Source organism: Streptomyces lacaronensis (assembly GCF_047337785.1).
Classification (GTDB): Bacteria; Actinomycetota; Actinomycetes; order Streptomycetales; family Streptomycetaceae; genus Streptomyces; species Streptomyces lycopersici.
Window position 1 is genome coordinate 4,954,679 of the sequence record NZ_JBLHDK010000003.1, and the last position, 56,680, is coordinate 5,011,358.

Annotated in this window: 48 protein-coding genes and 8 pseudogenes (2 of these 56 cut by a window edge); 30 read left to right on the plus strand and 26 right to left on the minus strand. The window is 68.0% G+C overall.

Annotation, left to right across the window (positions count from 1 at the left end; translation table 11 throughout):
• Both ACMTAK_RS21030 and ACMTAK_RS21035 read left to right on the plus strand, forming a co-directional pair.
• Window positions 1-68, plus strand: partial view of a hypothetical protein gene (locus tag ACMTAK_RS21030; RefSeq protein ID WP_413807652.1) — the 3' portion only. 595 nt of this gene lie to the left of the window's left edge; the window shows 68 of its 663 coding nt (coding positions 596-663); its start codon lies beyond the left edge, outside the window; its stop codon occupies window positions 66-68.
• Between the two features lie 38 nt (window positions 69-106).
• The gene (locus tag ACMTAK_RS21035; protein WP_413807653.1) at window positions 107-1,102 is read left to right on the plus strand and encodes a hypothetical protein; all 996 of its coding nucleotides are present in this window, start codon (window positions 107-109) and stop codon (window positions 1,100-1,102) included.
• A gap of 33 nt (window positions 1,103-1,135) precedes the next feature.
• Here the strand turns inward: ACMTAK_RS21035 and ACMTAK_RS21040 are convergent, their stop codons facing one another.
• The 3 genes from ACMTAK_RS21040 to ACMTAK_RS21050 form a co-directional block, all read right to left on the minus strand.
• Window positions 1,136-1,723 (minus strand): sigma-70 family RNA polymerase sigma factor, encoded by a 588-nt coding sequence (locus ACMTAK_RS21040; RefSeq protein ID WP_413807654.1) that lies wholly within the window; start codon window positions 1,721-1,723, stop codon window positions 1,136-1,138.
• 221 nt (window positions 1,724-1,944) lie between these two features.
• Entirely contained in the window at window positions 1,945-2,937 is a 993-nt protein-coding gene (locus ACMTAK_RS21045; RefSeq protein WP_413807655.1) for a hypothetical protein, read from the minus strand.
• A 23-nt stretch (window positions 2,938-2,960) separates the two neighbouring features.
• The gene (locus tag ACMTAK_RS21050; protein WP_413807656.1) at window positions 2,961-3,797 is read right to left on the minus strand and encodes a lytic transglycosylase domain-containing protein; all 837 of its coding nucleotides are present in this window, start codon (window positions 3,795-3,797) and stop codon (window positions 2,961-2,963) included.
• A gap of 207 nt (window positions 3,798-4,004) precedes the next feature.
• Here ACMTAK_RS21050 and ACMTAK_RS21055 point away from each other — a divergent pair, with 207 nt between their 5' ends.
• The 8 genes from ACMTAK_RS21055 (at window position 4,005) to ACMTAK_RS21090 (ending at window position 12,716) form a co-directional block, all read left to right on the plus strand.
• The gene (locus tag ACMTAK_RS21055) at window positions 4,005-4,718 is read left to right on the plus strand and encodes a DUF6668 family protein (protein ID WP_413807657.1); all 714 of its coding nucleotides are present in this window, start codon (window positions 4,005-4,007) and stop codon (window positions 4,716-4,718) included.
• Window positions 4,715-5,065: a hypothetical protein gene (locus ACMTAK_RS21060; RefSeq protein ID WP_413807658.1), complete on the plus strand. Its 351-nt coding sequence runs from the start codon at window positions 4,715-4,717 to the stop codon at window positions 5,063-5,065. Before ACMTAK_RS21055 ends, ACMTAK_RS21060 begins: the two co-directional genes overlap by 4 nt.
• Before the next feature lie 48 nt (window positions 5,066-5,113).
• The gene (locus ACMTAK_RS21065) at window positions 5,114-5,434 is read left to right on the plus strand and encodes a hypothetical protein (RefSeq protein ID WP_413807659.1); all 321 of its coding nucleotides are present in this window, start codon (window positions 5,114-5,116) and stop codon (window positions 5,432-5,434) included.
• Between the two features lie 27 nt (window positions 5,435-5,461).
• A complete protein-coding gene (locus tag ACMTAK_RS21070; RefSeq protein ID WP_413807660.1) occupies window positions 5,462-6,262 on the plus strand; it encodes a hypothetical protein in 801 nt (266 codons plus the stop codon).
• A 1-nt stretch (window position 6,263) separates the two neighbouring features.
• The gene (locus tag ACMTAK_RS21075; RefSeq protein WP_413807661.1) at window positions 6,264-7,586 is read left to right on the plus strand and encodes a hypothetical protein; all 1,323 of its coding nucleotides are present in this window, start codon (window positions 6,264-6,266) and stop codon (window positions 7,584-7,586) included.
• Window positions 7,587-7,816: 230 nt separating this feature from the next.
• Window positions 7,817-9,313 carry an SCO6880 family protein gene (locus ACMTAK_RS21080; RefSeq protein ID WP_413807662.1) on the plus strand — a complete coding sequence of 499 codons (1,497 nt, stop codon included), beginning with the start codon at window positions 7,817-7,819 and terminating at the stop codon, window positions 9,311-9,313.
• Between the two features lie 185 nt (window positions 9,314-9,498).
• Entirely contained in the window at window positions 9,499-10,902 is a 1,404-nt protein-coding gene (locus tag ACMTAK_RS21085; protein WP_413812956.1) for an ATP/GTP-binding protein, read from the plus strand.
• Window positions 10,899-12,716, plus strand: coding sequence for a TraM recognition domain-containing protein (locus ACMTAK_RS21090; RefSeq protein WP_413807663.1), 1,818 nt, complete (start codon window positions 10,899-10,901; stop codon window positions 12,714-12,716). The genes ACMTAK_RS21085 and ACMTAK_RS21090 overlap by 4 nt, the downstream gene beginning before the upstream one ends.
• A gap of 11 nt (window positions 12,717-12,727) precedes the next feature.
• On the opposite strand, the gene ACMTAK_RS21095 is transcribed toward ACMTAK_RS21090, so the two are convergent.
• The 3 genes from ACMTAK_RS21095 to ACMTAK_RS21105 all read right to left on the minus strand — a co-directional run bounded on the left by ACMTAK_RS21095 (window position 12,728) and on the right by ACMTAK_RS21105 (window position 16,203).
• Window positions 12,728-13,936 (minus strand): DUF418 domain-containing protein, encoded by a 1,209-nt coding sequence (locus tag ACMTAK_RS21095; RefSeq protein ID WP_413807664.1) that lies wholly within the window; start codon window positions 13,934-13,936, stop codon window positions 12,728-12,730.
• Between the two features lie 1,157 nt (window positions 13,937-15,093).
• Entirely contained in the window at window positions 15,094-15,504 is a 411-nt protein-coding gene (locus tag ACMTAK_RS21100; protein WP_413807665.1) for a hypothetical protein, read from the minus strand.
• A 363-nt stretch (window positions 15,505-15,867) separates the two neighbouring features.
• Window positions 15,868-16,203, minus strand: a complete 336-nt coding sequence (locus tag ACMTAK_RS21105) for a hypothetical protein (RefSeq protein WP_413807666.1) — start codon at window positions 16,201-16,203, stop codon at window positions 15,868-15,870.
• A gap of 1,332 nt (window positions 16,204-17,535) precedes the next feature.
• On the opposite strand from ACMTAK_RS21105, the pseudogene ACMTAK_RS21110 reads away from it, so the two are divergent.
• Both ACMTAK_RS21110 and ACMTAK_RS21115 read left to right on the plus strand, forming a co-directional pair.
• A pseudogene (locus tag ACMTAK_RS21110) lies at window positions 17,536-17,994 on the plus strand (hypothetical protein).
• A gap of 234 nt (window positions 17,995-18,228) precedes the next feature.
• Complete coding sequence (locus ACMTAK_RS21115; RefSeq protein ID WP_413807667.1) at window positions 18,229-18,834, plus strand: DDE-type integrase/transposase/recombinase; 606 nt, start codon at window positions 18,229-18,231, stop codon at window positions 18,832-18,834.
• Window positions 18,835-20,007: 1,173 nt separating this feature from the next.
• On the opposite strand, the gene ACMTAK_RS21120 is transcribed toward ACMTAK_RS21115, so the two are convergent.
• Genes ACMTAK_RS21120 through ACMTAK_RS21130 form a run of 3 tightly spaced genes read right to left on the minus strand, consistent with a single transcriptional unit; the run spans window position 20,008 to window position 21,867 of the window.
• Window positions 20,008-20,484: a hypothetical protein gene (locus tag ACMTAK_RS21120; RefSeq protein ID WP_413807668.1), complete on the minus strand. Its 477-nt coding sequence runs from the start codon at window positions 20,482-20,484 to the stop codon at window positions 20,008-20,010.
• The gene (locus ACMTAK_RS21125; protein ID WP_413807669.1) at window positions 20,435-21,541 is read right to left on the minus strand and encodes an XRE family transcriptional regulator; all 1,107 of its coding nucleotides are present in this window, start codon (window positions 21,539-21,541) and stop codon (window positions 20,435-20,437) included. The genes ACMTAK_RS21120 and ACMTAK_RS21125 overlap by 50 nt, the downstream gene beginning before the upstream one ends.
• A 20-nt stretch (window positions 21,542-21,561) precedes the next feature.
• Window positions 21,562-21,867, minus strand: coding sequence for a helix-turn-helix domain-containing protein (locus tag ACMTAK_RS21130; protein ID WP_413807670.1), 306 nt, complete (start codon window positions 21,865-21,867; stop codon window positions 21,562-21,564).
• 1,025 nt (window positions 21,868-22,892) lie between these two features.
• On the opposite strand from ACMTAK_RS21130, the gene ACMTAK_RS21135 reads away from it, so the two are divergent.
• Complete coding sequence (locus ACMTAK_RS21135; protein ID WP_413807671.1) at window positions 22,893-23,936, plus strand: hypothetical protein; 1,044 nt, start codon at window positions 22,893-22,895, stop codon at window positions 23,934-23,936.
• A gap of 23 nt (window positions 23,937-23,959) precedes the next feature.
• Here ACMTAK_RS21135 and ACMTAK_RS21140 read toward each other — a convergent pair.
• Window positions 23,960-24,121, minus strand: a pseudogene (locus ACMTAK_RS21140) (IS701 family transposase); the annotation flags it as partial.
• A gap of 100 nt (window positions 24,122-24,221) precedes the next feature.
• Window positions 24,222-24,457, minus strand: a pseudogene (locus tag ACMTAK_RS21145) (IS5/IS1182 family transposase); the annotation flags it as partial.
• Window positions 24,458-24,853: 396 nt separating this feature from the next.
• Between ACMTAK_RS21145 and ACMTAK_RS21150 the strand changes: the two are divergent.
• Window positions 24,854-25,219 carry a DUF4913 domain-containing protein gene (locus ACMTAK_RS21150; protein ID WP_413812957.1) on the plus strand — a complete coding sequence of 122 codons (366 nt, stop codon included), beginning with the start codon at window positions 24,854-24,856 and terminating at the stop codon, window positions 25,217-25,219.
• A gap of 83 nt (window positions 25,220-25,302) precedes the next feature.
• Window positions 25,303-26,424, plus strand: a complete 1,122-nt coding sequence (locus ACMTAK_RS21155; protein ID WP_413806491.1) for an IS630 family transposase — start codon at window positions 25,303-25,305, stop codon at window positions 26,422-26,424.
• Between the two features lie 81 nt (window positions 26,425-26,505).
• On the opposite strand, the gene ACMTAK_RS21160 is transcribed toward ACMTAK_RS21155, so the two are convergent.
• The 5 genes and pseudogenes from ACMTAK_RS21160 to ACMTAK_RS21180 all read right to left on the minus strand — a co-directional run.
• Complete coding sequence (locus ACMTAK_RS21160) at window positions 26,506-27,132, minus strand: GrpB family protein (RefSeq protein WP_413806490.1); 627 nt, start codon at window positions 27,130-27,132, stop codon at window positions 26,506-26,508.
• Window positions 27,133-28,224: 1,092 nt separating this feature from the next.
• Window positions 28,225-29,388: a hypothetical protein gene (locus tag ACMTAK_RS21165; RefSeq protein WP_413807672.1), complete on the minus strand. Its 1,164-nt coding sequence runs from the start codon at window positions 29,386-29,388 to the stop codon at window positions 28,225-28,227.
• A gap of 276 nt (window positions 29,389-29,664) precedes the next feature.
• Window positions 29,665-31,040, minus strand: a pseudogene (locus ACMTAK_RS21170) (IS1380 family transposase).
• Between the two features lie 458 nt (window positions 31,041-31,498).
• On the minus strand, window positions 31,499-32,671 hold the full coding sequence (locus ACMTAK_RS21175) for a hypothetical protein (RefSeq protein WP_413807673.1): 1,173 nt from the start codon (window positions 32,669-32,671) through the stop codon (window positions 31,499-31,501).
• Between the two features lie 1,348 nt (window positions 32,672-34,019).
• Window positions 34,020-35,139 (minus strand): annotated as a pseudogene (locus tag ACMTAK_RS21180) (IS1380 family transposase); the annotation flags it as partial.
• 507 nt (window positions 35,140-35,646) lie between these two features.
• Here ACMTAK_RS21180 and ACMTAK_RS21185 point away from each other — a divergent pair.
• Complete coding sequence (locus ACMTAK_RS21185) at window positions 35,647-36,018, plus strand: DUF4913 domain-containing protein (RefSeq protein WP_413812958.1); 372 nt, start codon at window positions 35,647-35,649, stop codon at window positions 36,016-36,018.
• A gap of 76 nt (window positions 36,019-36,094) precedes the next feature.
• On the opposite strand, the gene ACMTAK_RS21190 is transcribed toward ACMTAK_RS21185, so the two are convergent.
• From ACMTAK_RS21190 to ACMTAK_RS21200, 3 genes and pseudogenes are all read right to left on the minus strand, one after another.
• Window positions 36,095-37,468 carry an RICIN domain-containing protein gene (locus tag ACMTAK_RS21190; protein WP_413807674.1) on the minus strand — a complete coding sequence of 458 codons (1,374 nt, stop codon included), beginning with the start codon at window positions 37,466-37,468 and terminating at the stop codon, window positions 36,095-36,097.
• Window positions 37,469-37,767: 299 nt separating this feature from the next.
• Window positions 37,768-39,342: a glycosyl hydrolase gene (locus tag ACMTAK_RS21195; RefSeq protein WP_413807675.1), complete on the minus strand. Its 1,575-nt coding sequence runs from the start codon at window positions 39,340-39,342 to the stop codon at window positions 37,768-37,770.
• A gap of 472 nt (window positions 39,343-39,814) precedes the next feature.
• Window positions 39,815-40,222 (minus strand): annotated as a pseudogene (locus ACMTAK_RS21200) (transposase); the annotation flags it as partial.
• Between the two features lie 391 nt (window positions 40,223-40,613).
• Here ACMTAK_RS21200 and ACMTAK_RS21205 point away from each other — a divergent pair.
• Window positions 40,614-41,171 (plus strand): annotated as a pseudogene (locus ACMTAK_RS21205) (transposase); the annotation flags it as partial.
• 176 nt (window positions 41,172-41,347) lie between these two features.
• Window positions 41,348-41,803: a transposase gene (locus tag ACMTAK_RS21210; RefSeq protein WP_413807676.1), complete on the plus strand. Its 456-nt coding sequence runs from the start codon at window positions 41,348-41,350 to the stop codon at window positions 41,801-41,803.
• A 232-nt stretch (window positions 41,804-42,035) separates the two neighbouring features.
• Here the strand turns inward: ACMTAK_RS21210 and ltrA are convergent, their stop codons facing one another.
• On the minus strand, window positions 42,036-43,298 hold the full coding sequence (gene ltrA / locus ACMTAK_RS21215; RefSeq protein ID WP_413807677.1) for a group II intron reverse transcriptase/maturase: 1,263 nt from the start codon (window positions 43,296-43,298) through the stop codon (window positions 42,036-42,038).
• Between the two features lie 871 nt (window positions 43,299-44,169).
• Here ltrA and ACMTAK_RS21220 point away from each other — a divergent pair.
• The 3 genes from ACMTAK_RS21220 to ACMTAK_RS21230 all read left to right on the plus strand — a co-directional run bounded on the left by ACMTAK_RS21220 (window position 44,170) and on the right by ACMTAK_RS21230 (window position 46,085).
• Window positions 44,170-44,310, plus strand: a complete 141-nt coding sequence (locus ACMTAK_RS21220; RefSeq protein ID WP_413813279.1) for a hypothetical protein — start codon at window positions 44,170-44,172, stop codon at window positions 44,308-44,310.
• Window positions 44,311-44,516: 206 nt separating this feature from the next.
• Window positions 44,517-44,774 carry a hypothetical protein gene (locus ACMTAK_RS21225; protein WP_413807678.1) on the plus strand — a complete coding sequence of 86 codons (258 nt, stop codon included), beginning with the start codon at window positions 44,517-44,519 and terminating at the stop codon, window positions 44,772-44,774.
• Between the two features lie 351 nt (window positions 44,775-45,125).
• Entirely contained in the window at window positions 45,126-46,085 is a 960-nt protein-coding gene (locus ACMTAK_RS21230; protein WP_413807679.1) for a tetratricopeptide repeat protein, read from the plus strand.
• A gap of 590 nt (window positions 46,086-46,675) precedes the next feature.
• Here ACMTAK_RS21230 and ACMTAK_RS21235 read toward each other — a convergent pair.
• Window positions 46,676-46,801 (minus strand): hypothetical protein, encoded by a 126-nt coding sequence (locus ACMTAK_RS21235; protein ID WP_413807680.1) that lies wholly within the window; start codon window positions 46,799-46,801, stop codon window positions 46,676-46,678.
• On the opposite strand from ACMTAK_RS21235, the gene ACMTAK_RS21240 reads away from it, so the two are divergent.
• Window positions 46,794-46,997 carry a hypothetical protein gene (locus ACMTAK_RS21240; protein ID WP_413807681.1) on the plus strand — a complete coding sequence of 68 codons (204 nt, stop codon included), beginning with the start codon at window positions 46,794-46,796 and terminating at the stop codon, window positions 46,995-46,997. The genes ACMTAK_RS21235 and ACMTAK_RS21240 overlap by 8 nt on opposite strands.
• A 22-nt stretch (window positions 46,998-47,019) precedes the next feature.
• Here the strand turns inward: ACMTAK_RS21240 and ACMTAK_RS21245 are convergent, their stop codons facing one another.
• Window positions 47,020-47,712: a DUF4232 domain-containing protein gene (locus ACMTAK_RS21245; RefSeq protein WP_413807682.1), complete on the minus strand. Its 693-nt coding sequence runs from the start codon at window positions 47,710-47,712 to the stop codon at window positions 47,020-47,022.
• 345 nt (window positions 47,713-48,057) lie between these two features.
• On the opposite strand from ACMTAK_RS21245, the gene ACMTAK_RS21250 reads away from it, so the two are divergent.
• The 5 genes from ACMTAK_RS21250 (at window position 48,058) to ACMTAK_RS21270 (ending at window position 50,522) form a co-directional block, all read left to right on the plus strand.
• Window positions 48,058-48,369, plus strand: coding sequence for an IS3 family transposase (locus ACMTAK_RS21250; protein ID WP_413807683.1), 312 nt, complete (start codon window positions 48,058-48,060; stop codon window positions 48,367-48,369).
• Between the two features lie 70 nt (window positions 48,370-48,439).
• Window positions 48,440-48,583: a DDE-type integrase/transposase/recombinase gene (locus ACMTAK_RS21255; protein WP_413807684.1), complete on the plus strand. Its 144-nt coding sequence runs from the start codon at window positions 48,440-48,442 to the stop codon at window positions 48,581-48,583.
• Between the two features lie 574 nt (window positions 48,584-49,157).
• Entirely contained in the window at window positions 49,158-49,289 is a 132-nt protein-coding gene (locus tag ACMTAK_RS21260; RefSeq protein WP_413807685.1) for a hypothetical protein, read from the plus strand.
• A 527-nt stretch (window positions 49,290-49,816) separates the two neighbouring features.
• Window positions 49,817-50,083, plus strand: a complete 267-nt coding sequence (locus ACMTAK_RS21265; RefSeq protein WP_413807686.1) for a hypothetical protein — start codon at window positions 49,817-49,819, stop codon at window positions 50,081-50,083.
• 103 nt (window positions 50,084-50,186) lie between these two features.
• Window positions 50,187-50,522, plus strand: a complete 336-nt coding sequence (locus ACMTAK_RS21270) for a deoxyxylulose-5-phosphate synthase (RefSeq protein WP_413807687.1) — start codon at window positions 50,187-50,189, stop codon at window positions 50,520-50,522.
• Here the strand turns inward: ACMTAK_RS21270 and ACMTAK_RS21275 are convergent.
• Both ACMTAK_RS21275 and ACMTAK_RS21280 read right to left on the minus strand, forming a co-directional pair.
• Window positions 50,437-51,132, minus strand: a complete 696-nt coding sequence (locus ACMTAK_RS21275) for a tyrosine-type recombinase/integrase (protein ID WP_413807688.1) — start codon at window positions 51,130-51,132, stop codon at window positions 50,437-50,439. The genes ACMTAK_RS21270 and ACMTAK_RS21275 overlap by 86 nt on opposite strands.
• A 216-nt stretch (window positions 51,133-51,348) precedes the next feature.
• Window positions 51,349-52,218, minus strand: a complete 870-nt coding sequence (locus ACMTAK_RS21280) for a helix-turn-helix transcriptional regulator (protein WP_413807689.1) — start codon at window positions 52,216-52,218, stop codon at window positions 51,349-51,351.
• A gap of 186 nt (window positions 52,219-52,404) precedes the next feature.
• On the opposite strand from ACMTAK_RS21280, the gene ACMTAK_RS21285 reads away from it, so the two are divergent.
• Together ACMTAK_RS21285 and ACMTAK_RS21290 are read left to right on the plus strand one after the other, a co-directional pair.
• A complete protein-coding gene (locus ACMTAK_RS21285) occupies window positions 52,405-53,460 on the plus strand; it encodes an aldo/keto reductase (protein WP_413807690.1) in 1,056 nt (351 codons plus the stop codon).
• A 49-nt stretch (window positions 53,461-53,509) separates the two neighbouring features.
• Entirely contained in the window at window positions 53,510-53,806 is a 297-nt protein-coding gene (locus ACMTAK_RS21290) for a putative quinol monooxygenase (RefSeq protein WP_413807691.1), read from the plus strand.
• Between the two features lie 540 nt (window positions 53,807-54,346).
• On the opposite strand, the gene ACMTAK_RS21295 is transcribed toward ACMTAK_RS21290, so the two are convergent.
• Window positions 54,347-54,556, minus strand: coding sequence for a type A2 lantipeptide (locus ACMTAK_RS21295; protein ID WP_413807692.1), 210 nt, complete (start codon window positions 54,554-54,556; stop codon window positions 54,347-54,349).
• 684 nt (window positions 54,557-55,240) lie between these two features.
• Here ACMTAK_RS21295 and ACMTAK_RS21300 point away from each other — a divergent pair.
• Complete coding sequence (locus ACMTAK_RS21300; RefSeq protein WP_413807693.1) at window positions 55,241-56,221, plus strand: methyltransferase; 981 nt, start codon at window positions 55,241-55,243, stop codon at window positions 56,219-56,221.
• 90 nt (window positions 56,222-56,311) lie between these two features.
• Here the strand turns inward: ACMTAK_RS21300 and ACMTAK_RS21305 are convergent.
• Window positions 56,312-56,680 (minus strand): annotated as a pseudogene (locus tag ACMTAK_RS21305) (sigma-70 family RNA polymerase sigma factor); its annotated part runs 123 nt beyond the window's last position; the annotation flags it as partial.

Consider the following 56,680-nt stretch of genomic DNA (forward strand, 5'->3'; position numbering starts at 1 on the left):
CATACGTACACCTCACCCGCGCGGCGGCCGGCACGGCATGGCGGGTCGCCGACGTCATCGTCCGTTAGCCCCGGACGTCTCCGTCCACCAGCACGAAGGAAACCGCATGCCCACGACGCGCGAGCCCGCGGACATACCCGCCTGGCCGGTCTACGACCTCACCGTGCACGACGACGGCCGGGTCCTCTCCTCCGGCCCGCTGATATCCACGTCGGGGCACTCCACCCGGGCCGCCGCCGTGGACAGGGTGGCCGGCGTGGCCGCCAGGCTCGGCCGTCCCGTGCGGGCCAGGGCCACCGAACCGGACGGCACCGTATGGCACCTGACCATCTCGCCCGACGGAGAAGTGAGCGAGGTCCCGGGCGATGGACCGCGCGCCGCGGCGCCGAGGAAGCGCCACGCGAAACGCGCGGCGAAGGCGGCTGCCACCGAGCCGGCGGCAGCGGCCTCCGACACCTCCGGGTTCGGATCCCGCGCACGGCCGCGGCCCAAAGCACACGCGGATTCCCTGTCCCAGGTGGTGGATTCCCTGTCCCAGGTGACGGACCACCTCGAGGCGGGCCGTGTCGACCAGGCCACCAGCCTCGTCGCGCGACTCGACGAGCAGGCCGCGAGCGCCCTCGGGGTCTCCCACCCCGACGCACTGCGCATCCGCGAGGTCCGGGCCCGGGTCACCGCCCTGGCCGGGGACCCGGTCGGCGGCGTCCGGTTGTACCGCGACGTGGCCGAGCGCTGGTACTACCAAGGGGACAGCGAGCAGGCCGAGGCGGTGGCGGGCCGGGCCGAAGCGCTGTGGCGGCAGATCACCGACCCGGAGCAGGCGCTGTCCGCCGGGGACGCCGTGATCCGGATGCGCAACCAGATCCCGGGCAGCGCCGGCGACGCGCTCACCGCCGCCGTGGCACACCAGGCGTGGCTGATGGAGGCCCACACGACCCGCAACGCACCCAATACGCCTCACGCGCCTCACGCGCCCAGTGCCCACGACGCGAACGGGCTCGGGACGCGGGAACCCTCCGTGGCGGAATCACCCGCGCTGCCAAGGCCCCGTCCCGTCCTGACCTGGGAGCGGCCCGCGGTGCAGGCCCGGCCGATGGGGTGAGCGAAGACCTCGAAACCCCCGCCCGGTCCCGCGTCACGCCGCGGACGGGTACGCCCACTCGGGCTTCTCACCGACCTCGTCGTCGGCGCTCTCGACGACGCCCATGGCCAGCCGCAGGGCACGTACCGCGTGATATGTCCGCGACTTGACGGTGCCCGGCGGAATACCGAGCAACTGGCCCGCCTCCCGCGTCGACCTGCCCGAGTAGTACGTCTCGTACAGCACTTCCCGGTGCTTGGGCGACAGTTGCCGGAAAGCCTCCCTGAGAAGCAAGGAGGAGAGCAGCCAGTCCACGTCGTCGGGACTGATCACCAGGTCGTCCAGCCAGGCCATGCCACTGACCTCCTGGGGGCGCGTCATACGCAACCGGTAGTCGTCGATGACGAGGTTGCGGGCCACCCTGAACAGCCACGGCCGCAGCGGCTGGCCGCCGTTCAGGTCCTGCGTGCGCCAGCAGCGCAGGAGCGTCTCCTGCACCACGTCCTCTGCCCGGTACCCGTCACCCCCCAACAGCCGTACCACGTAGGAGTACAGAGGCCCCGCCTGCTCGGCGTAGAGCGTGCGCAGCGCGTTTTCCCGGGCGCTCTCCGTCCCCGAGGAACCGATCATGGTCCAACTCACGTTCGTGCTACTCCCTCGATTCGTGACCTCATGGAGGCCATGCCTCCAAGCGGGGCTCGGAGGCCGCGATTCGGGGCGAGTGTTTCGAGCGGAGTTCCACATCAATTTGACGTTCGATTGACAGATGGAACAGCTGATTCCAGCGATTCGGAAGGCGGGATACCGCAGTGGCGGAGGCGGCTCTTCCACCACCTAAACGCCGCTGACCTGCGTCTTCCCTCTCAGCTTGCTCCGGTTTCCGGTGTGTCGGCCGCGGTGGAGAGGGCGTGTATACGGCGATTGACGTCGCGCATCAATTTGGCGTCCTCCGCGGCGTCACCGCCCTGTTCCGCAACCCTGGACCACACGGCGAGCAGCTCCCGCCCGTGGTCGGCGGCGGAGGCCGGGTCGTCGATCAGCCGCCAGGCGGCGAGCGCACGCATCAGCTCCTCATGGGCGCGGGGGTCACCCTGCCGGTGGCGGATCCGGGCGAGTTCGAGACACATGGCGGTCGCGGCTGAGTAATTCCCGCACCGGTGTGCCGTAAACGCGTCCAGCGCGTGGGCTTCGAGGGTGAAGGGGTGCTCATCGCCGAAGGTACGGGCCGCGTGTCCCCGCAACCGGAAGGCGAGCGCCGCAGCACGCTCGAGAGCACCGGCGTCCATGGCACGGGTGATGTGCGTCACGAGGTCGGCGAGTTGGTCCGGCACCGCCTGGACACGGGTGTCCCCTCCGGGACCCTGTTTACCGTCAGCGGACGGGATCGCGTCCGGGGACGGCCCGGTGGCCCAAGGCGGTTCAGCCAACGAGGGTTCGGCAGGCGGCGGGTCGACCAGCGCGGGGCCGGCCGGGAGCGGCTCGGCGTCCGGCGGGGGGTCGGCTCGGCGCGGCCCGGGGGGAGGTCCTGGAGCCGGCTCGTGCTCCTCTCGCTGTCCCTCGTACCACACGATCCGGCTCGAACCGTCGGGAGCGACCTCGATGCGGGTGAGGTCCCCCGCCTGCCGGTTGTCGATCACCGCCTCGACCGGTTCGCCCCGGGCCCGCGCGTGGCGGTGCAGCGTGTCGAGCACGGCGGTGTGGACCGGTTCGCCCTCAGGTACCCGGAGGGGATCGCCGTCGAGGACCACGGTGCCGTCGCGGCGCATCAGCACCTCGAAGGGGGAGGGCGACCGCCGCGATGTGTCGTCGTGTGGGGCGTGGTCCTGCCGACCCTGGCGGGCCCGTTCGCCGGACACGGTGCTGCTCCTCGCTCTGCTGGTCACTGGTCGTCCGTGGGACTCGACGACTCGCTGGGCTGGGGCGCTGGGCTCATGGTGGGGTAGTCCTCCCCCTCCGGCGGTTTCACGACACCGGCGTACAGGGCGAACGAGCTCCTCACGCCGACGACGTAGGTGTTCGCGTCGGAAGCTTCCGGAACGCCCTTCGCCTTCTTGATCTTGTCGAGGCCGACGTCGTACGCGGCCAGGGTCAGGTCGAGAGGGTCACCCTTGACCTTCTTGGTGTCGAGGAGCGTGTCGATCTGCTTGGCCAGCGAGCACAGGTACCGGCCCTGCGTCATGATCGAGTCCTCGGGGTCCAGGCCCGAGGTCTTGCCGTTGTTGTCGTCGTCCTCGCCGAATTCCTCGAACTTGTCCGGCGGCACCTGGGAGATGCCCTCTGCCCCGTCGGTGCCGACCAGCTTCTCGTTCCACCCGGACTCCTGCTGGATCTGCGCGGCGACCACGACGGGGCCGATCTGGAAGCACAGCGCCCCGGCGTCCCGGACGGTCCTCAGCAAGTCCGTGGGCACGGCCGGGGAGTACAACTCTTCCCTCCCATCGCCGTTGTTGACCTCCATGACCCGGTCGCCCTTCTCGCCGCCGTCGCCTCCGCCGTCGCCTCCGCTTCCACAGACGTTGAAAATGCTACAGAAGATCACAATGGGCCACATGTAGCGGTAAAGGAGGTACACGATGAGCACTCCTGCGAGAAAAAGCACCCCAATCATGGGCAATATGAGGCATCCGGTCAACGTCCCGAGGCTGGTAGCTATCAGCGCCGTGTTCGTCGATTTCGCATGGGCCTCCTCGTGCGACTCCCCAGAACTTCCGCTCACGACCGGCCACATCCCATTCGCTCAACTGTCCGAAACCCGACCCGCACGACACGCGTCCGCGGAGACCTTGAACCAGGTCACCCGATTTCCCGTAGTGGCTGCCTGACGGACCGCCGCGAGCCCTGCACGCCGCAACGGACACAGCGGCCCATCAGTTCAATGCGGGATCCGTCGGCATACGCGAAACGAGGGAAGGAGAGGGCGCACATGGGCGTCCCTTCGGCGCCATCCGGCGGCTCGCCGCTGTGGGTCCGCGGACCGAGCACACAGCAGGCTGCCCCGGTCCCGAGCGCGCCGGCCACACCAACGGCGCGTTCGGCGCCGGCCGCGCCGACCGCGCCGACCAAGCGCTCGGCACCGACCGCGCCGACCAAGCGCTCGGCACCGACCGCGCCGTCCACGCGGGAGGCATCGTCCGGACGCACGGCGCAGGCCGCGCCGTCCTGGCCCATCGCACTGGCCGAACAGGCGCCGACGCGGCACCGGGGCCATCAGGTCGCCTGGGTCAGCGCGCACGGCGGCGCGGGCGCGAGCACGCTCGCGCGCGTGCTGGGGGGCGCGGACGTGGGCCGCCGGTGGCCCGATCCGGCCCAGGGCGAGCCCGGCCGGATACTGCTCGTCGCGCGCACCCACGCCGCGGGTACGCGGGCGGTGTCCCAGGTGCTGAACGCATTGCGCATGGCGGAGCATCCCGCGGGGGTGCGGCTCATCGCCGTCGTGCTCGTCGCCGACGCGCCGGGGCGGCTGCCGCGCGCGCTCGGCAGGCGGGTACGCGTGCTGCGTTCGGCGGCCAAGGTCCACCGCGTGCCCTGGATCCCGGCCTGGCGCGCCGGTGAGGACGTCGACCGTCCGCCGAGGGAAGTGCGCACCCTGGCCTCGCTCGTCTCGGCGCCGTCCAGGCGTGTGGGGAGGCCGCTGTGAACCTGGCGGCGGACGATTGCGGCGGCCCCGAGGATGACGCGTCCAGGCCCCCGATCGACTACAAGCACTACGACCCCAAGGACTACGGCCCCAAGGACTTCCAGCCCAAGTGCGACTTCGACCCGTCACAGCACGGGGCCGACGATCTGATCGGCTACTTCGCGTGGGCCGTGACGGCCACCGCCGTGGCGGGTCTGATCATCATCGGCATCCGGATGGCCATGCAGCTACAGCGCGGCGAAGGCGCGGCGGCTTACAAGGGCGGGGTCATCATCGCCACCGCCTGCGTCATCGGAGCCACAGCGGGGCCGCTCGTCAAATTCCTCGTGGTGCCGTACCTCATCTGAGAGCCACGCGCACCTTCCGACACGACTCATTGCGACAACGGAGACCTCATGAAAGACGCCCTGCTCTCCCTCTACGTCTCAGGGCAGACGTACCTCGCCGACGCGAAGGTCCCCACCCCGGAGAAGGACGCGCCTCCAGAGCTTACTAAGGCGGTCGACACGGTGTTGGGCGTCCTCGCTTGGGCCGGCACCGCCGCCGGGGTGGCGGGCATCCTGGTCACCGGAGTGATGATGGCGATGTCCGTGAAGCGCGGAGAGGGCTCCGAACACCTCAGCCGCCTGGGCATGGTTCTGGGCGGCTGCATCCTGGTGGCCGCCGCGGGGCCCACCGTCCAGTTCTTCTTCAAGGCGAATCCCATAGGCGGGTAGTAGGCGAGCGCGGAAGAGGTAATCGACGTGTTCGCCGTGTTCGGCTCGCGACGAAAACGAGTCCCGCCCGACGGGCCCTTCTACAAACAGCGCGGCTGGATCAACTCCGCCGCGTTCCTGGGGTTTCTCGTGGGCATGTCGCTGCTGGCTCTCCTGACGATCGGGACGGACGGCCAAGGTGCCGACACCACGGCCGGCGGCCGGGACACCTCGGTCCCGGATCCCCTGGCCGGGGTCAGCGGCCCGCTGTCCCCCGGCGATCCGCAGCACCTCCGCCAGGGTCCGGACGGGCGGCCCAAGAACTGCCGCACCGACGACCGGGACACCTCGCGGCCGACCGCTGAGCCTGCGGACATGCGGTGGAAGAAGCTGGGCGCCATCATGGTGCCCAGCTCACCGTCGGCCGGGCCGCTGCGCACCGACACGGGGATGTGGTGGTGTTTCGCCCGCACGCCCATGGGGGCGGTTCTGGCGGCGCACATCATTCCCGTTCAGCTGAGCGGTGCCGCCTGGCGCACCGTCGCGGAACAGCAACTCGTGCCCGGCGAGCCGCGCGACAAGTTCGTCGCCGACAAGGCGACGGCTGACGAGACGAGCCAGGAGAGCAGCGCCATCGAGAGGTTCGCCGGCTTCTCCGTGTCCTCGTACTCACGCGAGACCGCGACCGTGCGACTGCTCACCGCAACTCCGATTGGCGGCTACCTGTCGATGTCGGTATCCGTGCGCTTGCGTGACGGCGACTGGAAGGTGGTACCCCAGGACGACGGTTCCCCCTACTCGCCCGCGAAAAAGGCGTCGCCCAGCGATTTCGTCATGTGGGGAGGTTGATATGTTCTTGGCAGCAGACGACAACAGATGCACTCATAAGACCAATTTGGGCGACCTGATCACGAACCCCGTCGGCGAGATGGTCAAGGTCGTGGCCCAGCTCGCGATGAGGAGTGCCCTCAACATCTTCAAGGGCATCGGGGGCCCCAGGTCGCACGACGTGACCTCATCGAACCTGATCAGCGCCGAGATACGGTGGCTCATCGTCTATCTCTCGGTCGGTTCGCTCCTCTTCGCCGCGGCCAAGATGGCTCTGGACCGCAAGGCCGACGCCGGCCGGACCGCGCTGAAGGGCATGGTGCGCGTCATCGTGATCAGCGCGGCCGGGTCAACGGTGATCTCCACGTTCGCCGTCGTCATGGACGCGTACGCCTCCCACCTGTTCGAGGCGGCCCTCGAGAAGTTGACGAACGGCATCGACTGCGGCGACAAGATCGGGAACATGCTGTTGCTGATCATCGGGTGCCTCCTAATCCTCGCCGGCATCGGCCACACGATCCTGCTGTACATCCGGCTCGGCGTGATGATCGTCCTGATGGGCACGCTTCCCCTGGCCGCCGCCGCGTCCATGACGGACTGGGGCGGCACGTGGTGGCGCAAGCACGTCGGCTGGATGGTCGCCTGGCTGCTGTACAAGCCGACGGTCGGTCTCGTGCTGTATTCGGGGGCAGTCATGATCGATTCCGCTGGGGGCGAGCAAAGAGACATCCAGATCGCGGGAATGGGCCTGCTGCTGCTTTCGGCCATCGCCCTGCCGGCGCTGATGAGAGTGATCGTCCCGGCGACGGCCGCTCTCGGCAACGACTCGTCCGGAAGCTCCGGGGGCACCTTGGGCAACCTCGCCACCGGAGCGATGATGGCCATGCCGATGGGCGGCCAACTCGCCGCCGGTGCTCGCGGTGGCGCCGCGGCCGGCGGCAAGAAGGCCGAGGGAGCCAGCGGCTCCAAGGGGTCTTCCGGCTCCGGTGAGTCTTCCGGCTCCGGTGGGTCTTCCGGCTCCGGCGGATCCTCGCGCTCCGGTGGGTCTTCCGGCTCCGGCGGTGGAGGCAGCCAACCCGCCGGCGGCGGCAACGAAGAACAGCACGAGGAAGGCCGCGGCGGAGGCGGCGGCGGAGGCGGAGGCCGCGGAGGCGCACTCAAGGGCATGGCGGCCAGCGCAGGGCCTCAGATTGCCGCCATGGCAGCGATCACGGCGGTGACCGTGGCGGCGCAGAAGGGCCAGGACGCCATGAATACCGCCAAGGGCGCGGTCGAGGACGCCGACGGGGAGAAGGGCCTGGGGGACCCGTCGGGGAGCCGCGGGGACCCGTCGGGGAACGGCTGACCGGGCCGGGTACGACGGCCTTCCCCCGAGTCCCGTCGTACCCGGCCCTCGTCTCCCGTCCACCGGCCGCACCGTCGGTCCGGTATCGCCGCACGAGGAGTGCGCGACGGGAAGGGGCGGCCGGGGCATGGCCCCGCTCGGCGTCGGCGGCCGGGGCGTGACCCCGGCTGCCGACGCCGGAATCGCCCTCACGAGATCCATCCACACGGAAAGGGAAAGCAGGTACTCCCATGTCCACCCAAGCCGCCACAGTCGACCCCACCTACGGGAACTGGCGCAGACCGCGGCGGCCCGGCCTGGGCCCGTTCGGACTCGTCGGCACCATCGGGGTATTCGGCGGGCTGGTCTTCGACCTGATCGTGTCGCTGATCTCGCTGCCGTTCGCGCTCATCGTCGTCGTGTTCCAGGTGTTCCTCCTGCTGCCGCTGGCCGTGCGCACACAGGACGGGCGCAACGTCTACCAGCTCATGGCGATGCGCATCGGCTGGTCCCGGCGCAAGGCCAAGGGGGCGACCACCTACGTCGCCGGTCCGCTGTCCCAGCGGCCGGGCGGTTCGTTCCGTCCGCCGGGACTGCTCAGCCGTGTGAAGGTCATGGAAGGCAGGGACGCCTACGACCAGCCGTTCGGCGTACTGCACCACCGCGGCCGCAACCTGTACACCATCGTGCTCGGCTGCGAACCCGACGGCGGGTCCCTGGTCGACCCCGAGCAGATAGACAACTGGGTCGCGGCATGGGGCCACTGGCTGGCCCGGCTGTCCAGCGAGCCGAACCTGCGCGGGGCCTCCGTGGTGGTGGAGACCGCCCCGGACACCGGAACCCGGTTGGCCGCCGAGGTGCTGCCGCGCATCAGCCCCGACGCGCCGGCGGCGGCGCGGGCCGTGATGGAGGAGGTGGTGGAGGCGTATCCGAGCGCGTCGTCGGAGATGCACACCTACCTCACGCTGACCTACGGCATGCCCCCCGGGCAGAAGCGCAAGAGCGAGGACATCATCGCCGACCTCGCCGTCCGTATCCCCGGCCTGCTGAACGGAGTGGTGGGCGCGGGCGGCGGACCCGCCTCCCCCTTGTCCGCCGAGCGCATCGCCGAAGTCGTACGGGTGGCCTACGACCCGGCCGTGGCGGGAGATGTCCTCCAAGCCCGCGCCGCTCACGGCGGCACCGGCCTGACCTGGAACGACGCCGGCCCCGCGGCGGCCGTCGAGAAGGTCGACGCGTACCAGCACGACTCGGGGGTGTCACGGTCCTGGATGCTCACCCTCGCGCCACGCGGCACGGTACGCGCCCAGGTGCTGCGCGGTCTGCTGGACGACTCGCCCGGCACCCGTCGCAAGCGGGTGGCGCTGCTGTACCGGCCCATCGACCCGGCGACCTCGGCGCGCATCGTCGAGGCCGACCGGCGCGCCGCGCAGTTCATGGCCACCTCTCGGCGCGGCATGGTGCAGGCGCGGGCCGCCAATGAGGTACGCGCCGCCGAGCAGACGGCGGTGGAGGAGGCGACCGGCGCCGGCCTGGTGGAGTTCTCGCTGATGGTCACGGTGACGGTCGACTCCGACGCCGACCTCGACGACGCGAACACCACGGTGCGCAATCTGCTGGCCGGAGCGCGGCTGTTGATGCGCCCGGCCGACCGGATGCAGGCGGCGGCGTTCAGCTGCACGCTGCCGGCCGGGATCCTGCCGTGGGAGTACACGCTGGTGCCGCGCGAGCTGAAGGAGGCACTGTGAAATCCAAGGACACGAGCGACACGCGCGACACGGGCGAGATCACGTACAAGGACGAGGACCCGGACAGGAAACCCGAGAAGAAGAACAAGGGGAGCAAGGGGAGCAAGAAGAAGCCCGTCAAGGTCAGGGACGACCCGTTCAACACGCGTGGCTGGCCCGGCCCCGGCGGCGGCCAGGTCGCCAACATGGACCCCCCGACGATGTGGCGGGCCACCACCGTGCAGGCGTGCGGACTGTGGCCGTTCGCGGCCGGGTCGGGCGCGCCCATGAGCGGTGTCCCACTGGGCCGGCACCTGTACACCGGAGCCACCGTGTGCGGCGACCCGCTCTCGTGGTTCACCCGCGCCCAGTACATCTCCAACCCCTCGCTGTTCATGCTCGGCATGCCGGGCCTCGGCAAGTCCACCCTGGTCAACCGCATGCTCATCGGGCTGGCCGCCACCGGTGTGGTCCCGTTGGTGCTGGGCGACCTCAAGCCCGACTACGCCGACACCGTGCGGGCGCTCGGCGGTCAGGTCATCTCCCTCGGGCGCGGGGTGGGCGGCATCAACGTCCTCAACCCCGGGGCCATGGGCGCCGCCGCGAAACGCATCGGCGGCGATGCCGGGCGCGAGCTGGCCGCCGAGACCCACGGCCGTGTCCTCAACATGGTCGCCGCGCTCATCACCATCGTGCGTGGCCGTGCCATGGACGACCACGAGCAGTCCGTGCTCTCCGCGGCGCTGCACCATCTGCGCGAGCGCACACCGGAGGACCGCCAGCCGCTCCTGCCCGACCTGCTGCGCATCCTCGCCGAAGGGCCGGACCGGGTGCGGGCGGTGACCCTGGACCGCGGGGACGAGACCCGCTACCGCGACGCCGTGGACCCGCTGCACCGGTCGCTGCTGGGCATCCTGGACGGGCCACTGGGTGACACGTTCGCCTCCGACACCTCCACCCGCATCGACCTCGACGCCACCGCGGTGTGCGTGGACATCTCCCGGATCGGGGAGGCGGACACCCAGCTCACCGCGGCGGCGATGCTGGCGGCCTGGTCCGACGGACTGGGCGCGGTGGCCGCCTCACACGCCCTGGCGGACGCCGGACTCCGGCCCCGGCGCTGGTTCTTCACCGTGCTCGACGAGCTGTGGCGCCCGCTGCGCTCGGCCTCCGGCATCGTCGACCGTATCGACGCCCTGACCCGGCTCAACCGCACCCTCGGCCTGGGCGACGCCAAGATCACCCACACCCTGAAGGATGCCGAGGCGCTGGGTACCGACTCCGACCGGGCCAAGGCACGCGGCTTCGTCGAACGTGCCGGCATGGTGGTGTGCGCGGGGCTGCCGCGCCAGGAGATGGAGGACCTTGGCCACATCGTCGGTCTCTCCCGCCGGGAGATCGAACTGGTCTCCTCCTGGTCCTCGCCCCCGGGCTGGGCCGGGCACGGGAAGCGCGAGGAGCCGCCCGGCCGCGGCCGTTTCCTGATCAAGGTCGGTGGCCGTCCCGGTATCCCGATCCAGGTCGCCATCACCGATACGGAGCGGCGTCTGCACGACACCAACAAGCGCTGGGCGGCGAACGAGACCGTCCTCAAGAAAGCGTCCACATGAACCAGGCCGCGGCCAAGGGCCGGATGTACGGCAGCGAGCTGGCGCCGTGGGCCGTCGTCCTGGTGGCGGGCGTGGGCCTGGTACTTTTCGGCGGCGTGTGGCTCGGCGGAACCCTGGGGGCCCTGCTGACCGGCTCGGGCTGGCATCCCCCGCCCTTCGCCCTGGCGACGTTCGCCACCCTGCTCACCGACGGCCCGTCGAGTCTCTGGCCGGACGCGTCGCCGGTCGCCGTGATCGCCGGTATCGTCCTGGTCTTCGGCGCGGCGGGCGCCCTCGGCGTACTGGCCGTGCGACGGGTGATGCGGTGGGCGTCCCGGTCCAAGGGGCTGGCCGGGAAACGGGAGCTGGCCGCCATGTGCCCGGAGGGCATCGCGGCGCGCGCCCGTGAGCTGCGTCCCTCGCTCAAGGGCCGGGAGCAGCTCCATCCCGACGAGACGGGCAACCTGCTCGGCGACCTCGATCCGAGCGGCCCGGAACTGCGCTCCTCGTTCGAGGACGTGGAACTGGACCTGATGGCCCCGCGGGCCGGCAAGTCCACCGGCATCGCCGTTCCGCGTGTGCTGCGCGCCCAGGGTCCGGTGCTGCTGACCTCCAACAAGTCCGACGTCTACGCCGTCACCCGGGCCGAGCGCGAGAAGGCCGGCAAGGTGTGGACGTTCGACCCGCAGGGCATCGCCCACGCTCCGCGCGAGATGTGGTGGGACCTCCTCTCCGACTGCCACACCATCGAGGGCGCCCGCCGCCTGGCCGGACACTTCGTCGCCTCCGTCAACGACGACCAGTCGAAGAAGGACTTCTTCATCTCCGCGGGCCAGAACACCCTCACCGCCCTGTTCCTCGCCGCCGCCCGCGGCAAGGCCACCGTGCCCGACGTGCTGGCCTGGCTCGCCAGCCCCGCCGATCGCACACCGATCGACCTACTGCGGGACGTCAACATGTTCGCCATGGCCGAACAGTTGCAGGGCACGGTCCGGGGCGCGGTGGAGACCCGCGACGGCATCTACGAGACCGCCCGGCAGTGCGTGGCCTGCCTGCTCGACCCGGACGTCCTGGCCTGGGTGACGCCCGATCCCACGCGTCCGCAGTTCAAGCCGCACATGCACGTGCTGGGCAAGGACACCTTGTACCTGCTGTCGAAGGATGGCGGCGGCTCGGCCGCGGGCGTGATCGCGGGCCTCGCCGACGCGACGATGCGCGCGGGCGTGGTCGCCGCCGAGCGGATGGGCGGTCGGCTCGACCCGCCGATGACCGCGGTCCTCGACGAGGCCGCCAACGTCTGCCGCATCTCCGACCTGCCCGACCTGTACAGCCACTTCGGTTCGCGCGGCATCAACGTGGTCACTCTGCTGCAGAGTTACCGCCAGGGCAGCCGGGTCTGGGGCGACGCGGGAATGGACGCCCTGTGGAGCGCGGCCACGGTCAAGCTGCTCGGCGCGGGACTGGACGACGCCGACTTCGTGGAGAAGGTCTCCAAACTCGTCGGCAACCACGACGTGCGCACCCCGTCGATCTCCAAAAGCAAGGACGGCACCTCCCGCTCCTACTCCTACCGGCTGGACCCGGTGCTGCCCGCCGACCGCATACGGGCGCTGCCCAAGGGCACCGCCCTGCTGCTGGCCACCGGTGTGCGGCCCGCCCTGATCCGCCTGCGTCCCTGGTACAAGGAGCCGGGCGCGGGCGCCATCTCGGCGGCGGCCAAGGCCGAGACGGCCGCCATCACCGAGCGGGCCGCCCGCGCCTGGGCTGGCACCCCGACGGCCGCCGACGCCTCGACCAGGTGGCAGCGGGGCGCGGTACGGCTGGAGAAGCCGTAGCCCGGGAGGCGTCAGGGCCTGCGTGCCAGCGTGGCCGCGCGCAGCAGCCACTCCGCCGGTCCGTACCGGACGCGGCGCAACAGCCACTTTCCGGTGGCTAGTTGCGCCGCGTACAGCACGAAGCACCCCGCCAGCACGGCCCCGGTGCCGTAGCGCCCGTACCAGCCCAGACCGTAACCGGTGAAGACCAACGCCATCACCAGGGACTGGGTGAGGTAGTGGGTCAGGGACAAGCGGCCAGCCCCGGCCAGGAGGCCTACGACGTGGCGGCCGGACCGGGTCCGCGAAAGGCGGCGCGACAGGAGCAGCAGGCCGCACGCGTAGGCCGCGGTCAGAGCCGGGGCGGTGAGCACTCCCACCGCCGAGCCGACTTCGTACCAGCGCGCGTCCAGCGGCCCGTTGCGGCAGATCGCCATGAACACGCCTCCGGCCAGGCCGACCGGCAGCCCCGTGACGGCGATCTGCACCATCCACGCGCGGTGCCTGCCGGTGTCGGCGAGCAGCCGACGGCGGCCCGCGGCAAGGCCCACCAGGAACGCCGCCAGCATGTCGGCGCCGTACAGGACGTTCCAGCCCAGCTCGTCGCGCAGCCACCGCACGTTGGCCCGCACGACCGACCCGGGGCCTCCCCGACGGTCCGCCGCCATCTCGTGCGCCGCGGCCGTGACGTCCTGCGGACGCAAAGGCTCCGCGACGGCGGCCGTGAACAGCCCCCAGGCCAGCAGGCACATCGCGACACCGACGACGAGCCAGGCCGCCGCCCGTAGAGCGGTGCGCGGCACGATGTCCCGGACCGCGAACAGGACGAGGCTCAGCGCCGCGTATTCCATCAGGATGTCCCCGGGGAACAGCAGGACGCCATGCGCGAGGCCCAGCAGGAACAGACAGCCGAGCCGCCGCAGATGCCGGGGCCCGAAGGGCACCCCCGCCCGCTCGGCCGACAGCCTCTGCAGGGTGAAGCTGTACCCGAACAGGAACGAGAAGAGCAGATAGAACTTGGCGCTGACCAGCGCCGTGACCAGCCACCCGGCCACCTCGTCCACCCACGACACCACCGCCTCGCCCCCCGGACCCACGTGCGGCCCGGCCATGCTCTGGACGTTGACCAGGAGGATGCCCAGTAGAGCGAACCCGCGCAGGACGTCGATGTCCCGTACCCGGTCGTGCCCGGACACCGCCTCAGCGCTGGACAAGGTCTGGATACGGGGCGAGAAGTGCACGGTGGGCCTCCGTGGCCAATGCGCCGGCAGGACGGGAACGGGAGGAGCCGCGACCGGCCTGGGGCACCCACCCACAGGCTCTTCGCCGACCGCGGTCAGGAGTTCACCACGGAAGCCCCTCGTCAACGGTTCAATCGGCGCCGTCCGGCGGGACCACTCGTCCCCCGGCCACCAAATCCGTTTCGCCAACCAGTTGAACCGATATGCACTAGCTCGCGTTTGTTCCTCAGAGCACAGATCCGACATAAGAAGGAGGTCGCGATGGATGGCTCCGGCTCAAGGTCATCTGGCGATTCAGAGGCCGAGAGGATTCTGAACGCGCGCATGTTCATTGACGGGCAACGCCCCATCGGGTACCCCCAGCCGTACACCGGCCAGCAGCCGGCCTACCCGCCACGCAACTACGGAAACCCCGGGCCAGCCCCACAGCCCCCCATCACGGGGCAGAACATCGGGAACCCCCAGCCGTACACCGGCCAGCAGCCGGCCTACCCGCCACGCGACTACCGAAACCCCGGGCCAGCCCCACAGCCCCCCATCACGGGGCAGAACATCGGGAACCCCCAGCCGTACACCGGCCAGCAGCCGGCCTACCCGCCACGCAACTACCGAAACCCCGGGCCACCCCCACCACCCCCCATCACGGGGCAGAACATCGGGAACCCCCAGCCGTACACCGGCCAGCAGCCGGCCTACCCGCCACGCAACTACCGAAACCCCGGGCCACCCCCACCACCCCCCATCACGGGGCAGAACATCGGGTACCCCGTGCTGACCCAGCCGCCAACCATCCCGCCACGCGACTACAGAAACCCCGGGCCACCCCCACAGCCCCCCATCACCCAGGAAGCGCGACGGCTACAGCCGAGCTACATGGAGCCGCAGCGGCAGCCGACATCGGGATTCAGCTCAGGCTCGGATGACGCCCCGCGTATGCAACGGAATCCCAGCAACCTAGTCAAGGGTCGGGGCCCCGGCCCCAAGAGGCCCTAAAGCTTCCTCCTGAGACAGCCGGTCGGCCGTTCCTTCGCGCTTCGAGCCCTCGAGCAACGTCGCGTGAGGGAATGGCCGCTGGTGCAGAGTCACGGCGCCGTCATTCAAGGCGTTTCCCCCTCGAAGAAGTCATGTCCCGCGCCAGAAGCGGATGCGACGTGTCGTCAGGGATGCAGGGTCGGCCACGGTAAGGTCGATCTGCTCTTCACAGCCCGCGCGCACTCGCAGGTAAAGGGCAGCACGACGTCCGAGCCATCCCCGAGCGCCCGTGCCCACAGTCGGGTGAAGCAGGTCTGGTACGGGACGACGAAGGCGCGGTTGGCGTAGCGGAGGAGCTGGCGTCGTCCCGCCGGGCTCGTCGCCAGCGGCCCACGGGCGAGCACATCGACGAAGTGGCCTTCGACCTCCTTGACGACGTGCTCCGGACCGCACGAGCCGTCGACCACCACCACCCGCCCCCCGAAGCGCTTCGCCTCTGCCGCGATCACTTCGCCCAGGTGCTGGTAGAAGTCCCGTACACCGGGGTGCAGGTCGCGCTCGTCGAGCCGGTCCCGCTGCGGCTCCGGGATCGGCAAGAGCCATAGGGCCGGGACCGGGCCTGCCGATCACCTCCGGCGTGATCGGCGTGCCCTCGGCGATCGTCAGCGGCGCGGCGGGCAACGCGCGCAAGTCGTCCCAGACCATGGGGCCGCGCACCTGGTGCAAGGAGATCGCGAGCCGGTCCTCCATCGGCGCCGACCAGCGGTCCGGGACGGGCATCTCCTCGTACCGGATCGCGGCCGGATGGCCCGCGGCGATCGCCCGGTCCCGGTGCTCCCAGGTGTGCGCGTCGGGGTTGTACCACCGCAGCCCGTGGCGGCGGGCGAGCAACCGGGCGACCGTGGTCTTGCCCACGCCCGGCGTTCCGCCCAGCCACAGCACGGATTCGAGGCCATTCGTCAACCAGCGCCCTCGAAGGCCGGGATCGACGGCCAGCCGCCGACCAGACGCACCAAGTCGGTACGGGCGGTAGGCGTCGTGCCCATCACCGGCAGTTCGCCGCGCCTGGCACCGTCCAGGAGCGCCCGGTCCGGCAGCAGCCCGGGGCAGGGGCCGGACGGGCCCGGCTCCAGGCGGCCGTCAGCGTGGAAGTCCAGGCACGGGGCAACCGTCCAGCCGCAGGACGGATCGGCCTCCAGGACCTCGGTATCGCGGGCGAGGGACATCTCGTCAGGCAGCAGATCGTCACAGTCGACGCAGCGCAGCAGCGTTCCGGTGGCGCGTGCCAACCCCATCGTGCGGTCCTGAGCGGCTCCATCCCAGCGGCCAGCGCCCGGCCCGTTCCCGGCACCCACCACGGTTCAACCGGCTCCGTCCGGCGGCCAGGCGAAACGCAGTCCGAACGCGCTGCCGCACCGACAAGGGGGATACGGCAGCGCGCCTCTGGCCATGATCCGGCAGAGGCCCCGGAGGCCAACGCCGAGGCCCGGGAGGCGCCTCGGCGTTGACGTGCCTCAGCTCGTGCCACGCACGTCACGGATCAGGGGTGATGCCTTGGTCCCTGGCTCTGACCAGGCCCGAACCCGTGGCTATGGTTCCCAGCGGGAGTGGAGGCCGAATGGCTGGGTGCACCCACCTGGCCATTCGGTCCGAGGGATTGGACAGTCCCAGCAGCAGGCTGCCTATCCGCCGGATAGTAACTCGCATATCCGGTCAATCGCTGGCCTGAAGTGAAGCTGTAGGCCGACGGATTCGCAGGCGCCTCTGGCCGTGGGCCTCAGCGAACGAGGGAATATTCGCCCTCCCGATCCTTGCGTTGGCTTGCTGATTCCTCGCCGCCGTACGGGCGCGCTGCGTCGACTCCGCAGCTCGTTGGTCGGCATACCTCGTCAGTTCAATACGCCCCGCCGACTCAAAATACGCAGCGTGCTGCTGCCACTGCCGGGCATCTTCGGCGGCAGGTCGCGAAGCAGCCTGCGACGGGGTCAAAAGGGCGGGTGGAATATTCCGCCGCCCGCTGGAAGGTGCCGCATTGCCGCCCGCTGGCGGGTAACCGCACCTTGATGACATTTCCGCACTTCCTCTCTCTCGACCGTTTTGCTTTCAAAAGCGACCAACCTCAGCCGGTCAGGGTCCGGGACGGAATTGCCCTGTCCGAGCCCTGTTTGCCCTCTGGCGCGCCACAACGGATATACAGCATCAACGGTTCAATCGGGGGTTGCCGGTCAGTGGTGCCGCCCCGATCACCGTTTCGTACTGCCTTCCGGCAACTTGCCCCGCTGCCGCTCGCTGAGTTGGGCGGGAGGCGGCTGGTAGTTCTGGTCAGAGCCCTGGGTCTGTTGGGCGTAAGCGGTGTTGCTGTTGTGAGAGCCGCTACTCGCTTGCGCGTCGACACCTTTGGCGTACTCCTCGGCGACCCGCTTGAGCCGCTCGTTGTCTACGGCGTAGTACGCATGCTCGCGACTCTGCGGGTGCTGACCGGAGTGCGTGTAACGCCCCACGTCGACGAGTGCCGTCCCCGTCGTCAGCACGTTGCCGGCGGCTTGCGTCCACTCCGCCGCGGTCTTCGCGTCATTCCCGTATTTCCTGTAGGAGCCTGATGGCGGAGCGCGTAGTTGCCTGGGCACATGGACCTGACGGAGGCGCGTGTCCCTTGTACGCGCGGCATTGACCGAGTTGGTGAAGCACTACGCGCACGACCAGCTGGTTGGAGTCTCGTGCATCGCGAAGGGTTCCGACACCCTGTTCGCCGAGGCCGTACTGGAGGCTGGCGGACGTCTGGTGGTGGTGCTTCCGTCGCAGGACTACCGGCAGGCGAAGTGAAGCCGGACCACGCCGAGGTCTTCGACCGGCTCGCGGGTGCCGCGAGCGAGGTGCTCGTCATGCCGCACGCTACGGCAAATCGGCAGGCGTATGAGACAGCGAACGCCGCCCTCCTCGATCGCGCAGACCGCCTCGTCGCCGTCTGGAATGGGCAGCCGCCCACCGGGAAGGGCGGCGGCACTGCGGATGTGGTCGAGCAGGCGCGGCAGGCGGAAGTGCCCATTGATGTCGTGTGGCCGGAAGGCGCAGCGCGGCGAAGCTGAGCAGCACGCCCCCTCGCCCGGTCCGAGGACCAGACGAGGGGCAGCGAGCCAGTCCGTCAGCGAGCGAGTGCGACGGTGATCTCCTCATCGGGACAGTCGGAAGCGAGCTGCCCCAGGGCCGCCGCCTCGTCGGCGCCGACGGACAGCTCTCAGCCGAGGCTGACAGAGCTGCCGCCCGCCCAAGTCTGGGCCCGGGAACTGGATGCCGGCACCTACTGGTGCTCGCTCTCGACGATGTACCGCATCCTGCGGACCGCCGGGCAGAGCGGCGGCAGCCGACGCCAGGCCACTCACCCGGCCGAAGCCAAGCCGGATCTGGCCGCCGACGGGCCCTCGCAGGTCTGGTCGTGGGACATCACCAAGCTCCGCGGGCCAGGCAAGGGCGACTGGTACCACCTATATCTGCTCATCGACATCTACAGCCGCTACGTCACCGGCTGGACCGTCGCCGCACGAGCACCGGCCCTCGGCCTGCACACCCCGGCCAGCGTCCACTTCGGCACCGCCGACCCCGTCCACCAGCAGCGGGCCGCCACCCTCACCCAGGCGTACGCCGCCCACCCCGAACGCTTCGGCCGACGACGCTGGACAATCATGCGCCAATCGCGTGGAACGCAGCTTCCGCGGAGACACATGGAACGGCAGGACAGGAGCGATCTGGGGCCGCGGGTGGCGAAGTCCCGCCGGTGGCGGGACTCTGACACGAACGACTGCTCACCATGTTCGATCTGTGGACCAACTACCGAACTGACCAGGGCGAGAGCCTCCGAAGCGGACCACAGTAGCGCCGTCGAACGATTGAACCATTGGAGCCGTCATGCCGTTGTTGCTCGCCAGTGAGTCACGCAAACCTGGTGACGGCGCAAGTCAGTCCATTCTGCATACAGTGGCGGGCCGCAGGTGCCCCGCAAGCAAATGGAAGTACGTCCGACACCGTTCCCATCGTCGTCGACACCAGAGGAAAGGAAGTTGAGATAAATGCCGACTTTGCTGCAACAATTGGACGAGCTCGAAACCCTGAGGACGTTCAACCGACGCTCCGGCTCGGATAGATTGCCGCATGACGAGACAACGGAGAATTTGCGCCAAAATTCAGAGCTTGCACGGAGAGCTTACCGTGACGCCGAAAACCGTCTCGGCGCAACCATGGGTGACTCGCGAAGCGGAAGAAACGAACTCGCTCGGGCTGTGACGAATCGTGATACCGCGGGGCGGGGCTGGCTGAACGTCGGGATAGAATACGAGAACCTCATGTTCAACAGGTTGATCAACCGACAGGAAGAGCAGGGGAATCCTGCGGCGCGCTGGGCGGAGGGCAGGTCGTCTGGGCAGGACAGGAGGCAAGATTATTCGCCGCCCCCGCCGGATCACTACCGGGGGAACAGTCGACGGAACGGCCACGGGCCACATCGCCCTAGGTGACCCGTTGGAGGTCTCGGCACTTGCCAAATCCGAGCAGAACCCAACTTTCGGTGACGGTCGAGAGCCCCTGCGGCCTGCTCGTTGATGCACACAGGCGTTGCGCGAAGCTCACGGGCGGTCCTTTCCTCGCGAGCCAGGTGGGGTTGGCTTAACCGATGACCTTTGTGTGGTGTCGGGCCTGGGGCTGACGTCGCCTCAACTCGCGGAGGGCGCGACCGGCTACATCACGCGACGAAGTCCAGTAGCCAACCCGCAGCCCGGGACACCATTGATGGTCCAGCGCCACTACCTGCCCGCCCAACCGGAAGGCAACGTCGAGACGTCTCAATCACTTCCCCGTGAAAGCCGAGGGCCGAAGGGACCGTTAGCGTTCTCGCCGCCGCGTAGCTCGCGCGGAACAGCTCCAGGGCGCGCTCCGCGTCGTTGGGTGTGTTTACGCAACCGCACCCGATGCGGCGGCACTTCCACGGCCTGGACGTCCGACCCGGGGTACGCCTCCAGCGGCCCGTACCCGGCGGCCGGATCAGCCGTTCGGCCCGTTCCGCTCGCTCGGCGGGCCCCTTGCGCCAGAGCTTCACTGGCGCCTCCTGGTCAGCCGGGGATCGCGGCGCGCAACGCTTCGCGGAGGACGGCCGCCTCCGTCAGGTACTCGTCGCCGGGAAGTACGCGCCAGTGCACGCCCGGCCCCTCCGTGAAGCGCTTGGGCGGCACGGCGATGTAGCCGACACTCCTGTCGGTGGTACGCACCACCGTGGCGTGACTGGTCTCCCAACTGTCGGCAGCACCCGGCTCCACGAACCAGTACAGCGCACCGTAGTGGCAGATCACCGCGCCCGTCCGCTCACCGAGGAGTTGCAGAATGCGGTCGCCGAGAGGCGCTTCGACGCGTACCGAATCCCACCACACGCCGGTGCGCTGCGCCTCGGGCTGCTCGGTCGGCGGTGTCCACCAACCGATGGCGGTCGTGTCACTGTTACGGATCACCGGACGGAGGCCACCGATACCGGCCAGTCCACGGTCAAGAGACAGCGGCACGCGGATTTCTCCGGTGCCGCTGTCGGTGGTCATCGATGCCCCGCAGCGAGGCGAGGCGTGCCACTGCATGATGCTGGCCATATGAGCCCCCGATCGGTAGACGCGCTGTCAGAGAGCCGTCACCGTAGGAGCGTTGCTGGTGAGGAAGGGGGACAAACTGTCCCTGGTATCTGCCTCGTCCCCCTCTACCCGACCGCCGTAACGCCGACTGCCTCAGCGAGCTGAGCGGCCTCACCACGAAGCGCACGGGGAGCCTTGCGCCACAAGTCTGCGGCCACGCTACGGCGGTCGGCGTGTAGGTGACAGTCTCAGCGCCGATGTCGTGGGCGAGCTTCATCACGTGCAGGGCGGCCGTGCGGTCGCCGCGCTGGAGATGTCCACGGGCCACCTCAACCCACAGGCGGGCCCGCCGCTCTCGTGAGGGCATGACGTCGGGGTCGATTTCGTCCGCCAGGCCCAGCGCGTGCTGAGCCTTCCGGAGGTCCGTTGCCACGGAGATCTCGTGGAAATCCACGTTCGCCCGTCCGAACACGGTGGAGGGGTGAACGTACGAAGCGGGCAGCGACTTCGCCACCTGGTTGCCCTTGTCCCAGAATCGCCACGCGTCGCCTTCGTTCCCCTCCCGAGCGTGAGTGACCGCCGCGTGCAGCTGGAGCGCGCCGTAGACACCGCGCCAGTCTTCGGGGGCGCTCTGGAGGTGCGGCCTGATCAGATCCGCAGCCTCCACAACCACTCCCAGCGCCTCCTCCGGGTACGAGGTCTCGCGAAGGATGTTGCCCATGTTCCACGCGGCGGCGGCGATCGCTGCGGGCTGGTCGGCCTGCTGGGCTGCGGCCGACGCCCGGTCGGCGACCACCCATGCCAGCTCGGCCGGGGCGACGTAGGCCGTCGCTTGCCCGGTCAGCCGGTACACGTCGGAAAGCGCCACGAGTGCCGCGCGGCGGTCCGCCCCGTGGAGGGTGCGGGCGGCGGCCTCGGCGTCCCGGATCAGGTCGGGCAGCAGCGCCCCGACCTCGGTGCGATTGCGGTTGGAGCTGTGCCACAGTCGCCATGTCTGGTCGACGCGGCCCTGAAGCGTGGCAGGCTCCAAAGGAGCCGACGGAGCTGGAGTCAGAGGCGGTTCATCACCGCCGTCCAAATGGCCGGCATGCCGGGGTGGTTGAGGCGCCCGAGCGGTACGGGCTGCGTCACGTCGGCTGGTCTCCCGGTGATGACGGAGAGGTCGGAGAGCTGGAGGGCAGCGGCCAGGCGGAGTAGCAGCGCGTGCGAGCGCAGTTCACGTTCGCCGGATTCGATCTTCTTCAACCAGTCGGGGCCGCGGCCGCACAGGTTGGCCAGTACGGAGCGGGACATGCCGCGCGACTCCCGCAGGACTTTGATGCGCTCACCGATGCTGAGGTCTTCGGGGATATCCACGTGTGCCCCTTCGTCTGGCGTCGTGCCGTCTCGATCAGGTTACGGCGGTCGTCGTTGTCTCGGCAGAGCCCAGCGCACACGAGAACGCCCCCTCGCCCAGGCCGAAGACCAGACGAGGGGCAGCGAGCCAGTCCGTCAGCGAGCGAGCACGACGGTGATCTCCTCATCGGGACAGCCGGAAGCGAGCTGCCCGAGGGCCGACGCCGGCGGGCCGTAGACCGGGCGGGTTGCTTTCCGGGTCCCCCGTCTTTGGGCGGATGCGGTCACCGACGGCCTGGCGGCGGGCAAGGACCCGGGCGGGCGGAGCCCTCTCTGTCAGCCTCGGCTGAGAGCTGTCCGTCGACGCCGTCGAGGCGTCGGCCTGGTGGCAGCAGCACTCGCAGCGGTAGGTCATCAGGAGCGAGCCGACCTTGGCCGGCGGTACCGGCGCGAGCCGTTGCGGTATGCGCTCGTTTCGCGCCCCACCACGATCCGACACCGCAGAGCCAACGCTGGCGACGGCATAAGTGGCGGCGCCCCTCGGTGTGCTTCCGGCGATGGGGACGACCTCGCCCCAGCGCTTGGACCCGCTCTCGGCCTCCGTCACTGCCATGACGCCAGCATTGAACCAACACCCCGCCAACGACGTTGTATCTGTGCAACCGGACGTGCACGTGCTCGCCAACACTGAACCCAGCAACACGCAGGACTCCTTGAGAAGCCGTCCTCCACCAGAAGGGGCAAGTGAGATGGCAGGAGAAGAATATAGCGCAGCAGGCCTCTACTACCCAATATGGGCCGAACCCCGCAGCCGCGGGGGATACAGGGCCCACTCGGGGGATCCTGGGCGGATCCCCCTTGTTGCGCCCGACCTCCCCGAAGGCGCCTATGACGGTGTCTACGAAAGCACCACCGATAGGTTCTACGCGCGGATGCTGTGGGACGGGGGCAGTGAATTCTACCGCCATAGGTCCCAGGGGGGGTGGGAACCAATACCGGAAACCAGTCAGAACGTTCATAACCTGGCTCAGGCCGCCTTCGACAAGGTGGACGAGGCCTATAGGAAACAGGAGCAACCAGACGACGCCCTGGAGCCACAGCAGAACACGGCGCAATCCATTAATCCGGCGGACTACGCGGAACAAGTCACCCAGAGTCAACACCAAACGTTCCATAACCAGGAGTATTACACAGGATACGCCGATGGCCAGAATCCCCAACCGTCCTATGACTATGGGGAATCCTCCACCATGGGACAATACGCCAGGCAGTATTCACCAGCCTCTGACAGCAGCGCGGCTTCCTTCGAGAGCTACACTTCCATGAGGTGGAGCGAATCAAGAAACCGCTGGGTAGTCGGGCGTGAGCCCGTATCGGACAACGCGCCCGAGATTCCAGAAGACACCGCACTCGCCGCCTTCGACGCGGAGCACGGCAACGCCTACATCTGGCGTGAAGGCCAAAAGATGCCCGAAACCCATGTCGGCGGTAATTGGATCCAGGCCACGTCCAAAACCATGGCCAAGACCACGATGCAGTTCCTGGAAAATTACGGGATGGTCGGCGTCAAAATCGCCGCGAATGGCGCGCCGACTCTCACTACTGCGGCCCTAAACTGGGCGAAGGTCAACCGTGCCGACGAGATTGGGAACTACGTAGGAGGCGGCTTCAATACGTTGGTTACCGGATGGTCCATTAAAGAGAGACTACAGAACGCCTTTAGGGGCGGACATACGGATGTGGCAGCCGCAGTCGGAGACGTACTCCAGATGGCAAGTGCAACGATGAGCATGGCCAGTGGTGGCACAAGTGGGAAAAATCCCGAAGCATCCGAAATGCTCAAGAATCTAAACTTGGGTACCACCGCAGCAGTGACCGCGGCTCAGGGAATCGTACAGACCCAAGAAGCCAGAGCAGAGGTGGCGGAAAAGGAAAGGCGTCGGAAGGGGAAGAATCCCATCGAGGGCGGTGCGCACCAGTACTCCGGTACTGGCAAATCCTCGGGACGGGGAAGCGGTCGGTCACGCCGCAAGGACCTGCCAGAACGACCGCAGGAGACCCATAAGAAAAGCAGCCGCCACTACCGGTAGTTCGTTAAATCCGGAGGTAGAGGTCAATTCCGTGTCCGGTGGTGACTGCGTCGATCAGGGCCTGGAGCTCGGAGGGTGGGTCCGTGTCCGTCCATGCCCGCCACCATCGGCTGAGGGTGGTGGCGGGGGTGAGCCAGGAACGAATGGACCGTAACGCCCGGGGCCAGCAGGGCTAGCGGCTTGGGGGCGCTCCTCCCCGACGAGATCGACCGTGCAGTCGGACACGGCGCCTCAGGGCGCCGCGCCCCCCCGTGTCCCGCACAGCCGGTGCCGAAGACCGGTGTCCTAAGTTGCGAGGCGGACGAGTCGCATATAGCAGCAGCTGGCTGCGGCGAGATCGAGAAAAGCCAGGTAGTTGCGGGGATGGCACGTGTAACGGGGCTGAGTCTCCAGTAGCCGGACAGCCACGACATCGTTCTCTCGATCACTCACCTGCGACAGCCTAGTCATGCGCTGGACTCGATGCCTTTGTGGGCGATCCGGACTCCAATACGCTTGCCGGGTAACCATATCCGCGGGTCGAGATTATGCCGAAACAGCCACCGGACGAACTCGTGCGTGCCGCCGGTGGTGCCGGTGTCGGCACGATCAAGGTCTTGCGTTAACGCCGTCACCGCTTGGTCAGGATCCGAGGCCACCGGCCCGAAGAAGTCAGGCTCGACTCGCAGTCCCTCGAGGCCGCGGCCGACCGGCCGGTGAACCGTATGGGGCGGGCGTACGTGGTGGCCAGGGCACCAGCCAAGTTGAAGCCGCCGAGAGAGAGCAGGACGGGCATGTCCACTGAGGCCCCCGAGGTGTCCGAGGAGGAGCGGGACGAGGCACCCGCCGAGGAGGAGGCCGATACGACGACGGACAGCGCCGCTCCTCAGGAGAAGGAGAGCCCACCGCCCCCGCCCAAGCCGCACTTCATCCTCTACATGGACGGGCCTGAATACGCGCGGAACCTGCGGCAGTTGACCCTGTGGACCCACCACGTCCTGCTGCCCGTCTACGGCAGGGAGGTCACCTCCACGGCACCCTGGTGCTCCCGCTGGTGGGAGCATCCGGAAGCGGTCGCCCAGCTCCATGGGCTGTGGCTGGCCTGGGGGGAGCTGACCGGGCCCGGTTCCGGGATGTGCGGGCCCGCCAACTGGCACCGCGACTACATGATCCCCGTCATGGGCGTCCTGCGGGACCCGAACGGCCCCTTCGCCGCCTGCAAGCCAGGAGCCCACCGCTCGATGGAGAAGCCTCCCGTCGACGCCGTCGACCCCTTCGGCCCGCCGCCTCCACCACCCCCCTAGTGCTGTGACCGCATAGGTTCGCCGGGTCGGCGGTGGTGGCGGTTGGATGTGTGGTGACATCCGATCCGACCGCTGGAGGCGCGGTGGCTGAGCCTGTCCGTGTGCGCAGACTGACCGACCAGGAGGGGCAGAAGCTGCAGCAGATCGTACGCCGGGGCAGCACCAGCTCGGTGCGCTACCGGCGGGCAATGATGCTGCTGGCCTCGGCGGGCGGGAACCGGGTGCCGGTGATCGCCCAGCTGGTGCAGGCCGACGAGGACACCGTCCGGGATGTGATCCACCGGTTCAACGAGATCGGCCTGGCCTGTCTGGACCCTCAATGGGCGGGAGGCCGTCCCCGCCAACTCAGCCCTGATGACGAGGACTTCGTCATCGCGACGGCCACCACCCGCCCCACCAAGCTCGGCCAGCCTTTCACCCGCTGGTCGCTGCGCAAACTGGTCGCCTATCTGCGGAAAGTCCACGGCCGGATCATCCGCATCGGCCGTGAGACCTTACGCAGCCTGCTCGCCCGCCGCGGTGTCACCTTCCAACGCACCAAGACCTGGAAGGAATCACCCGACCCCGAACGGGAGACGAAGCTGGACCGGATCGAAGAGGTCCTGGACCGCTTTTCCGACCGCGTGTTCGCCTTCGATGAGTTCGGCCCGCTCGGGATCCGGCCCACCGCGGGCTCGGGCTGGGCCGAACGGAGACATCCCGACCGGCTGCCGGCCACCTACCACCGCACCCACGGGGTGCGCTACTTCCACGGCTGCTACTCGGTCGGCGACGACCGCCTGTGGGGCGTCAACCACCGCAGGAAGGGTGCCGTGAACACGCTGGCCGCGCTGAAATCGATCCGTGCCGCCCGGCCCGATGGCGCACCGATCTATGTCATCTTGGACAACCTGTCCGCCCACAAAGGCGCCGACATCCGCCGCTGGGCGAAGAAGAACAAGGTCGAGTTGTGCTTCACCCCGACCTACGCCTCGTGGGCGAACCCGATCGAGGCCCACTTCGGACCGCTGCGGCAGTTCACCATCGCCAACTCGAACTATCACAACCACACCGTGCAGACCCGGGCCCTGCACGCCTACCTGCGCTGGCGCAATGCCAACGCCCGCCACCGCGACGTTCTGGCCGCCGAACGCAAGGAACGCGCCCGCATCCGCAGTGAGAGAGGCATCCGCTGGGGAGGACGCCCCCTCACCACCGCGGCCTGACCAGCCAACCCAGTGATCGTTTCCGACCGCAGCGCGAGTCTGCAGGGGAATTATGCCTGAGACCGACGCCCGCCCGCCCGCCTACGCCTCCGGCCCGGAACTACCACCCGCCATCGCCCGGTCCAGGATCGCCGCAACGACCTCGGACTTGGCGTCGGCGTAGTTCTGCATGTACTCCCAGGACTGCCGGGACAGCGACCGCTTGGCGTCCGCGTAAAGCTTGCGGTCGCCGCTGTCCGTGCGCAGCCGGTCGCGGAAGCGCAGCATACGGACGACTTCCTGGCAGCCCTCGGGCAGGACGTGCAGGTTGGCTGATTCGCCGCTCGGGCCGAGGCCGTGTTTGCGCAGTACGCGGTGCTCGTACCATTCGGGCTCACGGATGACGAGCGTGAAGCCAAGGCCCTCCAGGGCCGGTACGTAGCACGCCTCGTCGCCAGAATCGGGGACGGTCAGGAGCATGTCGATGACCGGCTTGGCGGGCAGGTCCGGCACGGACGTGGAGCCGACGTGCTCGATCCGGTGGTCGACGTGGCCAAGGCGCTCACGCATGCGGGCGGCCTCCCGTTCGAAGACCGCGGGCCACCGCGGGTCGTACTCCCGCAGCGTGACCTGGCCGTTGAGCTTGGGCGGCGCGACCACGTGGGCCGCCTCGATCTCCTCGGCGGTCATGGGGATGCGCGGCACTTCCTCTTCGGGCCGTTCGGACACGGGAGCTCCCGTCACTTTGAGGCCATGGCGCCAGGGCTCTTAGGAATGGATTGGTGGCTCGTTGGCCCCGGCACGGCTGGTGGCCATCGTTGCACCACCACACATCCAACCGCCACGACCACCAACCCGGCGAACCTATGCGGTCAGAGCACTAGCCGCCGTGGCTCCTCCTCGGGCGAGGAGGTCAGCGCCGACAGCGCGGTCACGCGTCATACGTGGTGAGCAGGGTGAAGCAGCCCTCGTCGGGCGGAAGCCAGAGCACCGCGGTGAGACCGGTGACTCGGCCCCCGCCGCCCAACAGAGCCGGGACCCGCACAGATTCACCCTCGGCGCCGCGGCCGGCGGTCGGTGAACCGTCCGCCGGCGCCGGTGCTCGACCACGCGCATCACGCGCCTCGCTCGGCCGCCCTGACCCTGCGTCCAGCCAGCTCGGACCGAGGACAGAAAAGGCGCACCACCTCCACGACAAGGGCGTCGGAGGAGTGATGACGCGCTCCACTCGCACACCGGCCCCGGGAAGCAGCACACCTTCAACGGTCTCCCTCGTCAGGGCAGGGAACCTCCGCCGAAATGATCCCGCGTTCCCTCCGCCGACCTGGGGTTCACGGAACTGTGGACCCGATACGCTTCTTCACCTGGAAAGTGCCTCCGGCGGTGTTGGGAACAAGGACCTCAGCAATCCTGATTCTCGCTGGTCAGAGGCACTTTCTGCCTTCTTGATCACCAGCCGGACAGCCCGCCTCGTGAAAGCGCGAGGTTAGCGAAGATGGAACGGCGGTTTCGGCACCCGGACCGCACGCTTGTCCCGGACCGACAGGTGCTGTGCTGGATCCTGTTCATTGTCCATACCGGCATCCAGGACCCGTTCCTTCATCGACCTCATCAGGCCCTGTCACCGGGAATTCTCCTCCAATTCCGCACGCAGCCCTGGCCTTCTGGCCTCCAGGAGTGTGCACGAGGCTCTGCCTCGGGTGCGTAGACACCTGCATTGGACACATTCCTGATTTTTGAGGCGTGATGGCCAACCGCAGTTTCCGGCTGTCGGCTCGTGGGGGCGCCGATTGAGGGAAGGAGGGCGGTTCAAGTGCGAGGTCAGTGGTGATGGGACTTCCCTTTTCCCTTTCTCTGCTGCTCGTGGTGGTTGTGGTGGTTGTGGTGGCGCGACTTATGTGACCTGCTCTTCTTGCCGACGGATTGGGCGAAATCGCTGGGTGGTCCGTAGTCAGCTACGGACACGTGGGATGGGTCAGTTATGGAATCCATCCAGTGAGCGGGCTGGTCATCATGATAGCCCGAGGGCTGGAACTGGTCGTCCGCGGTGTACGTCTGGGAGAAAGCCACATCCTGCAAGGCCGTCTCCTGAACGGGACCAGACATCGCCTGAGAGTGGTCGGCAGCCGGATACTGGAAGTTCTGGTCATACGGACTGAGCGGCGCGTGGTCCGCAACGGAACCCTGCCAGGAGGGGCCGGCCTCGGCAGAACCGTACTGGTCATACGGACTGAGCGGCGCGTGGTCCGCAACGGAACTTTGCCAGGAGGGGCCGGCCTCGGCAGAACCGTACTGGTCAGACGGGCTCTGCCGCGTGGAGCCCTGCGACGGAACTTCCTGTCCCCCGCTGAAATCTATAAGGTCCTGCCATGACTCGTCTTTCGACGGGGAAGCACTGGCCTGAGCAGTCTCCATGATGATTGGATCCACTTTCACCCGTTTCGCCTCTGGGTGAATCGTGTAATACTTGACTCTACCATCTCTGTCGTGGCGTGGCTTCAAAGGGATTTCCGCGGACCGCAGTACCCGCTCCAGTGGAACGGGTAGCTCCATCTGTTTGATCTGTGCGTTGTGCAGATATATCCCGAGAGGAGACCGGTCGTTAAATGGTAGCCGTCTTTTCGGTATCTGGGCGGTTTCCCCGTTCAGCCCATAAAGCCTCTCGAGGGCCGCAGCCCGCCCCTCCATCTTTTCCCGATTTTCGCGCTCGTAGACAGTTTCCACGTGTTTGGGAATTTTTACTACGTCTTCACCTTTTTTATTTCGTCGTTTCTCCAAGGGTACTTCTGCGTGGCGCGTCAGGGCTTGTGCCGCCAGTGGGCCTACCGCTCTGCCCTTATCCCTAAATTCCCGCAAAATCCGCGCAATATCATCCGCGCCACGGAATGGGGGCTTGTGGTAGTAGTTCGGCAGGTGTCCTTTCGGCACGAAGCCTCTCGTGTACAATTTTTCGACTCCATCGGCGATTTCCTGATCTGACGCCATGTTTGAGCGCTCCTTTGTGGACTGTACGAAGATGCTGGCTCCTCCCTCCACGTGCTCGGCGGCTGATCGGTTCAACTCGTCTCGGCTTTCAATGCGTGATGTCGTCCTGTTAGCCTCGATCTTTCGTGACGGTCCGTCGGTTTCTCTGGCGGGCTGTTTCGGCTTGTCCAGACGATGATGGGCAGGCCGGTGGCCCGGCTGTCGCGCCGGGTGGGCACCGGGTCCCACAGCTCCGGAAGTGGTCAGGTACTCGTCGGGATAGGGCGTTGTCGCTGGTCAACCGGGGTCGGGCAGGGCCCGAAGGTGGTCGAACGCGCTCGTGATCACGTCGGTCCAGGGCCAGTGGCAGGCGAGACGGAGGTAGCGGTGGCGGCCGGTGGTGACCAGCTGGGCGGCGGCGGAGAACAGCCGCAATCGCAGGCGTTTGGGTTCCCATCGGCGGACGGTCCCGGTCAGGGCGAGCAGGGGCATCCAAGCGAGCAGGTCGAGGGCGATCTGGATGATCTTCAGCCAGATCTGGTTCTGTGCGGCGTCGTGGAGGGGTAGGTTGCGCAGGCCGGTGGCGCGGGCGGCGCGGATGCGGTCCTCGGTACGGGCCCGCTGCCGGTGGCGCAGTTCGAGGGCGCCGATCGCCTCGCCCGCCGTGTTGGTGGCGAAGCAGGTCAACCGCATGCCGTCGGCGTTGGTGAAGCGCAGTTCGGCGCCGGGGTGCGGTCGTTCCTTGCGCACGATCAGCCGTAGCCCTTTCGGCCAGCCGGTCAGGCAGTCGCCGGCGAGTTCGGCGACCCACGCGCCGTCGCGGATCTCGCCGTCAGGTTCCACGGCTGGCGTCCAGGCCGAGGCCGGGACCTTCAGGACGGCCTGGTGGATGGCGTCGGTGATGGTCATGCCGACCGAGTACGACAGCCACCTGCCGCGCTGGGCGAGCCAGGCGACGAACTCGTGGGTGCCGCCGCCGGAGTCGATGCGGATCAGCGTCTGCCGTCCGCGCCGGAGCCGTTTGGGCAGCTGGGCCAGGGCCAGTTTCGTGGCCTCGATGTGGTCAGCGGCGGTGTTGGAGCCGGCGTTGCCGGGCCGCAGCGTGCCCCGACCGGTTCTCCGGACCCGCCGCAGCCATGGTCGACGAACCCCATCAGCGGGTGGTGCCCGAACGTCTTCTTCCAGGTCGCGGTGGCGTCCTGCTTCTCGGAGTGCGCCAGGACGAGGACCCCGTCGATGTCCACGATCACCTGCCCGCCCGCGTCCGGCGCTGCGGCACCGGCCAACCGCCATACGTGTTCGCGTACTTCAGCACGGGCTGTGTGCAGCGCGGCCAGGACCCGTTGTCCGCCCGCCGCCAGCTTGCTGATCAGCCGGGAGACCGTGGGGTCAGAGGCCACCGGCCCGAACACGGCCGACTCGCCCCGCAACATGCCCACATCGGCCAGGCAGTCCCCGCCCAGCGCCACCGCTAGCGCGACATCCAGCACGATCTTGCCCGGATCGTGCACCGTCCGCGGCCTGCGCCACGGCACAAGCGCCGCCGATATCGCCGCATCCAGACCGGACTTGCGGACCGTCTCGACCAGCAGCACCGCCCCGGCCTGCGAGACGACTCCACGACCGCCGCCCTCGACGCGGAGACGCGGGTAGGACCCGATACGCTTCTTCACCTGGAAAGTGCCTCCGGCGGTGGCGGGAACAAGGACCTCAGCAATCCTCATTCTCGCTGGTCAGAGGCACTTTCTGCCTTCTTGATCACCAGCCGGACAGCCCGCCTCGTGAAAGCGCGAGGTTAGCGAAGATGGAACGGCGGTTTCGGCACCCGGACCCGCACGCTTGTCCCGGACCGACAGGTGCTGTGCTGGATCCTGTTCATTGTCCATACCGGCATCCAGGACCCGTTCCTTCATCGACCTCATCAGGCCCTGTCACCGGGAATTCTCCTCCAATTCCGCACGCAGCCCTGGCCTTCTGGCCTCCAGGAGTGTGCACGAGGCTCTGCCTCGGGTGCGTAGACACCTGCATTGGACACATTCCTGATTTTTGAGGCGTGATGGCCAACCGCAGTTTCCGGCTGTCGGCTCGTGGGGGCGCCGATTGAGGGAAGGAGGGCGGTTCAAGTGCGAGGTCAGTGGTGATGGGACTTCCCTTTTCCCTTTCTCTGCTGCTCGTGGTGGTTGTGGTGGTTGTGGTGGTTGTGGTGGCGCGACTTATGTGACCTGCTCTTCTTGCCGACGGATTGGGCGAAGTCGCTGGGTGGTCCGTAGTCAGCTACGGACACGTGGGATGGGTCAGTTATGGAATCCATCCAGTGAGCGGGCTGGTCATCATGATAGCCCGAGGGCTGGAACTGGTCGTCCGCGGTGTACGTCTGGGAGAAAGCCACATCCTGCAAGGCCGTCTCCTGAACGGGACCAGACATCGCCTGAGAGTGGTCGGCAGCCGGATACTGGAAGTTCTGGTCATACGGACTGAGCGGCGCGTGGTCCGCAACGGAACCCTGCCAGGAGGGGCCGGCCTCGGCAGAACCGTACTGGTCATACGGACTGAGCGGCGCGTGGTCCGCAACGGAACTTTGCCAGGAGGGGCCGGCCTCGGCAGAACCGTACTGGTCAGACGGGCTCTGCCGCGTGGAGCCCTGCGACGGAACTTCCTGTCCCCCGCTGAAATCTATAAGGTCCTGCCATGACTCGTCTTTCGACGGGGAAGCACTGGCCTGAGCAGTCTCCATGATGATTGGATCCACTTTCACCCGTTTCGCCTCTGGGTGAATCGTGTAATACTTGACTCTACCATCTCTGTCGTGGCGTGGCTTCAAAGGGATTTCCGCGGACCGCAGTACCCGCTCCAGTGGAACGGCTAGCTCCGTCTGTTGGATCTGTGCGTCGTGCAGATATTTCCCGAGAGGAGACCGGTCGTTAAATGGTAGCCGTCTTTTCGGTATCTGGGCGGTTTCCCCGTTCAGCCCATAAAGCCTCTCGAGGGCCGCAGCCCGCCCCTCCATCTTTTCCCGCTTTTCGCGCTCGTAGACAGTTTCCACGCGTTTGGGAATTTTTACTACGTCTTCACCTTTTTTATTTCGTCGTTTCTCCAAGGGTACTTCTGCGTGGCGCGTCAGGGCTTGTGCCGCCAGTGGGCCTACCGCTCTGCCCTTATCCCTAAATTCCCGCAAAATCCGCGCAATATCATCCGCGCCACGGAATGGGGGCTTGTGGTAGTAGTTCGGCAGGTGTCCTTTCGGCACGAAGCCTCTCGTGTACAATTTTTCGACTCCATCGGCGATTTCCTGATCTGACGCCATGTTTGAGCGCTCCTTTGTGGACTGTACGAAGATGCTGGCTCCTCCCTCCACGTGCTCGGCGGCTGATCGGTTCAACTCGTCTCGGCTTTCAATGCGTGATGTCGTCCTGTTGGCTGGCGCGGGAGACGGGTGCCGGTGGTGCCTCCGTCGAGGACGTCATAGCGGTACCGGAGCTGAAGCAGGAACAACAGTCACCGTCACGACCAGCACGCTTGACATGCCGGCTGGCGTTCACGGCAGCCTCGCGCAGCAGGACGATGCCCACGGGGTTGTCGTGGATGTTCGCGGCGAGGACGACGACCGCGATGGCCTGGCCGGATGTCCACGGCCAGGCCACGCTTGCGGCCCGGTACCTGTTTGAGCCGGATGGTGTCCGGTCGTGGCGGCGGGGACCGGCGGCTGCGTGGACGCTCTGTATGTCCAGCATCGCCAGGTCCGAGTCTTCTCGGCGCCGGGCGCGTTCACGGACACGGCAGCGCAGGAGTTCATGGATGGTCTGGCCGGTTCCGTCGTCGCGCCAGGCGGCGAAGTAAGTAGGACATCGCGCTCTTGGGCGACACGCTGCGCGGGAGGGAGGTCCACCGGATTCCGGACCGGTGGAGGATCGGGTTCGCGGTTTCCCGCATGGCATAGGCACTCCTGATGTCCGCTCACAGACCGGTGCCGGTCCTTCCATGCTTCACCCATCCGGTCAGCCCACCAGACCACAGCCCTCGAACCGGAATAATCCACTCCGCACCCACACCATCAGGCGGTGGCAGATTACTCATTCACCCGCGAGCCGACGACTGGCAACAGCGGCGTTCGACCGGATCCGTCAGCACCTCGACCTGCCGGATTGTTATATGGGCACCTCTACGGGATCCAGCGCGCAGTGGCAGCGGCTCTGTCCAGAGCACGTTCGCCAAGCGGCGGTGTGTTGACGAAACGTGGTGCAACCGTGGCTGGCCGCCCAGCCGCTCCAGCGGCATCCACCCCGACTCCTTGAGGGTCGAGGTACTGGCGCGTTCATCTCAACATCTGAGGCGTGGTCGGCCTGGCATACACGCAGAGGTCCGGCACGACGACCGCATCCCGCCGACCGAGGCCTCCAACCCTGCGCGCCGACCAGTCCAACGGGCGCATGGTGCGCGATCGCCCGACCACCCATACTCTGAGTCGAAAAAAGACATGCTAGCCTCGATCTTGCATGAGGGTTCGTCAGCTTGCTGACGGACCCTTTGGGGTTGTCCGGGGTGGAGACTTTTGCAGGTGGGCAGGCTGGTGGCCCGGCTGTCGCGTCGGGTGGGCGCCGGGTTCCACGGCTCCGGGCGGGGTGGTGCTGCTCGTAGGGACGGAAAAGTGCTGGTCAGCCGGGGTTCGGCAGGGCCGCGAGCCGTTGCATGGCATCGGTGATCACGCCGGTCCAGGGCCAGTGCCTGGCGAAGCGGAGGATGCGATGGCGACGTGGTGACGAGCTGAGCGGCCGCGGAGAACAGCCGCAGCCGCAGGCGGCGGGGCTCCCACCGGCGGGCTGAGCCTGTGAGGGCGAGCATCGGCATCCAGGCCAGCAGGTTTAGGGCGATCTGGACGATCTCCAGCTAGATCTGGTTCTGTGCGGCCTCGTGGAGGGGCAGGTTGCGCAGGCCGGTCGCGCGGACGGAGCGGATACGGTCCTCCGCTCTGGCCCGCTGACGGTGCCGCAGCTCCAGCCCGGCGACCGGAGCGTTCCTGGTGTTGGTGGCAAAGCAGGTCAGGCGCATGCCGTCCGCGTCGGTGAAACGCAACTGGGCGCCGGGGTGCGGCCGTTCCTTCCGCACGATCAGCCGCATCCCCTCGGGCCAGCCCTTGAGGCAGTCGCCGTCGAGTTCGGCCACCCAGGCGCCGTCGCGGATCTCGCCGTCGGGCTCGACGGCCGGCGTCCAGGCCGACGCCGGAACCTGCAAAACTGCCTGGTGGATGGCGTCGGTGATGGTCATGCCGACCGAGTACGACAGCCACCGGCCGCGGGCGGGCAGCCAGCCCACGAACTCGTGGGTGCCCCCGCCCGAGTCCGTGCGGATCAGCGTCCGCCGTCCGCGCCGGTACTCCTTCGGCAACTGCGCCAGCGAGAGCCGGGCGGCTTCGATGTGGTCCGCAGCGGTGTTGCTGCCCGCGTTCCCGGGCCGCAGCAGCCCGGCCACCGGCTCACCGGACCCGCCCCGGCCGTGGTCGACGAACCCCATCAGCGGATAGTGCCCGAACGTCTTCTTCCAGGTCGCGGCCGCATCCTGCTTCTCGGAATGCGCGAGGACGAGCACCCCGTCCAGGTCCACGACCACCTGCCCGGACGCATCCGGCGCCACCTCCCCGGCCAACCGCCATACACGTTCACGGACCTGAGCGCGGGCCTGCCGCAGTCCGGTCAGCGCACGCTTCCCGCCCGCTGCCAGCGCGTCAATCAGCCGGGACACTCTCGGATCAGAGGCCACCGGCCCGAACACCGCCGGCCTGGGAGACCACCCCGCGACCACCGCCTTCGGTACGGACACGCGGGTAGGACCCTATAGGCTTCTTCACCTGGAGAGTGCTTCTTTCATGCGACGACCTGGACCCTCGACAAGTCTCATCGTTGCAGGTCAGGAGCACTCTTCGCGTTTCTGATCACCTACCGGACACACTGCCACGTGAAAGCGCGAGGTTAACGCCGTCACCGCTTGGTCAGGATCCGAGGCCACCGGCCCGAAGAAGTCAGGCTCGACTCGCAGTCCCTCGAGGCCGCGGCCGACCGGCCGGTGAACCGTATGGGGCGGGCGTACGTGGTGGCCAGGGCACCAGCCAAGTTGAAGCCGCCGAGAGAGAGCAGGACGGGCATGTCCACTGAGGCCCCCGAGGTGTCCGAGGAGGAGCGGGACGAGGCACCCGCCGCGGAGGAGGGCGGCGCGACGACGGACAGCGCCGCTCCTCAGGAGAAGGAGAGCCCGCCGCCCCCGCCCCGGCCGCACTTCATCCTCTACATGGACGGGCCTGAATACGCGCGGAACCTGCGGCAGTTGACCCTGTGGACCCACCACGTCCTGCTGCCCGTCTACGGCAGGGAGGTCACCTCCACGGCACCCTGGTGCTCCCGCTGGTGGGAGCACCCGGAAGCGGTCGCCCAGCTCCATGGGCTGTGGCTGGCCTGGGGGGAGCTGACCGGGCCCGGTTCCGGGATGTGCGGGCCCGCCAACTGGCACCGCGACTACATGATCCCCGTCATGGGCGTCCTGCGGGACCCGAACGGCCCCTTCGCCGCCTGCAAGCCAGGAGCCCACCGCTCGATGGAGAAGCCTCCCGTCGACGCCGTCGACCCCTTCGGCCCGCCGCCTCCACCACCCCCCGGGACATGACGGAGGCATGACGGACAGTCGAGAGCGGATATACGCACGGTGCGTACATCCGCTCTTCGCCGTCGCCGGGCCCGGCTCAGCTCTCGACGAAACTCCACTCCTGGTCTTCCGCTTCGCCGCACTTGGAGATCGTGACCTTGGAGTTCGCGCTCTTCTCCGTGGTGAGACACAGGCGGCTCTTCTGGTTGCGGAGCCGGTATGAGTCGTCGGAGCGCTTGCCGAGCCACCAGAGCTGGTTGTCCTTCTCCTTGCTGTTGTTGCAGCTGGACATGCCCATGTGTGCGCCCTCAGAAGCGGAGCCGTTGCCCGGCAGGTCCAGGCAGAGGTCGGACTTGGAATTGCGGATCAGATACTGGTCGGCTCTGCCGCCACCCTGGGAGACCACGTTCAGGACCCACCCCTGGTTGTCCTCGCTCTTGCAGGCGCCGTCCTGGACCTTGGTCTCCGGTGCGCTCCTGCCGGAGCCGGGAAGGTCCACGCACAGGCCGTACTTCTTGTTCCTGATCAGCATCCCGCCCTTGTAGGTTCGGGGATCCACCGCGGCCTTCGGGGCGTCCGTCGGCTTCGGCGCGGCGGATGGGGAGGCCGACGGGGACGGCGAGGAGGAACGCGAGCCCGAAGGCGACGGTGACGCGGACTTGGACGGCGTGGGCGGAGTCTTGTCCGCGCTCTCCGTCGCGCCGGAGGCCAGGTTCCGCTCCCCGCCGCCTCCCGAGCTGCCGATCACTATCAGCGGCACCACGACGACCGCCGCCAGGACGACACCTGCCACCCCGACGAACAGGGGCCGCTTGAGCAACCCGGGCGACTCGTACTCGTCATCGGACTGGTCCAGTTGCCTCCTGCGGACCGGTTTCCGCTCGAGACCCGAGCTGGGAACCGGGGTCGTGAGCGCCGACTGTGCGGGGCCCGGCGTCGAGACCGGTTCGTCGCCAAAGTCGTCGAACTCGTCGACAACACCGACATCGGGGAGGTCGGAGAGGTCGGAGACAGGGGGGACGTCAGAGGCATCGGGCGCATCGGGTGGCCCGGCCTCGACACCGGAGGGGCCGAGGTACGCGCCGGGCCCGGCGAATTCGCGCGTCTCGTCCCCGTCCGGTTCCTCCCCGTGCTGCTCCAACAGCCGGCTGGAACCGTCGGGCGCAACCTCGACGATGACCACATACCCCTCGGAGGGATCGGAGATGGTCGCCGTCACGGGGGCGTTCCGGCCGCGGGCATACCCGTGCAACGTGTCGAGAATCGCGGTGTCGACCTGCTCCTCCCCCACCACCGGTACCGGTACACCGTCGATGGTGGCGGAGCCGTCACCGGAGATGATCACGGCAAGCGGGGAGGACGTCTCGGGCGGCTCCCCGATGGACTCCGGCTCATCGAGATCCGCCGGTTCCCCCGCCGCGTGGCGCTCGTCCCCGGTCTTCGGCTTATCCGGTTCTTCACCCAGGCTCATGACCATCCCTTCCTGATATCGCCCGACCGCGTGGCCTCGGTCCGAGTCCGTCGCGGTCCTCAGGAAGCGGTCACGGACAGGGCGCCACGGCGGTCCCGCACACCGCAACGGGCTCCGTGGGGAAACGGTTCAAAACAGTTCAACTCCGCGCCGCGACCGTACGCCGCCTCCGGCTCGGTGGGCGGACGTTGAACCATTTCCCGCCCGGCCTTGGGCTCGCCGTGACCCGGGGGATGGGCCATGGGCCACGGCGAGTCCGTCTGCGATACGAGCAGCCGCTCACCAGGGGCTGCTACGGATCAACCCACGTCGCGGTAGGTGTTACCGCTGGCGTTCGGGGTGGTGCCGTCGTAGAGGCCGGTCGAGTTGGACTTGGTTTTGGAGAGGGCGAACCACGCGTAGCGCTTCACGTAGGGCAGGACTCCCAGTGCATCCGTCGACCACTTGATGAAGCGGGTCTGCTCCTTCTCGCTCGGGTAGCGGGAGGCGCCCTGTTTGCTGAAATCTTTGAGGGCGTACTCGGTCAGCCAGATCGGCTTCTTGTAGCGGTCGTGGATGCGCTCCAGGTAGTCGGCCAGTTGGTAGCTGGCGGCGGAGCTGAAGTCGGAGCCGTACCAGTGCACCGGGATGAAGTCGACGCGCAAGTGGCGTTTCGCGGCTCCCTTCATGAACTGGTCCAGCCAGGCGCCGGGCTTGTCCGCGTTGGCGGCGACCGCCGGGGCTCCCAGCTTCAGACCGGTCTTCTCCAACCGGGGCCACAGGTCAAGGGCCTGCTCGACCGACATGTTGGCCTGCGAGGACAAGTCGGGCTCATTGAAGGTGAGGAGGTTCTTCCCCTCCTTGGCGGCCTTGCCCAGCTCCGCGTCGTTGACCGAGCCGGGGCCCCAGATCGTCGGGACGAACTCGACGCCCTTCGGCTTGGCGACCTTGCCGGTGGAGGAGGTCCAGTTGTGGTACCAGGACACGCCGGAGTCCTTCAGCGCCTGGGCGGAGCCGTCGGCGGCGTTGACGCCGACGCCCTTGCCGGGCACGAGCGCGCGGTTTCGGCCGGGGTCCGGCTTGTCGCCGTGGCCGGGCTTGGGCTTGGGCTTGGGGTCGGACTTGGGCTTGGGCTTCTCGGAAGCGCCGTCGCCATGGAAGGTGACCGTCAGGCCGCTGCACTTGCTGCACTGGCGCACGACCTGGTTGCCGCCCTCCGCGTCGTGCTTGGACCATGCGTACGCCGTGGGGCACTTCTGGGTGAGCGCGTCGCTGTAGGCGGTCTTCGCGTCCCGGTTCGGGTTGACGCACACCAGCGGCTTACCCGTGCCCTGGGCCTTGGTCAGGTTCTCGGGCGGGCAGACGGCCAGCAGATCTGTGGGGCAGCCCACATCGGAACACTCGCCGCCGTTCTCGGGCGGCTTGGCTCCATCGGGGCTGATGGTGATGGGCGTCGAGACGGCGTTGACGTAGCTGACGTTGTACCAGGGCGCCGACTTGTCGCGCGTGTCGAAGTTGAACTCGGCGAGGCTGACGGGCTGTTCACCGGTGGAGCAGCGGTCGGCGTACGGCCCGCAGTCGCCCACCTCGCAGTGGAACGTACTGCCACTCTTCCCGGAGCAGCCCTGGCGTGGGAAGAGTTTGCCGCGCCAGTGCCCGGCGTCCGAGCGCTCGGGGATTTTGATGGTGGCGGACTTGCCCGGGTCCAGCGTCGGCAGCCCGGTGAGCGGGGCCGAGCCGTCGGCATTGACCCCCGCGCCGACCCAGATACGGCTGCTCGTCTCGTTCCGCACGGTGACGGTGTGCTCCGCGTCACCAGCTGCCGCTACCCCGGTGACCTGGTCCCGGTCCTTGCCGGAAGAGCCCTGGAACACCGCCGCAGACGCGGCTGTCACGCCGACGACGATCAGGAGGAAGGCGAGCAGTAGCGGTCGAAGTGATCGTGGGGTAAGTGATCGAAGTGATCTCACGCGCATAAATCAGCCTCTCAAGCCAGGGGTAGCCTGCGCAGGCACGACGTATGTGCGGAGCAAACGGTTCATCAGATGAGGACTGTGCTTGATCAGAGCTGATCGGCGGCCGACGTGGGCTCAGTTCTTCACGAAGCGCCACTGGATGCTGGCCGGGTGAGGGTGTCCGCCACTGTTGTGCAGGCGAGCCGGGCCACGGAGTGGTCGTCGCAATCGCCGCACGTGAAGAGCCTGAGCTTGGCGCCCGGGCCCGTCTTGTCCGTCCTTAACACGCTGGTTGTCGCTGCCCGACGCCTCACCGCCGGGATCGTCCTGCACCCTGCCGTCCGGCCGCCCCTTGCCCTTACCCTTGCCGGGGAGATCCACAAAGGCTGTCGCAGCAGGTCAGGCTGCTCATACTTCGGGTGATGCGGGCGGCGGCGTGCAGTAGCCGGTAGCGGAGTTTCTTCGGTTCGGCGTCGGCGAGTTCGCCGTCCAGCACCAGGGTGCGGGTCCAGGCGAGCAGGTCGATCGCGGTCAGCGGCAGCTCCAGCCACACGGCGTTGGCGGTCCAACGAGCCCACCCCAACGCGCTGAACCGTTCTTGGCTTCCATCCGTGTCATCTGTGCAGCCGACAGGGGACGGCGTCCGGTGCCGCGAGTGTCCGGCTTCCTGTCCCGGCTCGGCGTCCGGTGGTCGAGGACCGCCGACTCCCACCGGACGCTCCTCGCCTGCTTCCGCCGTAGGGTCTCGACCGGACCCGACGGAAGGGAGCGGCTCCGGCCCCGGCCGTCCATCGCGCCCCCGAGAGGACGGCCGCGACACGCTGGGGTCAACCCGGTGAACCGTCCATGCTCGGGCATCTGCTTCTAAAGGTCCACTCGCTTAGCCTCGATCCACCGGTCGATGGTGGGCCCAGTAGCCGGACATGAGGGCGCGGGTGTCCTCTGACCTGGGGTGATGGGACTTCCTAGAGTTCCGTTGCACCCGATTGAGAGAACACCCGCGAGATGCAATCTTCCCATGCCGCATCGACGGTCTCGGTCAGATTCGATGACCGGAACCTGGTCACGGACGCGGGGCTGCTTCCGGTGATACGGCTTGCCGAGCGGGGGCGGCTGTCTGCGCTGGTCCGCGAGTCGGTAGGCATCTGCGGTGCCGGCAACAGCGGCGGGGCGAATCCGGCGGCGAAGGTGACCTCGCTGGTCGCGGCGATGTGCGCGGGGGCGGACAGCATCCAGGACGCCGGCCGGCTGCGGCACGGGGCCATGCCGCAGCTCTTCGACCAGATACGGGCCCCTCGACGCTGGGCACGTTCCTGCGGTCTTTCACCCACGGCCACAGGCTGCAACTGCACGCGGTCCACCGCAGGTTCCTGCGGGAGGTGGCCGCTCACACCCCGCTGCTGCCCGACGCCGGGCAGGTCGCGTTCATCGACGTCGACTCCACCCACAAGCGGGGCTTCGGACCCGCCAAACAGGGCGCCCAGGTGGGCCGGTTCAAGGGCATCCGCACTCTGCACCCACTACTGGCCACCGTCTGCACCCCGACCACCCGGCCGGTGATCGCCGCCGTCCGGCCGCGGCAGGGCAAAGCCGCCGACTCCCGCGGAGCCGAACGCTTCGTCACCGAAGCCCTGGCCACCGCCGGAGAGGCCGGCTGCACCGGTACCCGCGTCCTGCGCGCGGACAGCCAGTTCTACAACGCCGACGTGGTCGCCGCCTGCCGCCGTACCGGAGCCCACTTCTCGATCACGGCCGGGATGAACCCCTCCATCAACCGGGCCGTCGCCTCCCTCGACGAAACTGCCTGGCAGCCCATCCGCGACACCACGGCAGTCGTCGATCCCGATACCGGCGAGCTGCTCTCCGACGCCCAGGTCGCCGAGATTCCGGCCTACACCGCCTTCACCGGCCGAAAGAAGGCCGAGCAGGTCACCGCCCGGCGATCGTGCGCCGGGTCCGTGACCTGGCCAAACCTGCCACCGTCGGTGAGCAGGGCGAGCTGTTCCCCGCCTGGCGCTACCACCCCCTCTTCACCGACAGCCCGTTCGGAACCCTCCAGGCCGAACGGCAGCACCGCCATCACGCGGTCATCGAGCAGGTCATCGCCGACGGCAAGGCCGGACCTCTGGCCCACCTGCCCTCGGGGAAGTTCAACGCGAACGCCGCCTGGCTGACCCTGTGGGCCATGTCCTACAACCTGCTGCGGGCCGCCGGCGCTCTGGCCTCGGTCTTCCACGCGAAGGCCACCACCACAACCCTCCGCACCCACCTCGTCCACGTCCCCGCCCGCCTGGCCCACTCCGCCAGACGCCTCACGCTCCACCTGCCCCGACGATGGCCCTGGCACGACGCGTGGATGCAACTGTTCGACACGATCCACCGCCCACCCGACCCAGCCTGACCCCGCCGTCCACCCGCCCCACCGGGCACGACCGGAACCACCGTGGAAAAGCTGGGCAGACCAGCGAACACCCCCTGCCCACACCCAGCCAACACCCCCCCGGAACCACCCTGCAAAGCTCAGAAGATCACGCCAAACCGCCACCGGTCGGGTGGCCGGAGGGAATCTCACCCTCCGGCTCCCACAGATCCCGGCGTGACAATCTCTCGTCACCGGGCTCTTGCCATCCTGGTCACCAGACGCGTGGCACCGAAGGGACCCACACCCAGTGCGCAAACATGCGGGGATACCGTTCGGTAATTCCTCGCCAGCACTCGATGGCCTTCTTCACGGCCCGCAGCCGCTTGTACTTGTTGCGGATCCAACGCACCAAGTAGGCGTTGATGCGCGATAGGAGCGGATACAGTGCCGAGCGATGAAATGCTCCGTAGTACTGCATCCACCCTCGCACGACCGGATTGATGCGCCGTGCGAGGTCGTAGAAGGTGTGGCCGGTGCGGTTATGCAGTATCCAGGACCGTACTTCCGCGCTCAGCTTCTTCAGGGCATCCTTGCTTATCGCGGGCAGGAAGGCGCTAAAGTTCTGCCCCTTCCTGTTTCGCGCTCTGCGCTGACGAAACGTGAACCCCAGGAAGGTGAACGACGTGTGCTCATATGAACCCCGCCGGTTCCCGTCCTGGCAGTACACTATCCGGGTCTTATCTGGGTGCAGACGCAGCCCAACCTGTTCCATCCTGTCGGAGATCGCCCTGGCTATGAATTGGGCCTGGGCTCTGCTAACGCAGTGCACCACCGCGTCATCGACATAGCGTTCAAAGCGTACGCCCGGGAATTCTCGGGCCATCCAGGCATCAAACGCATAGTGCAGGAACAGGTTCGCCAGCACTGGCGAAACCGCTGATCCCTGAGGGGTCCCGCAGCTCCGCTGCTGCAAGGCCCCGTGGGACATCTGTACTGGCGCGGCAAGCCACCGCTTCACGTACAAGATGACCCACGGCTGGTCGGTGTTGGCCTCGACCGTCTTGATGATGAGATCCCACGGCACGCTGTCGAAAAACTTCTGGATGTCGAGATCGATCACCCAGTCGTACTTCCAGCACCGTTCCCGGCATGCCGCCACCGCGTCCAGCGCCGACCTCTTCGGCCGGTAGCCATAGGAGTCCGGATGGAAGACCGGTTCGACCTTCTCTTCCAGCCTGCGGGCCACCACCGTTTGGGCGACGCGATCAGCAACAGTAGGCACACCGAGCACCCTGGTCCCGCCGCCGTGCGGCTTCGGTATCTCCACCGCCAGTACCGCGGGCGGAAAGTAACTCCCCGAGGACAGGCGATTCCACACCTTATAGAGATTGCCCTTCAACCGGGCCTCAAAGTCCTCGATGGAGCATCCGTCCACCCCAGGTGCCCCTTTGTTGGCCTTGACCTTCTCCCACGCCTCCCATACTTCCCACTTCGAGATATTAAACGGCTTGCCTGACGACTTCAGTTCGCTCACGCGACTCCTCCCAGAAAACATCCGGTTGATCGAACGAACAAACTACGAATGGCCTGGCCCCTTGGCTCCACTCCCACCGTGTCCGGCAGGAGCTTCACAGCTACTACGAGCCAGTCCGCCAGCGCACCCCGCATCGGTACTCAGTTCCTCACGGTTTCCGCCGCTTGGAACGCTTCCTCTTGCCCCTGGAAAACCAGGGTGGCGGTATCAGGGCACGCTTTCTCACGTTCCGTATAAGAGCAGCAGATCAGGCTCACGTCGCCTCTATGCCGGGCACCACCTGGCCGGTAAGCGGACACCCTCCAGGCCCTTCCCGGAGCTATCCACATGCTCCGGTTTCGATGCCAACCATGCCTCTTTCGACACTTCAATGGCTATGACACTCGTCTTCCTGATCCCTACCTGACGCATCTTGTGCGCCTTTTCCCACATCGCTCACCACGACAGTCTTCAGCTAACGCAGCAGTGGGCGGTTTGGAATCTGCCTCCGCAGGCCGATTCCGAGGGGCCAACCCTCATCTCTTACACAGCATCGCTTCGAGAAGCTCCTCCTACATCAGGCTCCTCTCGGCGTTCGTGACACACGTGGATCGAGGCTTAGCCGTCGCGGCAAGTCCGCGGTGCTGGTCCGCGATGCCGTGGGCGTCCTTCGCTCGTCCGTCGAAGGAGATGCGCGCGTAGCAGACGACGCACTTGAGGGCGGGGGCCGCTGCCAGCATCGCGTTGACCTCTGCCACTGAGGGCAGGTCCGTCGGGACCCCCGGAGTCCGCTGACTACCTCATCCGTGCTGCCACATCTCCCCCTCAGAGTCGGCTTCTTGCCGTCGGGAGAGCAATCTAGACATGGGTGGCTCTAGTAAGGTTCTACTCGATGAAGATCTCCCACGAGATCCGCGACCAGCACGGCGCCGACCTGTCGCTGTCGGAGGAGGAAGTGGAAGCCGGAATGGCAGAGAAATCCCGCGAGTTCGCGGAGGCGGGCAACCGCGTGTATCTGCCGATGGCGGAGTAGCTCCTGCCCCGTGTGACCCCTGCGCTGCCCCTGGTCCGCTGGCCGGGGGCAGCGTCGCGCGAAGGATGCCCTCAAGTACCGCTTGCGACTGAACCGTTGGCGGAGCGGATCCGTGGTGCTTCCGGAAGGGCAGCGGGGCGCCTTCCGGCCGGTACCGGCCGCTGCCCATGCAACCATCGAACCATCCATAGCTTGTGGGAGAACGTATGAAGTCCTGGCGCTCTCGAATCGCCACCGCCCTCGCCGTCGGCGCCGCAGCCATCACCATTCCGCTGACCGCGAGCCCCGCTCAGGCCACCCCCCCGCCGGCGGGCGAAGGCTGGGGCGAGCCGGTGGGCGGTGAAACGTACAACTCGTGGCGCAGCTGCATGCTCGATCAGACCCTCAGCGCGCCGGCCGGGGTCAAAGACGTGTGGTGCGATGGCGAGGGTCGCGGCCACTACGACGTCTATTACCGCTACTGACCCCCCTGAGGCACAGCGCAGGTCGGCCATCCCGGCGCGGCGCGCCCAACCGCCGATCCGGCCGCCCGCTCACGCACGTGAACGGGCGGCCCGTGCCTCCTTGATCCCCCTCGATCCATTCACCGCCCAGGGAAGCAGGGTCTGCCTGCCTGTTTCGGAGTGATCTTCTAGGCTGAGTGTCCCCCCGGAACGCTCCGGGGGGACACTCGGCTAAGCCTTGATCCACTGACCGGTCCGTTGTGGATAACGTCCGGGAAAACGTGCCGCGACCAACCCCGGGTTCGCGCTCGGCACCATCGCGTCGCCACGGAAGAGCCGCCGCAGGAGCGGGACCGGGCCGTGGAGCGGCTGATGCACTGGTACCTGCACACGGCGGCTTCCGTCTACGGCCACCTCTCCCCGGGCCATCGCCCGTTCTATCTCGGACCCCGGCCCATGACGTTCACCTCGCGCGACCAGGCACTGCGGTGGTGCGAGATCGAGCGCCCCGACTTCGTCGCCATGGTGCACCAGGCCGCCGAATCGCGTCGGCCCGACCTCGCGTGGCAACTGACCGCCTCCCTGTGGGGGTTCTCCTACCTCCGCCGCCATCTGAACGAATGGCTCAACTTCGCACGGACGTCTCTTGAGAGCGCCCGCCAGGCCGATGACCGAAGGGGCGAGGCACGGAGTCTCATCGAAGTGGCCGTCGCGCAAACGACGATGCGCCGGTTCGACGAGGCCATCGAGAACTACCGGGAGGCGATGGTGCTCTACCAGCAGTTCGGGGACAACTACGGCAGCTCCCAGGCCATGAGCGGCCTGGGTGTCGCGTATCTGCAGTCGGACGGGCTCGACCTTGCCTTGGACTACCTCAACCGCTCGCTGGTCCTCTCCCGGGCCAACGGCGATAAGTGGGTGGAGGGCATCGCCCTGGCCCAGTTGGGTGACGCCTGCCACCGGCTGGGCCGCTCCGACGAGGCGACCGACTACCTGCGGCGTGGGCTGAGGGTCCTGCACGCCACCGGCTACCGCTGGGTCGAAGGCGTCGCCCTCGATGTCCTCGGCGATGTCCTCTTGGACGCGGGCCGGCTATTGGCGGCTCGCGCCCGATGGCAGCAGGCGCTGGCGCTCTTCGAGGAGTCCGGCCGTCCGGAGGCCGAGGCGGTCCGCGGCAAGCTCCGCCGCCTGGACGCACGTGAGCCGGACCCGGACCCGAATCCCGCGCCCCGGGCCGAAAGCGCAGGCCAAATGGCCGACCGGGTCGGTCGGGCCGCCGTCGAGATCCGCGCCGAAGCCGCACGGGAGCCGGAGCGGCTGCTCCTACGGTAACGGCTCGCCGTTCCACCCTGATCACAGGGCAGGAACGGCGGCCGTTTCCACGCGTTTCCCGGGGAGGAGCCGAGGAGTTCGGGGAGCCGCTGGGAGTGCGGGACTCATCAACCCGTCAACACATGGCACGCCATATAAGACAGGAAACCCCAGCTCAGAGCCGATTCAAGGGATTCTCCCCAGCTCCGGGGCGGGTGGCTCGTGCCACGAAGGGGGAGGCATGGGCCACCCGTTCACGTGCGTGAACGGGTGGCCCGGTCGGGCGCGTGGCGCCCGCGCTGTGGCCTCAGCGACGGTGATACCAGATCTGGTACTGGTCGTGACCGCCGTTGCCATCGCAGTACAGGGGCGCAGGCCTTGTCCACGACCACATGGTCTGGTCGGCAGCGCGGTCGGCCCGACCGATACGGGGCGCCCGGATGTGCTCAAGCAGCGGGCATGCGCAGCTGCTGTAGTGGCGTTGCCCCGCGGCACCAGGGTCGCGAGCCGACGGCCCTTGCCGTCGCAGGCGAGGTGGACGTTGGTGGTCAGTCCTCCCCGGGATCCGCCGAAGTCGTGATCGTCCGGTTCGTCCTGTCGCCTCCGAGTGCCTACGCGGCCATGCTCCACGACGCGCTCTGCCCCTGGCCCTCCGGGCCGGTCTCGTCGGCGGCGCGGCAGGAGGCATCGGCGTCCAGCGCTCCATCCGACTCCCAGAGGAACACTTCCATGGACATCCGTGTCACCCTCGACGGCCGCCCCGTCGACGCGGCCTTGATCGACAGTCACGCCGCCCACGACCCGGTCACCCTGCTCCCACTCAGCATCGGAAGGTTCGGCGTCCCCTCCCACGACCAGCCGGACACGATCGCCGGCACACCGACGGCGTGCCGGCGGATTTCGGGACGCGTCGTGCGGTGCGTCCCGAACTGACGCGTCACTGACCGACGGACCGTCAGAAATCGTACGGCTTCTCGGTGCTCCAGTTCAGCACGTCGGCCTCGTTCCAGCTGAACTGCGGCTTCTCGCCCTTGGTGGCGACGGAGTAGAAGGGGCCGTCGTGACCGTCCGCGCCGCGCAGCGCCATGGCGAACGACTGCGCCGTCTGGTTCTCCGAGCCGTAGTCGAAGAGGTTCACCGCGCTGTATACCGTGCCGCCGGGCTGGAGCGTGATCTGCTTGTCGCCGCCCGGGTTGTCCTTCTTCGAGTGTGGCAGTACGGCGCCATCGTCGCCGAGCTTCACGGCCGGGTACGAGGTGACCCAGCATGGCTCGGCGCTCGCGTTCGACGCGGTGATCAGCAGGTGGTCGCCCTGCTGCCCGGCGAGCCGGTGCACCGCGGTGATCCGCATCCCGTCGCCGCGGCACTGCTGGGCGTCGGCCGTCGTGGCCTTGCTCGTGACCTCGTCCGACCCACCCGAGCCGGTCGTCGAGCGCGCGCCCACCCTGGTGTCACCGCCGCCGTCGGCCTGCTTCGCGTCGCCCTTGCCGTCCCCGTCGGACTCGGACCGGGTCTGCGCGGTACCGGCGGTATTGTCGCTGCTCGCGGCATTCGAGCCGCCGTCGGCGCCGCCGCAGGCGGTCAGGCCCAGCGCCAGCGCGGCGGTGACGGCGGTCAGGGTGACGGTGCGAATCCGGGAGGTACGCATAATCGGGTTCCCCCTGCGTTTCGTGCGGGAGTCTTCTTTGGCCGCTCCCGCAGTGTGGACACCACTTTTCCCGGAGCCACCGACGTTCTGGAAACGTCTCACTCACGTTCCGCAAACACACCGCGTGCGAACGGGTAAGGCCGGGCCGTAGGCGGCCTTGAGTTCCTCACCGTGGATCTGGGCCCGCACGCCGCACCGCACAGTCTCTTCTGCCTCATGGCCACCACCGGCGGGCAGCACCGTCCACGCTCAACTGGCCAAGTGCAACGAGCTGGAGATGGAACGTGATGTCTTCAAACGCTGCATGGCCTTGTGGGTGAAGCAGCTGCGGCGGACTCAGCCGCCGTGGCCGAGGTGATCAGCGACTGCAAGGCCGAACAGAAGATCCCGTACACCGTGGCCTGCCGCGCCCTGGGCGTGAGCGAGTCGTGGTTCTACAAGTGGCGCGACAAGCCCGTCACCGCCCGCGAAGTACGGCGCGGCCAACTGGCCGACGCGATCCGACACGTCTTCGACGCCTCGGGCGGCACCTACGGCTCGCCGAAGGTGTGGATCACGCTCGTGCGCGAGGGCTGGCGCGTGTCGGTGAACACCGTCGCCAAGGTCATGGCCGACCTCGGCCTGGCCGACGGAAGATCCGCCGACGCCGGAGCCTGACCCGGCCCGGCAAGCGGGCCGCCGCCCCGGACTTCGTGCGCCGCGGCTTCACCGCGGACTCCCCGACCAAGTGTGGTGCGGCGACATGACCGAGATCGTCACCAGTGAGGGCAAGCTCTACCTGGCCACCGTGATCGACTTGTTTTCGCGCCGCCTGCTCGGCTACGCGATGGGCGCGCCCACCACGACGCCGAACTCATCGTCGCCGCCCTGAACATGGCACACGCCACCCGCGGCGGCGACGTCAAGGGCGTGATCATTCATCCTCCTGGGCGCGGGGAGCAGGCTCCATGACCTGCATGTCTATCTGGCAACAGATCCCCCACGAAGCACTTTCACAAAGTCACGCATTCCAGGTATATGCATTTCGAGATCCACCCCGCAAATTCTTCAGCTTCGACACCGTCCAAATCATGTCGCAAGAACATGAGTCGCCCCCCCGCCATGGCGTGAAACGACACGAAGCAGCAACGCCGCCCCAACACCTGCGGAGGCCCCGCCGCAGGGCACCACAGAGGCCCTTCTACCTCGACCCATCCTCGCCCACACTGGCAACTTGGTGAGCCGGCTACGGAGTTGAAGAATCACTTTGGGCAGACGACGCCTCCATCGTCACGTTACCGATCCTTGCCGAGCGCACCATGGACACCAACATCCGGGACCTAGCCGCCCCACCGTGTAGTCGCTTCCGTAGCGTCTCAGATGAGATTGGCCGCTGATACGTCTGCCAATGCCACGCATCTTCTGCCACTGCACGCTCCAGAAGACCGTCCCCCATCAGCCGCGAGTTGACCGAGCTGACCATCTTCCGCCAGGACCCGGCCATACCGCTGGTCGCCATCGGCGCTCTCCTGCTTGACCATCACCGCAGCACGATCTTCGGGACACTCCGGGACATCTACCCTCTCGGACTCACGTGACGTCCGACCCCCGGCACCATTGATGGCCTGCAAAAAGCCCCGGACCCACCTCTGCCCAACCGATCAACAGCAACGGCCCAACCGCATCGAAAGCGGTCTTGCCATTCTGACCCGCCAGCAGGGGTCCGTCACCTTCAAAGCCAAGGTCATCAGGCTGGAGAAGACCAACAGCCGACGCGCCGGCCGGAGCTGCTCCCGACCGGCCACCGACGCGTGTCGACCTCTCGCCATTCATCGGCCCGCTCCGCCCCACGACACGGGTACGAAACTGGCCTTGGTCACCAGCCTGCCGACCAAATTCCGCAGGTCAGTGGGGTCATCCTGCTGTGTGGTGCCCTGCCGGGGGCACAGCAAAACGCCTGTTCAGAGGCCCTTCCGTCCGACGGACGGGAGGGCCTTCGTACTCGCAGCACACATATGGCACACATGCGGCTGCGAGCAGAGGTGGGGAGCTGTGCGAGACGCCCGAGAGGGACGAGCTGGCCCGGCGCCGGTACGAGCAGTTGGTCGACCGCTTGGAGAGCCTGATGCAGGCTTCACTGAAGCCTCGCTACCGGGGCTACCACGGGCAGCTGATCCTGAGCAGCGGCGATCTTGAGGAGATGGGCGAACTGAACGACGTCCGTCGTGCTGCACGCGAGGCGGGCCGCCGTCTCGGCTGGCAGCCGAAGACCCGCGTCGTCGACGCAAGACTCTTCGTGTACGACGACCGCGAGGTCCCCAGAGAGATCAGCGAGCTGGCCGCGAGGGATGCTGCTGACGCCGTCGACGCAGCACTCCGAAGGGACGAGTAGAAGCAAGTACGGTCGGCCATCGCCGCCCCACCTTTACTGAAGAGCTGCGCAGCATGCCGGAAATCTGTCGAGCCCGCCCCTGTGGTGGCTCTACCCTTCCCGCATGGCCCATGGAAAGACCTCGTACGTTTGCCTGCCCTGCCGGGCCTCGTACAAGCAGCCCTACCCCGGCCACCACGACCACGACCGAGTCTGTCCACGCTGCGCCGAACCACTGATCCACGTCGGCTCCGCCTTCGCGGCACCCAAGAGGCGGGACACCGCCGCCTGGCGCACCCTCTCCGTGCTGCTGCACGCCGGTGTGCGCTTCCACAAGAGCTGTTGCGGCGGCCCCGGCTACCGCCCACGCACCCTCAGCGAGGTGCGCGAGCGGATGGCCTACGCCCGGGCCACCGGAGAACCGTTCGCTCAGGCGTTGGTCCGCCGCGACCTGCCCTAGCAGCCCGAAAGCAGGGGCGTTCCGCCGCACCGCCGAAGCGACCCCTGCTGTCATACACAGCACGGATAAGGCACATATCACGCGCGGGATCCTCCAGGACGGCCACGGCCTCGGCAGCCTTGCGGGCTTTCTTCTCCGCTTTCTCCAACTTGGCCTTCGCCTTGGCCAGTTGCTTGGAGCGGCGCTTGTGCATCTTCTTCGATACCTCGTCCAGACGGTCCGGGAAGAGATGCCCGTACGTGTCCAGGGTCAGCGTCGCGGACGTGTGGCCCAGCATGGTCTGGACGACGTTGACGTCCGCGCCACTGGCGATGGCGAGCGAGGCCGCCGTATGACGCAGCTTGTGCGGGGTGACCTTGAGATGGTCCAGCCCGGCCTTTCCGACAGCCGGCGCGAAGAACCGCTGCCGGAAGTTCCGGGCCCGCAGTGGGCCGCCCTGCGGTGCCGTAAACAGCAACTGCTCGTCTCCCCGCCCCTGGACGTGCGGCTTCAACTCCTCGGCCAGGAAGCGCGGGATCGGTACTGACCGGCGCTCGTGGTTCTTAGGCGTGTCGAGGTAGAGCTTGCCGTCGTCCTCGACGTTGGACGGACTGCTGCACGCCGCTCTCATGAGGACCGGCGTGGAGCCGATCCCGGTGGAGAGTGCCGGCAGCCTGGCCGAGCCCGGGTGTACGACGGCGGCTGACCAGCTCCCGAGACGTCTGAATGTCAGATGCCGGCATGGGTGCAGACTCCCCGCAGACGCCCCTGCACGCGCTGCTGAAGGCGTCGTGACCAGGTTGTCTCGGGCGGGCTGTGACGGCGGGGCGTGACGGCGGATGGGTGTTCAGCCGACCGGAGTCCTTTCCCCGGCCCAGGCGGCCAGCAGCCGCAGCGCGGTGTGCGAGGACGAGCCTTCCTCCACGGTGTGGGCGATCAGGGCCTGGTCCGGGTCGTCCGGCAGACGTAGCGTCTCGAAGCGGAGGTCCAACTCGCCCACTATGGGGTGCCGGTAGACGTAGCGTCCGTGGGTCTTGTCCTTGAGGCGGTGCTCCGCCCAGACCTCCTGGAACACCGGGCTGGCGGTGGTGAGTTCGTCGAGCAGCTCCGCCGTGTGCGGATCGTCTGGGTGGCGTGCGGCGTCGAGACGGAGGTAGGCGGCCACGTCACTGGCCTTGCCGCGCCAGTCGGCGTACAGATCGCGCATCCCCTCGTCGAGGAAGACCAGCCGGGCCAGGTTCCGCTGCTGGGGAGGAAGCGCGCCGAAGTCGGTGATCAGGGCTGCTGCGAGACGGTTCCAGGCCAGGACGTCGGTGTTGCGGCCGACGATGTACGCCGGGACGTCAGGTGTCGAGTCCAGGAGCCGGCGCAGGCCCGGCCGTACCTGCTGAGGGCGGTGTTCGCCGTCCCCGCGCCCCGGTTCCGACCGGGGTACGGGGCGTGCCAGCCGGTACAGGTGCTCGCGCTCCACCGCTTCCAGACGCAGGGCGCGGGCGACCGCGTCCAGCACCTCCTCGGAGAAGTGCAGGGTGCGGCCCTGTTCCAGTCGGACGTAGTGATCCACGCTCACCCCGGCCAGCTGGGCCAGTTCCTCCCGGCGCAGCCCGGGCACCCGGCGGCGGCTCCCGTAGTCCGGCAGCCCCAGTTCCTCGGGCCGCAGCCGTGCCCGGCGGGAGCGGAGGAACTCGCCCAGTTCTGTACGTCGGTCCAGTGCCATGCGGCCAGTATTCACAGCCCGGCGCCGTGCGCGGGTGTCTTTGCCTGGTCATGCCGTGCCCAGGCATGGGCTGCCACTGGGTCGGCCCGGCGGCCGGCACCACAGTGGTGGACGCCGGAACGGTTCCGGCAGACCGGCGGCCCGCCCGGCCCCGGAACCCTCCAACCGTATGGGGAGATACGCGACATGAGCGCGACCAACCTGCCGGCCCTTCCGCTCGGCGCCACCGACATGGACATCACCCGCGTCGGCTTCGGGTCCTGGGCGGTGTCCGGCGCGGGATGGCGCTTCGCCTGGGGCGCCACCGACGACGACGAGTCCATCGCGGCCATCCGCCACGCGGTCGCCTCGGGCGTCAACTGGATCGACACCGCTGCCGTGTACGGGCTGGGGCACTCCGAGGAACTTGTCGGCAAGGCCATCGCCGACCTGTCCGAGGCCGAGCGCCCCTACATCTTCACCAAGGCCGGGCTGGTCTGGGACCCGGACAACCCGCAGGCCGCACCCCACCGGATCATGAAGCCGGCCAGCGTCCGCCGCGAGGTCGAGGACTCCCTCCGGCGTCTGGGGGTCGACCGCATCGACCTGTACCAGGCGCACTATCCGGACAGCGGCGAATCGCTGGAGTACGCGGGAGACGGCTACGGGTCCGTCTCCCCGAACGCCACCCCGCTGGAGGAGTACTGGCAGGTCATGGCCGATCTCAAGGCCGAGGGGAAGGTCCGCGCAATCGGTCTGTCCAACCACTCGGCCGAGCAACTCGACACCGCGGAGCGGATCGCCCATGTCGACGTCATCCAGCCTCCGTTCTCGGCCATCAACCGCTCGGCCGCGCCTGAGATCGCCTGGGCCCACGCCCACGGCACCGGTGTGATCGTCTATTCCCCGCTCCAGTCCGGCCTGCTCACCGGCGCGTTCTCGGCCGAACGCGCCGCGAGCCTGTCCGACGACGACTGGCGCTCCGCCCACCATGACTTCACCACGGGCCTGACCGCCAACCTCCGCCTGGCCGACGCGCTGCGGCCCGTCGCCGACCGGCACGGCGCCACCGTCGCCGAAGTCGCCATCGCCTGGGCCCTGGCCTGGCCGGGCATCACCGGCGCCATCGTCGGCGCCCGCACGCCCCGCCAGGTCGACGGCTGGGTCGCGGCCGGCGCGGTTCAACTGACGCGGGCCGACCTCGACGAGATCGCCGCCGCGATCACCGAATCCGGCGCGGGCACGGGCCCCGCTTGCCCGTAGCCGCCGTACTCCACAAGGACCGCCGTACCTCACAAGGAGATCGCCGCACATGTCCCTCGTCGTCATTGCCGAATGCCTGGCTGCCCAGGGCCAGGAGGACCGTCTGCGCACCGCCCTGGAAGCGATGATCGAACCATCTCTGGACGAACCCGGCTGTCTCGCGTACAGCCCTTACGTCGACCCCAACCGTCCGGCCCGCATGGTGGTTGTCGAGGAGTGGACCGGCCCGGGGGCTCTGCAGGGACATTTCACAACCGCCCACTTTCTGCATGTCAGGCAGGTCCTGGACCGTGTCCTGGCCGAGCCCATGACTGTGCGCACGCTGGTGGCTGCCCCCGCGGGGTGACGATGCAGCCCCACCTTCCCGCCATTCGATCCTCATGCGGTGTCACTGCCGGCCGCGGCAAGACCCACAGCGGCCCGGCGCGGCACGGATTCGGCACACATGAGGACGGGAAACCCCGCGAACACGCGAGAACCACGGAGGGGCCACGCTTGCGGCCCGGCACCCGCTTGGCCGGATCGTGGCCGGTCATCTGGGCGAGGACCCCGGCGGCTGCTGGGCGAGGACCCCGGCGGCTGCGTGGACGCTCTGCGTGGCCGGCACCACCAGGGTGGATGGCCTGGTCGGTTCCGTCGTCCCGCCAGGCGGCGAAGTAGTAGTACGTCGAGCTCACCCTGGCGTCCACGCCCGTGAGGGCCTGGACACCGTCGCAGCCAAACCCAACAGCCGACCACGCAAAACACTCGGCTGGGAAACCCCAGCCGAGCGCCTCGCTAGCTCCTGGCCAACAGCCAGTTGATCACTTGTGTTGCAACGATCCCTCGAATCCGCCGTGTGGCCGAGGGCCTTCAGGCCTCGAGGATGTTCAGCCTTTGCGGCTGATCAGACGGCGGTGACGTTGAGGCTCGCCTGGCCGCTCTGCAGGTTCGCCGCACCGTCCACCACGACGCTGTGGCCAGCCAGCTCGACGCCGCCGAGACCCTCCAGGTTGCCCGGCTGGCTCTGCAGGGCCAGCCCGCCGGCCGCGCCGCCGGCAACGCCGTCCAGGTCGGCGTCGGATATCTCGCGGGTCTCGATCTGGGCGTTGTACATAATGCACGCTTCCTTCGTCAGTGATCTCTTGTGTGAGACGACCGTGACCACAACCGCGGTCCGGCACCGGCGCGGACTCCGGTACGGGCAGGGCTCTCCGCCCGTACCGGTGACGGAAATCCGCAGTCACGGAGAACCTGTGGATCCAACTCGCCGGCAACCAGCCGCCTCACTTTCACTGCGCCACACGTCCCCCACGTGTCACACCCGCACCGGGCGGCGGACGCTTGCGGAGCACAGCGAGCAGCTGGCGGAACATCGACTCCCCTCGCTGACGCCATGGGTGTGCCGGGGGACCGGTCGGCCACCCAGCGTCTGAACACGGTCGAACGAGTCCTGTTCGGCCCGAGGATGGTTGGTTGGGTTCATGTCGGCGTCGATCACCGCGCCATCCGGCCCGACCAGCTCGGCGAGCAGCATGCTCGTCGCCCGCGACGCCCGCGACGGTGAAGTGGTGGACGGTTTTTGAACCGCTTCCGGTGTCCGTCCGTTCGTTCTCTACAGGTGGCCGCTCCGCGCAATGGAGCGACTCAGCGAGAGACGCCGTGGGCCACCGTACGCCCCGAGTCGCTCGGGGCTCACACCGCTTCCGAGTCGAGAAGTCGAGGGAATCACATGGCGCTGTTCGAACACTCATTCGTCGCGGCTGGTTCTGCCCGTCCGCCTGTAGGTGACACGGGGCGGATGATGCAGATGATGACCGGCTATTGGGTCACCCAGGTGGTGCGGACTGCGGCCGAGTTGCGCATCGCGGACCATCTCCACCCGGGTGGGGCCACCGCGGCCGAGGTGGCCGCGGCGGAGTCGCTGGACCCCGACGCGACGTTCCGGTTCCTGCGCGCGTGCGCCTCGCTCGGCCTGGCCACGTCGACGGACGGGAAGCGGTTCGAGAGTACGTCCCTGCTCGACACCTTGCGTACCGACACCCCTGACTCGCTGCGTGATCTGGCGCTGTGGGGCGGTGCCGAATCGCACTGGCTGCCCTGGGGGCGGCTCGCCGACGCGATACGCACCGGCACCACCCCGGCGCGGGCCGCCCTCGGCGCGCCGTTCTTCGACTGGCTCGCCACCCACCCCGGGGAGGCAGAGGTCTTCACCAACTCCATGACCGCCATGACACACAATCTGGCCCATCAGCTGGCCGATGTGATCGACATCAAGGACGCCGAGGTCGCGGTGGATGTCGGAGGCGCCGGCGGAAACCTCGTCCAGACCCTGATGGGGCGGCATCCGGGACTGACCGGGATGGTGCTCGACCTGCCACACGCGGGCACCGAGGCGGACGCATCCGCCGAGAGTCTCGGCGTCACGGACCGGTTCGCCTTCGTGGGCGGCGACTTCTTCGATCAGGTGCCCTCCGGCGATCTGCACCTGCTGAAATTCGTCCTCCACGACTGGGACGACGATGCCTGCGTACGGATCCTGCGCAACTGCCGGGAGGCGCTCCGGCCCGGCGGACGGGTGCTGGTGATGGAGCTGCTGATCGACGAGGTCGGCAAGCCGGGTCTGGAACCACTGATGGATCTGAACATGATGGCACTGTCGACCGGACGGGAGCGCAGCGCGGAGGAGTTCGAGGCCCTGTTCCACCGAGCCGGTCTGGAGCTCGTCAAGGTGTCGTCCTCCGCGTCCCTGGTCTCCGTGCTGGAGGCCGCGCCCGTATGACCTGGCCAAGGGCTGAGCTTCGCGGGCCCCTGGGGGCTCCCCGCCGGCCTCGGCGTCGGCGCTTTCGGGGACGCCCATGGCCAGCCGCAGGGCACGTACGGCGTGGTGCGCGCGCGACTTGACGGTCCCCGGTGGGATGCCGAGCAACTGGCCCGTCTCGCGGGTCGATCTGCCGGAGTAGTACGTCTCGTACAGCACCTCCCGGTGCTTGGCGGACAGTTGCTGGAAAGCCTCCTTGAGAAGCAATGAGGAGAGCAGCCGGTCCAGGTCGTCGGGCCCCATCAGCGCGTCGTCCAGCCAGGTGCCGGTGCTGACCTCCTGGGGGCGGGCCATGCGCGACCGGTAGTCGTCGATGACGAGGTTGCGGGCGACCCTGAACAGCCACGGCCGCATCGGCCGGCCGACGTCCAGGTCCTGTGTGCGCCAGCAGCGCAGCAGCGTCTCCTGCACCACGTCCTC

What these genes read in the sequence shown, in the direction of transcription:
- ACMTAK_RS21185 (WP_413812958.1), top strand. Translation starts at nt 35,647, where the DNA reads ATGGACGGGCCTGAATACGCGCGGAACCTGCGGCAGTTGACCCTGTGG.
- ACMTAK_RS21090 (WP_413807663.1), top strand. Translation starts at nt 10,899, where the DNA reads ATGAACCAGGCCGCGGCCAAGGGCCGGATGTACGGCAGCGAGCTGGCG.
- ACMTAK_RS21055 (WP_413807657.1), top strand. Translation starts at nt 4,005, where the DNA reads ATGGGCGTCCCTTCGGCGCCATCCGGCGGCTCGCCGCTGTGGGTCCGC.
- ACMTAK_RS21225 (WP_413807678.1), top strand. Translation starts at nt 44,517, where the DNA reads ATGAAGTCCTGGCGCTCTCGAATCGCCACCGCCCTCGCCGTCGGCGCC.
- ACMTAK_RS21230 (WP_413807679.1), top strand. Translation starts at nt 45,126, where the DNA reads ATGCACTGGTACCTGCACACGGCGGCTTCCGTCTACGGCCACCTCTCC.
- ACMTAK_RS21080 (WP_413807662.1), top strand. Translation starts at nt 7,817, where the DNA reads ATGTCCACCCAAGCCGCCACAGTCGACCCCACCTACGGGAACTGGCGC.
- ACMTAK_RS21085 (WP_413812956.1), top strand. Translation starts at nt 9,499, where the DNA reads ATGGACCCCCCGACGATGTGGCGGGCCACCACCGTGCAGGCGTGCGGA.
- ACMTAK_RS21150 (WP_413812957.1), top strand. Translation starts at nt 24,854, where the DNA reads ATGGACGGGCCTGAATACGCGCGGAACCTGCGGCAGTTGACCCTGTGG.
- ACMTAK_RS21295 (WP_413807692.1), bottom strand. Translation starts at nt 54,556, where the DNA reads ATGTACAACGCCCAGATCGAGACCCGCGAGATATCCGACGCCGACCTG.
- ACMTAK_RS21120 (WP_413807668.1), bottom strand. Translation starts at nt 20,484, where the DNA reads ATGACCACCGACAGCGGCACCGGAGAAATCCGCGTGCCGCTGTCTCTT.
- ACMTAK_RS21240 (WP_413807681.1), top strand. Translation starts at nt 46,794, where the DNA reads ATGGACATCCGTGTCACCCTCGACGGCCGCCCCGTCGACGCGGCCTTG.
- ACMTAK_RS21190 (WP_413807674.1), bottom strand. Translation starts at nt 37,468, where the DNA reads ATGAGCCTGGGTGAAGAACCGGATAAGCCGAAGACCGGGGACGAGCGC.
- ACMTAK_RS21105 (WP_413807666.1), bottom strand. Translation starts at nt 16,203, where the DNA reads ATGGGGTTGGCACGCGCCACCGGAACGCTGCTGCGCTGCGTCGACTGT.
- ACMTAK_RS21290 (WP_413807691.1), top strand. Translation starts at nt 53,510, where the DNA reads ATGTCCCTCGTCGTCATTGCCGAATGCCTGGCTGCCCAGGGCCAGGAG.
- ACMTAK_RS21265 (WP_413807686.1), top strand. Translation starts at nt 49,817, where the DNA reads ATGCAGGCTTCACTGAAGCCTCGCTACCGGGGCTACCACGGGCAGCTG.
- ACMTAK_RS21075 (WP_413807661.1), top strand. Translation starts at nt 6,264, where the DNA reads ATGTTCTTGGCAGCAGACGACAACAGATGCACTCATAAGACCAATTTG.
- ACMTAK_RS21035 (WP_413807653.1), top strand. Translation starts at nt 107, where the DNA reads ATGCCCACGACGCGCGAGCCCGCGGACATACCCGCCTGGCCGGTCTAC.
- ACMTAK_RS21280 (WP_413807689.1), bottom strand. Translation starts at nt 52,218, where the DNA reads ATGGCACTGGACCGACGTACAGAACTGGGCGAGTTCCTCCGCTCCCGC.
- ACMTAK_RS21235 (WP_413807680.1), bottom strand. Translation starts at nt 46,801, where the DNA reads ATGTCCATGGAAGTGTTCCTCTGGGAGTCGGATGGAGCGCTGGACGCC.
- ACMTAK_RS21220 (WP_413813279.1), top strand. Translation starts at nt 44,170, where the DNA reads ATGAAGATCTCCCACGAGATCCGCGACCAGCACGGCGCCGACCTGTCG.
- ACMTAK_RS21065 (WP_413807659.1), top strand. Translation starts at nt 5,114, where the DNA reads ATGAAAGACGCCCTGCTCTCCCTCTACGTCTCAGGGCAGACGTACCTC.
- ACMTAK_RS21115 (WP_413807667.1), top strand. Translation starts at nt 18,229, where the DNA reads ATGTACCGCATCCTGCGGACCGCCGGGCAGAGCGGCGGCAGCCGACGC.
- ACMTAK_RS21175 (WP_413807673.1), bottom strand. Translation starts at nt 32,671, where the DNA reads ATGGCGTCAGATCAGGAAATCGCCGATGGAGTCGAAAAATTGTACACG.
- ACMTAK_RS21275 (WP_413807688.1), bottom strand. Translation starts at nt 51,132, where the DNA reads ATGAGAGCGGCGTGCAGCAGTCCGTCCAACGTCGAGGACGACGGCAAG.
- ACMTAK_RS21300 (WP_413807693.1), top strand. Translation starts at nt 55,241, where the DNA reads ATGATGCAGATGATGACCGGCTATTGGGTCACCCAGGTGGTGCGGACT.
- ACMTAK_RS21270 (WP_413807687.1), top strand. Translation starts at nt 50,187, where the DNA reads ATGGCCCATGGAAAGACCTCGTACGTTTGCCTGCCCTGCCGGGCCTCG.
- ACMTAK_RS21285 (WP_413807690.1), top strand. Translation starts at nt 52,405, where the DNA reads ATGAGCGCGACCAACCTGCCGGCCCTTCCGCTCGGCGCCACCGACATG.
- ACMTAK_RS21245 (WP_413807682.1), bottom strand. Translation starts at nt 47,712, where the DNA reads ATGCGTACCTCCCGGATTCGCACCGTCACCCTGACCGCCGTCACCGCC.
- ACMTAK_RS21165 (WP_413807672.1), bottom strand. Translation starts at nt 29,388, where the DNA reads ATGGCGTCAGATCAGGAAATCGCCGATGGAGTCGAAAAATTGTACACG.